Origin of the sequence: Pyramidobacter sp. C12-8, from assembly GCF_002007215.1 — a bacterium.
Taxonomy (GTDB): Bacteria; Synergistota; Synergistia; order Synergistales; family Dethiosulfovibrionaceae; genus Pyramidobacter.
The window spans coordinates 1-42,452 of record NZ_MUHX01000023.1 but is presented as its reverse complement, the minus strand read 5'-3'; the positions used below and the strand labels follow the sequence as shown (position 1 = coordinate 42,452).

The 42,452-nt window shown below is 60.8% G+C and carries 40 protein-coding genes, 1 tRNA gene, 1 rRNA gene and 1 riboswitch; of the genes, 16 read left to right on the top strand and 26 right to left on the bottom strand.

Going from position 1 to position 42,452, the window contains the following annotated elements; genetic code table 11:
• A partial coding sequence (locus B0D78_RS12865) for a hypothetical protein (protein WP_205948293.1) occupies positions 1-293 on the top strand: 293 nt, incomplete at its 5' end.
• Positions 294-379: 86 nt separating this feature from the next.
• Here the strand turns inward: B0D78_RS12865 and B0D78_RS13490 are convergent.
• Positions 380-508, bottom strand: a complete 129-nt coding sequence (locus B0D78_RS13490) for a hypothetical protein (RefSeq protein WP_255415987.1) — start codon at positions 506-508, stop codon at positions 380-382.
• A 178-nt stretch (positions 509-686) separates the two neighbouring features.
• Here B0D78_RS13490 and B0D78_RS12860 point away from each other — a divergent pair, with 178 nt between their 5' ends.
• The 4 genes from B0D78_RS12860 to B0D78_RS09070 all read left to right on the top strand — a co-directional run bounded on the left by B0D78_RS12860 (position 687) and on the right by B0D78_RS09070 (position 2,914).
• Entirely contained in the window at positions 687-827 is a 141-nt protein-coding gene (locus B0D78_RS12860; protein ID WP_158606347.1) for a hypothetical protein, read from the top strand.
• Between the two features lie 24 nt (positions 828-851).
• Positions 852-2,096, top strand: coding sequence for an OmpP1/FadL family transporter (locus B0D78_RS09080; protein ID WP_078016657.1), 1,245 nt, complete (start codon positions 852-854; stop codon positions 2,094-2,096).
• 89 nt (positions 2,097-2,185) lie between these two features.
• The gene (locus B0D78_RS09075; RefSeq protein WP_078016656.1) at positions 2,186-2,764 is read left to right on the top strand and encodes a LysE family transporter; all 579 of its coding nucleotides are present in this window, start codon (positions 2,186-2,188) and stop codon (positions 2,762-2,764) included.
• A gap of 64 nt (positions 2,765-2,828) precedes the next feature.
• Positions 2,829-2,914: transfer RNA gene (locus B0D78_RS09070), tRNA-Ser, on the top strand.
• 111 nt (positions 2,915-3,025) lie between these two features.
• Here B0D78_RS09070 and B0D78_RS09065 read toward each other — a convergent pair.
• Positions 3,026-4,234 carry a dicarboxylate/amino acid:cation symporter gene (locus B0D78_RS09065; protein WP_240496151.1) on the bottom strand — a complete coding sequence of 403 codons (1,209 nt, stop codon included), beginning with the start codon at positions 4,232-4,234 and terminating at the stop codon, positions 3,026-3,028.
• 52 nt (positions 4,235-4,286) lie between these two features.
• Positions 4,287-5,324 (bottom strand): threonine aldolase family protein, encoded by a 1,038-nt coding sequence (locus tag B0D78_RS09060; RefSeq protein WP_078016654.1) that lies wholly within the window; start codon positions 5,322-5,324, stop codon positions 4,287-4,289.
• 152 nt (positions 5,325-5,476) lie between these two features.
• On the opposite strand from B0D78_RS09060, the gene B0D78_RS09055 reads away from it, so the two are divergent.
• The 7 genes from B0D78_RS09055 (at position 5,477) to B0D78_RS09025 (ending at position 13,006) form a co-directional block, all read left to right on the top strand.
• Positions 5,477-6,427, top strand: coding sequence for a LysR family transcriptional regulator (locus tag B0D78_RS09055; protein ID WP_078016653.1), 951 nt, complete (start codon positions 5,477-5,479; stop codon positions 6,425-6,427).
• A 239-nt stretch (positions 6,428-6,666) separates the two neighbouring features.
• A complete protein-coding gene (locus B0D78_RS09050) occupies positions 6,667-7,584 on the top strand; it encodes an ABC transporter permease (RefSeq protein ID WP_078016652.1) in 918 nt (305 codons plus the stop codon).
• Entirely contained in the window at positions 7,577-8,437 is an 861-nt protein-coding gene (opp1C, locus tag B0D78_RS09045; protein WP_078016651.1) for a nickel/cobalt ABC transporter permease, read from the top strand. Before B0D78_RS09050 ends, opp1C begins: the two co-directional genes overlap by 8 nt.
• Positions 8,438-8,443: 6 nt before the next feature.
• Positions 8,444-9,421, top strand: a complete 978-nt coding sequence (locus B0D78_RS09040) for an ABC transporter ATP-binding protein (protein ID WP_078016650.1) — start codon at positions 8,444-8,446, stop codon at positions 9,419-9,421.
• Complete coding sequence (locus tag B0D78_RS09035; protein WP_078016649.1) at positions 9,408-10,376, top strand: ABC transporter ATP-binding protein; 969 nt, start codon at positions 9,408-9,410, stop codon at positions 10,374-10,376. The genes B0D78_RS09040 and B0D78_RS09035 overlap by 14 nt, the downstream gene beginning before the upstream one ends.
• An 82-nt stretch (positions 10,377-10,458) precedes the next feature.
• The gene (locus B0D78_RS09030) at positions 10,459-12,030 is read left to right on the top strand and encodes an ABC transporter substrate-binding protein (protein ID WP_078016648.1); all 1,572 of its coding nucleotides are present in this window, start codon (positions 10,459-10,461) and stop codon (positions 12,028-12,030) included.
• A 142-nt stretch (positions 12,031-12,172) separates the two neighbouring features.
• Positions 12,173-13,006: a M55 family metallopeptidase gene (locus tag B0D78_RS09025; RefSeq protein ID WP_078016647.1), complete on the top strand. Its 834-nt coding sequence runs from the start codon at positions 12,173-12,175 to the stop codon at positions 13,004-13,006.
• Positions 13,007-13,106: 100 nt separating this feature from the next.
• Here B0D78_RS09025 and B0D78_RS09020 read toward each other — a convergent pair whose 3' ends face one another.
• From B0D78_RS09020 to B0D78_RS09000, 5 genes are all read right to left on the bottom strand, one after another.
• A complete protein-coding gene (locus tag B0D78_RS09020) occupies positions 13,107-14,618 on the bottom strand; it encodes a tripartite tricarboxylate transporter permease (protein ID WP_078016646.1) in 1,512 nt (503 codons plus the stop codon).
• Positions 14,619-14,629: 11 nt separating this feature from the next.
• Entirely contained in the window at positions 14,630-15,109 is a 480-nt protein-coding gene (locus B0D78_RS09015) for a tripartite tricarboxylate transporter TctB family protein (RefSeq protein ID WP_078016645.1), read from the bottom strand.
• Between the two features lie 79 nt (positions 15,110-15,188).
• Positions 15,189-16,151 (bottom strand): tripartite tricarboxylate transporter substrate binding protein, encoded by a 963-nt coding sequence (locus B0D78_RS09010; RefSeq protein ID WP_168170077.1) that lies wholly within the window; start codon positions 16,149-16,151, stop codon positions 15,189-15,191.
• Positions 16,152-16,201: 50 nt separating this feature from the next.
• Entirely contained in the window at positions 16,202-17,197 is a 996-nt protein-coding gene (locus B0D78_RS09005) for a 2-hydroxyacid dehydrogenase (protein WP_078016643.1), read from the bottom strand.
• Positions 17,198-17,227: 30 nt separating this feature from the next.
• Positions 17,228-17,953: an RraA family protein gene (locus B0D78_RS09000; RefSeq protein WP_078016642.1), complete on the bottom strand. Its 726-nt coding sequence runs from the start codon at positions 17,951-17,953 to the stop codon at positions 17,228-17,230.
• Positions 17,954-18,114: 161 nt separating this feature from the next.
• Between B0D78_RS09000 and B0D78_RS08995 the strand changes: the two genes are divergently transcribed.
• Entirely contained in the window at positions 18,115-19,083 is a 969-nt protein-coding gene (locus tag B0D78_RS08995) for a LysR family transcriptional regulator (protein WP_078016641.1), read from the top strand.
• A 71-nt stretch (positions 19,084-19,154) separates the two neighbouring features.
• Here B0D78_RS08995 and B0D78_RS08990 read toward each other — a convergent pair whose 3' ends face one another.
• The 5 genes from B0D78_RS08990 to B0D78_RS08970 form a co-directional block, all read right to left on the bottom strand.
• Positions 19,155-20,504: a branched-chain amino acid transport system II carrier protein gene (locus B0D78_RS08990; RefSeq protein WP_078016640.1), complete on the bottom strand. Its 1,350-nt coding sequence runs from the start codon at positions 20,502-20,504 to the stop codon at positions 19,155-19,157.
• Between the two features lie 124 nt (positions 20,505-20,628).
• Positions 20,629-21,123 carry a pyridoxamine 5'-phosphate oxidase family protein gene (locus tag B0D78_RS08985; protein ID WP_240496150.1) on the bottom strand — a complete coding sequence of 165 codons (495 nt, stop codon included), beginning with the start codon at positions 21,121-21,123 and terminating at the stop codon, positions 20,629-20,631.
• Between the two features lie 112 nt (positions 21,124-21,235).
• The gene (locus B0D78_RS08980) at positions 21,236-21,892 is read right to left on the bottom strand and encodes a hypothetical protein (protein WP_078016638.1); all 657 of its coding nucleotides are present in this window, start codon (positions 21,890-21,892) and stop codon (positions 21,236-21,238) included.
• 13 nt (positions 21,893-21,905) lie between these two features.
• Positions 21,906-22,601, bottom strand: coding sequence for a DUF5058 family protein (locus tag B0D78_RS08975; protein WP_078016637.1), 696 nt, complete (start codon positions 22,599-22,601; stop codon positions 21,906-21,908).
• 86 nt (positions 22,602-22,687) lie between these two features.
• Positions 22,688-24,139 (bottom strand): amidase, encoded by a 1,452-nt coding sequence (locus B0D78_RS08970; RefSeq protein WP_205948291.1) that lies wholly within the window; start codon positions 24,137-24,139, stop codon positions 22,688-22,690.
• A gap of 328 nt (positions 24,140-24,467) precedes the next feature.
• Between B0D78_RS08970 and B0D78_RS08965 the strand changes: the two genes are divergently transcribed.
• Together B0D78_RS08965 and B0D78_RS08960 are read left to right on the top strand one after the other, a co-directional pair.
• On the top strand, positions 24,468-24,782 hold the full coding sequence (locus tag B0D78_RS08965) for a winged helix-turn-helix transcriptional regulator (protein WP_078016635.1): 315 nt from the start codon (positions 24,468-24,470) through the stop codon (positions 24,780-24,782).
• Positions 24,782-25,666 carry a MurR/RpiR family transcriptional regulator gene (locus B0D78_RS08960; RefSeq protein WP_078016634.1) on the top strand — a complete coding sequence of 295 codons (885 nt, stop codon included), beginning with the start codon at positions 24,782-24,784 and terminating at the stop codon, positions 25,664-25,666. Before B0D78_RS08965 ends, B0D78_RS08960 begins: the two co-directional genes overlap by 1 nt.
• A gap of 71 nt (positions 25,667-25,737) precedes the next feature.
• Here B0D78_RS08960 and B0D78_RS08955 read toward each other — a convergent pair whose 3' ends face one another.
• From B0D78_RS08955 to B0D78_RS08940, 4 genes are all read right to left on the bottom strand, one after another.
• On the bottom strand, positions 25,738-26,523 hold the full coding sequence (locus B0D78_RS08955; protein ID WP_078016633.1) for an ABC transporter ATP-binding protein: 786 nt from the start codon (positions 26,521-26,523) through the stop codon (positions 25,738-25,740).
• On the bottom strand, positions 26,520-27,581 hold the full coding sequence (locus B0D78_RS08950; RefSeq protein ID WP_078016632.1) for a FecCD family ABC transporter permease: 1,062 nt from the start codon (positions 27,579-27,581) through the stop codon (positions 26,520-26,522). The genes B0D78_RS08955 and B0D78_RS08950 overlap by 4 nt, the downstream gene beginning before the upstream one ends.
• Entirely contained in the window at positions 27,582-28,586 is a 1,005-nt protein-coding gene (locus B0D78_RS08945) for an ABC transporter substrate-binding protein (RefSeq protein WP_078016631.1), read from the bottom strand.
• A 191-nt stretch (positions 28,587-28,777) separates the two neighbouring features.
• Entirely contained in the window at positions 28,778-29,785 is a 1,008-nt protein-coding gene (locus B0D78_RS08940; RefSeq protein WP_078016630.1) for an ABC transporter substrate-binding protein, read from the bottom strand.
• 151 nt (positions 29,786-29,936) lie between these two features.
• A riboswitch (cobalamin riboswitch) is annotated at positions 29,937-30,105 on the bottom strand.
• Between the two features lie 141 nt (positions 30,106-30,246).
• Here B0D78_RS08940 and B0D78_RS08935 point away from each other — a divergent pair.
• Positions 30,247-30,909 (top strand): L,D-transpeptidase family protein, encoded by a 663-nt coding sequence (locus tag B0D78_RS08935; RefSeq protein ID WP_168170076.1) that lies wholly within the window; start codon positions 30,247-30,249, stop codon positions 30,907-30,909.
• A gap of 113 nt (positions 30,910-31,022) precedes the next feature.
• Here B0D78_RS08935 and B0D78_RS08930 read toward each other — a convergent pair whose 3' ends face one another.
• The 9 genes from B0D78_RS08930 to rrf form a co-directional block, all read right to left on the bottom strand.
• A complete protein-coding gene (locus tag B0D78_RS08930) occupies positions 31,023-32,126 on the bottom strand; it encodes an ornithine cyclodeaminase family domain (RefSeq protein WP_078016628.1) in 1,104 nt (367 codons plus the stop codon).
• The gene (locus tag B0D78_RS08925; protein WP_078016627.1) at positions 32,123-33,289 is read right to left on the bottom strand and encodes an ornithine cyclodeaminase family domain; all 1,167 of its coding nucleotides are present in this window, start codon (positions 33,287-33,289) and stop codon (positions 32,123-32,125) included. Before B0D78_RS08925 ends, B0D78_RS08930 begins: the two co-directional genes overlap by 4 nt.
• Positions 33,286-34,617: a helix-turn-helix transcriptional regulator gene (locus B0D78_RS08920; RefSeq protein WP_078016626.1), complete on the bottom strand. Its 1,332-nt coding sequence runs from the start codon at positions 34,615-34,617 to the stop codon at positions 33,286-33,288. The genes B0D78_RS08925 and B0D78_RS08920 overlap by 4 nt, the downstream gene beginning before the upstream one ends.
• Before the next feature lie 50 nt (positions 34,618-34,667).
• Positions 34,668-35,597 (bottom strand): carbamate kinase, encoded by a 930-nt coding sequence (arcC, locus tag B0D78_RS08915; protein WP_078016625.1) that lies wholly within the window; start codon positions 35,595-35,597, stop codon positions 34,668-34,670.
• A gap of 35 nt (positions 35,598-35,632) precedes the next feature.
• Positions 35,633-38,122: an AAA family ATPase gene (locus tag B0D78_RS08910; protein WP_078016624.1), complete on the bottom strand. Its 2,490-nt coding sequence runs from the start codon at positions 38,120-38,122 to the stop codon at positions 35,633-35,635.
• Between the two features lie 17 nt (positions 38,123-38,139).
• Positions 38,140-39,297, bottom strand: coding sequence for a CD0519/CD1768 family membrane protein (locus tag B0D78_RS08905; RefSeq protein WP_078016623.1), 1,158 nt, complete (start codon positions 39,295-39,297; stop codon positions 38,140-38,142).
• A 97-nt stretch (positions 39,298-39,394) separates the two neighbouring features.
• Positions 39,395-40,774, bottom strand: a complete 1,380-nt coding sequence (locus B0D78_RS08900) for an alanine/glycine:cation symporter family protein (protein ID WP_205948290.1) — start codon at positions 40,772-40,774, stop codon at positions 39,395-39,397.
• 84 nt (positions 40,775-40,858) lie between these two features.
• Positions 40,859-41,851, bottom strand: a complete 993-nt coding sequence (argF, locus tag B0D78_RS08895) for an ornithine carbamoyltransferase (RefSeq protein WP_078016622.1) — start codon at positions 41,849-41,851, stop codon at positions 40,859-40,861.
• Between the two features lie 281 nt (positions 41,852-42,132).
• Positions 42,133-42,247: ribosomal RNA gene (gene rrf, locus B0D78_RS08890) — 5S ribosomal RNA — on the bottom strand.
• Positions 42,248-42,452 lie beyond the last annotated feature (205 nt).

Genomic DNA, 42,452 nt, shown 5'->3' with positions numbered 1-42,452 from the left:
CGGCGCTCGCAGCGGCAAAAGCCTCCGTGGCCGAACTGAACGGACGGATCGAAGCCGAAAAGGCCGCGGCCGCGAAGGCCGACGAAGCCGCGAAAGCCGCCGCGGCCGAGTCCGACAAAGAGCTTGCCGCCGCCCAAGCCCAAATCGCCGCGCTGACCCGGCAGCTCGAATCCGAAAAGGCGGGCCGCCAGGCGACGAAGGATGCCCCGCTTTCCCCCGCCGAAGAAACGAAAAAACCTCTGGGCGGCCTCCTTGGCCTGCTTCGGCGCGCAGGAAGCGCGCCGAAGGAATAGCCCTCCGCGCTGAGTAAAAAAGAGCCTGCGCCCGGATCGCTGCTGACGATCCGGGCGCAGGCTCTTGACGTTGTTCGGGAGGGCGGTTATTTCTTCATGAATCCCTTGCCGGCGTTCCACGCCTGGCCGACCTTTTCGCCCGAAACGCAGGAGCCGGACTGGAACTGATCGAAGATCAGCGCCTTCAATTTGGCGAGTACGATTTTTCCTCTCATAAACGGCGATACAGTTCATAAAAAAACGACGCGATATCCGGGGCCCATGCCTCTCTTTTGCGCTTGTCGCCGAGGATAAGAAAAGATAAAATTATGCGCATGTGCAAAAGCGGATCCGCTTTTCTTTTTTCGAACGGGTCGTTTCCCCGATCGGACCGGGCGGCGGCAACTTTGAAGCGTGCAGGGGGAAAACGCCGCCAGAGAGGACCCGCGCAAAAGGCCGCGGGACGATCGCCGGGATGTTGCGGCCTCGATCGGGATCGGCCTTTCGCTGGCCGATCCCGACGGAGACGAAGCGATCGCGGCGGGCACGACATAAGAGACGAGGGGCAGGAGTTAGTGTATGAGTATGAGAAAAACGGCTGCGCTGGCGCTTTCGGCGGCGCTTTTGGCGGCGCCCGCTTATGCGGACGGTTTTGCGGTGTACGAGTGGAGCGCCCGCGGCGTGGGCATGGCCGGCGCGATGATGTTCGGCGACGAAGCTTCGCTGATCGCTTACAATCCGGCGGCGATCACGCAGTTCGACGAGAAGGGCAGCTTTTCCGGCGCCGTCACCTACATCGCGCCGCGCGGCTCCGCCGACTTTCTCGACGGCGGCGATAACGTCTTCAAGACGCAGCACAACAAGAACAATCCGGCCTACGTGCCCGCCTTCTTTTACGCGCGTAAAATTCAGCCCAACGCCTGGTTCGGCGTCGGCGTTTATCCCCGTTTCGGGCTGAAGGCCTCCTACGATCCGGGCTGGTACGGCCGTTTCAGCAACCGCAGCATCGAGTTCCTGTCGGTTTCCTTCGCCCCCAACGTGGCCTGGAAGCTCGCGCCGTCCCTGTCGATGTCCGTGGGCGCGGAACTGATGTACGCCGGGCTGAAGCTTGACAAGTCGACCCGCCTCGGCGGCGAGACGCCGATCGACCTCGACGGAGACAGCTGGAGCGCAGGCTGGAACGTCGGCCTGAGCTGGCAGGCGACGCCCCGGCTCTCGCTGGCGGCGCTGTACCGTTCCGAAGTCAAGCAGACGGTCGAGGGCGACGTGAACCTGTACAGCAGGCTGGGGCAGATCGCCACGCGGGGGCAGGGATCGATCCATCTGCCCGAAAGCTATACTTTCGGCGTCGGCTACAAGTTCAGCGACCGCACGCGCGTCGAGTTCAACGCCGTCAAAACCATGTGGAGCTCCTATGAAGACCTGACCATCAACGTCGCCGTGCCGCCGCCGTATCGCCCTTATCTTGGGGGGATCTCGAACTATCCTTATTATGAAGAAAAAAACTGGCGTAACGGATGGCGCTACCAGTTCGGCGTCGAGCACAAGATCAACGACAAGTGGACGATCCGCGCCGGCTTCGTCTACGACGACTGCTCTTCCTGCGATCCCGACGACGCCGATTTCATGGTGCCCACCGGCACGCGCCGCACCTATACCGTCGGCGCCAGCTGCCGCGTCAAAAACGTCGAGTATTCGCTCGGCTACGGCTACATGGACGTCGGCGACAAACGCATCAACAACGCCGGCGAAAATCACGAAGACGCCTTCACGCGCGGCTGCGACGCCCACATCGTTTCGATCGGCGCGCGCATCGATCTGTGATTTTCGTCTGCAAACGGATATAATTCAAGGGCGGAAGCTGAAAAGCCTCTGCCCTTTCCCTTTATCCCCTTTCCGAAGGAGCGATCTCCATGAACTGGTTCCCCTTTCTCAGTTATGTCCTTGTCTCCACCTTCACGCCCGGGCCGAACAACATCTCCTCGATGTCCAACGCCGGCCGCTACGGCTTCGGCGCCTCGCTGCGCTACCGCCTGGGGATCTTCTGCGGCTTCTTCACCGTGCAGCTGCTGGCGGCTTTGTTCAGCGCCACGCTGCTGGATTATATCCCCGCCGCTCAGCCTTACATGCTGGCTCTCGGCGCCGCATACATCCTCTGGATGGCCTGGAAGACGCTGACCAGCCGATCCGGCGGTGAAGAAACGTCCGCCGCCGACAACGCTTTTCTGTCGGGCGTGCTGCTCCAGCTCGTTAACGTCAAAGTAATTATTTTTGCCGTCACCACTATGTCGACTTTTGTGCTGCCCTATACCCGCTCCGTACTGACGCTGGGCCTTTTCGCACTCGGACTGGCGGGCACGGCCTTCGTCTCGGTCAACTGCTGGGCCGCTTTCGGCGCCGTGTTCAGCCGCGCCCTGCGCCGCCACGAACGCGCCGCAAACGCCGTCATGGCCCTGCTCCTCGCCTACTGCGCGCTGTCGCTGTATCTGTAGAAACAGGCCGTTCCACGTTTTGCCAATCGCCGGGGCGCGTGCTATAATGCCGCTGTCACTTCGCGGAGGGGTGGCCGAGCGGTCTAAGGCGGCAGTCTTGAAAACTGTTGAGCGCAAGCTCCGGGAGTTCGAATCTCTTCCCCTCCGCCACCGGAAATTTCATGCAAAAAATCGCGGCCGGTCGTCGTTGAGCCAACGCTCTTCGATGACCGGCCGCGATTTTTTCTCTCTGTCTCTCGACGTTTTCTATGTGAAAATCTTCTAGGCTCTCTGTTTCTCCGCGTTGTACTTTTTTTCGGCTGTGCCGACGATAATGGTACCGACGAGGTCGCCGAGACAGTTGTTCGTCGTGGTGCCCATGTCGAAGAGGCGGTAGAACGCGGCGATGATGCCGACGACTTCGATGGGCAGTCCCACGGACTGGACGACGACCATCAGCTTGACGATGCCGCTGCCGGGGATCCCCGCGCCGCCCATGGAGAGGATGGTGGAGATGAACACGGCGTTCAGCAGCTGCGGCATCGACATGGGCTGGCCGATCATCTGGCTGATGAAGAGGATGACGCAGGCGTAGAGCAGCACGGAGCCGTCGGAGTTCATCTGCGAGCCGAGGGGGATGGTGAAGCCGGAAACGCGCTCCGGAATGCCGAATTTTTCCTCGGCGGTCTTGATGTTGACGGGGATCGTGGCGATGGAGCTGCACGTGGAGATGGTGTAGATCCACACGTCGGCGCTCTCCTTGATGAACCGGAAGGGGTTCATGTGAGGCTTGAAGGTCAGGAGGAAGCCGCCGTACACGAAAACGACGTGGGCGAAGCAGGCGGCGTAGTAGGTCCCTACGAGCACGGCCATGGAGGTGAAAATGCCGGCGCCGTACTTGCCGAAGGAGTTGCCCATGAGGAAGAACACGCCGACGGGCGACACGTCCATGACCATGCCGATCAGCGAGAAGACCATGCTGCTGAAGCCGTCGAAGCACTTTTTCATCGTCGCCTTGCGTTCGGGATCTTTGATGCGCAGGATGGCGACGCCGAGCAGGATGGCGATGACCAGCGTCTGCACGATGTTGCCGTCGGCGAACGTCTTGATCATGTTGGTGGAAAACAGTCCTTTGAGGAAGCCGGCGAAGGTGATGTCGACGCCGCCCTTGATCTGCTGCGAGGCCATGCCGGCGAAGTTAGCGAACTTTCCGGGCTGGAGCAGCGTCGCCACGGCCAGGCCGACCGCGCAGGCCAGCACGGTGGTGACCACGTAATAGGCGATGATGCGCGCGCTGACGCGGCGCAGCGAGGCGAGGCTGTCCTGCGAGGTGATGCCGGTCACGATCGTGCAGAGCACCATGGGGACCACGATCATCTTGATGCAGTTGAGCCAGATGTCGCCGATGAAGCCGAGCTGGACCATGGTCTTGCCGCCCACGAGTCCGGCGACGGAACCGAGGATCATAGCCACGAAAACCTGTGTCGTCAAAGAGATCTTCTTGCCGCCGATAATCACTGTGTTGTGCCCCTTTCGAATATGGTCAAAGCGCCGCGTCGATTTCGCGGATGATAGCCGCGGCCCGTTCCGCGTCGCGGCGCGTGATGCCCTTGTAAAAGACGAGCCGCACCGAGGTGTTGATGATGGGGCGGATCAGCAGCCCCTTTTCCCTGGCGCGCTCGCAGAATTCCCGAGGCGTGACGCCGGCGTCTTTGACGTCGAGCATCATGATGTTGGTCTGCACGTTTTTCTGCACGAGCGTCTTTTTCAGCCCGGTCAGCAGCGAAGCGCAGTACGCGGCGTTTTCGTTGTCTTCCCTCAGACGCTCTATATTGTGCTCCAGCGCGTAGATGGCGGGCGCGGCGACAACGCCGGCCTGACGCATGGCGCCGCCGAGCAGCTTGCGGGTGTCCTTGGCTTTCCCGATGAAGTCTTTCGGCCCGCAGAGAAGGGATCCCACGGGCGCTCCCAGCCCTTTGGAGACGCAGAACATGAGCGTGTCGGCGTATTGGGCCAGTTCCTTCACGGAAACGCCGAGATACGCGGCGGCGTTGAAAACGCGCGCGCCGTCCATGTGGACCGGCACGCCGTATTTATCGGCCAGGCGGCGGACGGCGGCCATGCGTTCCGGCGTGATACAGGTCCCGCCGGTGTAATTGTGGGAGTTCTCGACGCAGATCAGCTTGACGGGTTTTTCCCTGAGCGTTCGCTCCATGTCGGCCGGGTCGGGCATGCCGTCGGCGTCGAATTTGTAAAAAGCTTTTTCCATCTGCCCGAAGCGCGGCTCGAAGGCGGTTTTTTCGCTGCGGTCGAGGTGCTGCAGCTCGTCGACCAGCACGGTGTCGCCGGGACGGCACCAGGTTAGCAGGGCGGCCTGGTTGCCCATCGTGCCGGAGGCGCAGAACAGAGCGGCCTCCTTGCCCGTGAGAGAGGCCGCCATGTCCTCCAGTTTGTTGACCGTTGCGTCTTCGCCGCGTCCTTCCGCGTCCAGCCGTCCGTCGTCGCCCAACGGCGCCGACAGGATCGTCTCCAGCATGGGGCGGTCCGGGAGCGTAAGCGTATCGCTTCTTAAATCGATCATTGTGCGCCAGCCTCTTTTCGATCGTGAAAATTTGTTCTTGCACTGCTATTAAATGTCAGCTGTCTGATATAATCCAATATAAATGTTAGAATATCATCATAGATAAAAATAAATGATAAATGGACATTACCTCAGAATAAGGAGGCCGCGTCATGTTTCAGTACGCCGACTATATCTATGCCGTTTACCGCGAACGAAGCTTCAGCAAAGCGGCGGACAAACTGTTCATCACCCAGCCGTCGCTCTCGATCACCGTCAAAAAGGCGGAAGCCGAACTGGGACTGCCCATCTTCAACCGCCAGACCGTGCCCGTGACGCTGACGCCGTTCGGGGTGGAATACATCCAGGCGCTGGAACAGCTGCGCGGACTGGAACGACGGCTGCGCGAGTTCGTCGAGAAAGAAGGGACGCTGCAAAGCGGCCGGCTGGCGGTCGGCGGCAGCAATCTCGGCATCTCCTATTTCGTGACGGAACGTCTGGCGGATTTCCACCGCCGGTATCCGCAGATCGAGCTGCAGGTCCGCAATTTGAATACAATGCAGGCCAAGCATCTGCTCGATTCCGGCGAACTGGACTTCGTGATCACCAACCGTCCTTACGACGGCAAAAAGTACGAGCAGAAAGTGTGCTATCGCGAGTGCCTGATCCTCGCCGTACCGAAATCGTTCGGCGTCAATGAAACGCTTTATGGCAAACGGCTTGCGCCGGACGAACTGGGCGACGCGGTCTTCTCCGTTCCCGCGGCGCGATCGGTGCGTCTGGACTCTTTCACCGGGGTGCCGTTTCTCCTTCTCAGCAATCAGAATTACCTTCGCCAATACACCGACATCCTCTTCCGCGAACGCGGCGTCGATCCGCCGATAGTTCTCGAGGTGGAACAGTCGGCTGAATCCTTCAACTTCGCCCGCCTCGGACTGGGCGCGACGATCCTGAGCAACCGGCTCGTGCAGAGGCCCGATTGCGAGGCGCTGTATTTTTACAAGCTCGACAGCCGCTATGCGGAACGCGACGCCTTCCTCAGCAGCAGCCGCGGCGCCTATTTCACTTCGGCCATGAAGAGCTTCGAGCGGATGCTGCTGGACCTGGAATGGAGCGAAAAATAGTTTTTTCCGCGTGCGGCGCGACGTTTTTGGGACAGAAAAAATGTATACGATTTTTCAAGACCGCTTTGAAGATATGCTTGAAAAAAATTATGACAGTCTCTATACTTTGATCTAAGAAATATAAAATCATTCAGGAAAAGACGCCGTACAAAAGCGTTTTTCAATGAAAGCGGACGAGGAGATGATGGGGAAGGACCACGCGGCGATCCAATCTTTACGAAAGGGGAAAGTGAAACACCATGGGGAAGTATATTCTTCGCAGGCTTGTGATGTCCGTCCCCGTCATGATCGGCGTCTCCATTGTCGCGTTTCTCATTATGCACCTGACTCCGGGCGATCCGGCACTGCTGCTTGCCGGTCCCGACGCGACGATCGAGGACGTGCAGCTGATCCGTGACCGATTCGGTTTGGACGATCCTCTGCCCGTTCAGTATGTACGGTTTGTCAAGGGAGTTTTCGACGGTTCGCTTGAATCGATGAAATATGAGGTTCCCGCGATCGGCCTGATCGCATCGCGGCTGAAGAACACGGCGGTTCTCGCCGGGGCGGCGATGCTGCTCGCGGTCGCTCTGGGGGTGCTGGCGGGAATTCTCTCGGCGGTGCGGCGGTATTCGTGGATCGATTATCTTTCCACGTCGCTGGCGCTGATCGGCGTTTCGATGCCGGCCTTCTGGCTGGCGATCATGCTGGTCATGCTGTTCGCCGTCGAGCTGGGCTGGCTGCCGGCCGCGGGCATGGGCGGCGTGCGGCACATTGTCCTTCCTTCCGTCGTGCTGGGCACGGGCTCGGCGGGGATCATCGCGCGCATGACCCGTTCGACGATGATGGACGTGCTGCGCCAGGATTACGTCACAACGGCCCGCGCCAAGGGGCTGACGGAGCGCGTCGTCGTGTATCTGCACGCGCTGCGCAACGCCATGATCCCCACGGTGACCGTGATCGGCATGCAGATCGGCTCGCTGCTGACGGGGGCCGTTCTCACCGAATCGGTCTTCGCCTGGCCGGGGGTGGGGCGCCTGCTGGTCGATTCGATTCTGGGGCGCGACTATCCCGTGGTGCAGGCGACGCTGCTGGTGGTGGCTTTTATCTACGTAGGGGCCAATCTTCTGGTCGACATCCTCTACGCTTTTCTCGATCCGAGGATCCGCTATGAATAGTCGGGGAAGAACGCAAACTCACGCGGCGCTGGTATGGCGCCGTCTGCGCCGGAGCAAGACGGCGGTCGCGGGGCTGGTCATCGTCGGCGTGTATCTGTTTCTGGCTCTCTGCGGCCCGTGGCTGGCTCCGTACGATCCTTACTTTCAGGATCTGAACCTTTCCTATCTCCGTCCCTGTATGGCCCACTGGCTGGGCTGCGACGAGTTCGGGCGCGACATCCTCAGCCGTCTGCTTTACGGCGCCCGCGTCTCGCTGGTGATCCAGTTCTGGGCGGTGATGATTTCGCTGGCGGTGGGGACGTTCCTCGGTTCGGCCAGCGGCTACTTCGGCGGCAAGGTCGACGAGATCGTCATGCGCCTGATGGACGTCATGATGGCTTTTCCGGGCATTCTGCTGGCACTGGCGATCGTCGCCATCCTCGGGCCGAGTCTGACGAATCTGATCGTCGCCATCGGCATCAACTCGGTGCCGGGATTTTCGCGCGTAGCGCGCGGCGCGGTGATCAGCGTCAAGAAAAACGATTACGTGACGGCGGCGCGGGCGATCGGCGAGAACGATCTGTCGATCCTGTTCCGCTACGTCCTGCCCAACGCCATCTCGCCGATCATCGTGCAGACGACGATGCGCATGGCGACGGTGCTGCTGACGGCCGCAGGGCTGGGCTTTCTCGGGCTGGGGGTACAGCCGCCGTCCCCCGAATGGGGAACGATGCTTTCCGCCGCCCGGGTGTACCTGCGTTCCGCCCCTCACGTCGCGATCATTCCCGGCGTGACGATCATGATCGTCGTCCTCGGCTTCAACTTCTTCGGAGACGGGCTTCAGGACGCGTTGAATCCCCGTTTGAAGGAGTAATCCGCCATGACTGACGATAAAACTCTGCTTCGCGTCGAAAATCTGAACGCGTGGTTCTACACGGAAGAAGGGATCGTCAAGGCGCTGGAAAACGTCAGTTTCAGCGTCGGCCGCGGCGAGATCCTCGGCCTCGTCGGCGAGACGGGCTGCGGCAAGTCGGTGACCTCGGCCTGCATCATGCGTTTGATCCCGTCGCCGCCGGGAAAGATCATCGGCGGCAAAATCCTGTTCGAGGGCGAGGACCTCGCGCAGGCGACGCCGGAACGGATGCGCCAGATCCGCGGCAAGGATATCGCCATGATCTTTCAGGATCCGATGAGCTCGCTGAACCCCGTCTTCACGGTAGGGCGTCAGGTGGAAGAGGCGATCCGCGTCCACAATCCCGATATGAGCGCGGCGCAGATCCACGCTCGCGCGGCGGAGATATTCAAAAAAGTCAATATCCCCGATCCCGAAAAGTCGATGAAGCGCTATCCGCACCAGTTTTCGGGCGGCATGAAACAGCGCGTCATGATCGCCATGGCGCTGTCGTGCAACCCTCGGATGCTGATCGCGGACGAGCCGACGACGGCGCTCGACGTCTCCATTCAGGCTCAGATCCTGTCGCTGATAAAAGATTTGCAGAAGGATTTCGGCAGCAGCATCATGCTGATCTCCCACGACCTCGGCGTGATCGCCACGATGGCGCAGAAGGTAGCCGTCATGTACGCCGGCAGCATCATCGAATACGGCACGGTCCGCCAGATCTTCGAACATCCGCTTCACCCTTACACGCAGGGATTGCTGGGAGCTATTCCCCGTCTCGATCAGGCGCAGGAATATCTGGAAGTCATTCCCGGCGCGCTGCCCAATCTGCTGCATCTGCCGGAAGGCTGCAAGTTCCGCGCCCGCTGCTCGCTCGCGACGAAGCGCTGCGCTCTGGCGCGGCCGGCGGCCGTGGAAGCGGAGGAAGGACATGAGGTGGCCTGCTATGAATATCGTTGAAGTCAAAGATCTTCACATGTACTTCCCGATTCTGAAGGGCGTGCTCTTCCATTCGGTCGCAGGACACGTCAAGGCCGTGGACGGCGTTTCCTTCTCCATTCCCGAGGGCGAGACGCTGGGACTGGTCGGCGAGTCGGGCAGCGGCAAATCCACCGTGGGCAACATGCTGCTGCGTTTGCTTGCGCCGACGTCGGGCGAGATCCTGTACCGGGGACGGTCGATCCTTGGCCTTTCGCCGCGGGAAGAACGCGAGTTCCGCAGCCGGGCGCAGATGGTCTTCCAAAATCCCTTCGCTTCGCTGAACCCGCGCATGATCGTCGGCGACATCATCGGCCGCGTGCTGAAAGTGCAGCGTCCCGAGCTGAAAAAAGACGAAGTGCGCGATCTGGTTCTGAACGGCATGCAGGAAGTGGGGCTCAAGGTCGAGCACATGACGCGCTATCCGCACGAATTCTCCGGCGGCCAGCGCCAGCGCATCGCCATCGCCCGGGCGCTGATCTCGTCTCCCAAGTTCATCGTCCTCGACGAGCCGACTTCGGCGCTCGACGTCTCCGTGCAGGCGCAGATCCTCAACCTGTTCAAGGATATACAGAAGAAGAGACATCTTTCGTATCTGTTCATCAGCCACAATCTCTCGGTGATCCGTCACATCAGCCACCGCATCGCCGTGATGTATCTCGGCAGCCTGATGGAATTCTGCGACCGGCAGGAAATGTTCCGCAACCCGCTGCATCCGTACACGCAGGCGCTGCTGCGCAGCATTCCCAAACCCTACGTCACCGGCGAGGACATTTCCGACAAGATCATCAAAGGAGACATCCCCAGCCCGATCGACCCGCCGGCCGGATGCCGCTTCAACACGCGCTGTCCGCAGGCGACCGACGAATGCCGCCGGGTGCGGCCGCAATGGAGAGAAGTGAACGCCGGACACTGGCTCGCGTGCCATCAGGTTTAGCGAGCCGTTTCGATGTTTTCCGCCGTTTTTGCGGCGGAAGGGAATCCCCGCAAGGGATGAATTTTTTAAGGAGGAATGCCGTATGAAGTTTTACCGTACCGCGCTGCTCGCGCTCGCGGGGGCGGCTCTGCTCGCCGCCGGACCGGTTCTGGCTCTGGACAAGGACGTCCTGACGATCGTCAAGTCGGCGGAAATCATTTCCCTCGACCCGCAGGACATCACCGACACGCCGTCCGAAGACCTGAACCGCAAGATCTACGAAGGGCTCGTCGATTTCAATATGTCGCTGGACGTCGTGCCCAAGCTGGCCAAGAGTTGGGAAATTTCCGAAGACCGGCTGACCTGGACGTTCAAACTCCGCGAAGGCGTCATCTTCCACAGCGGCGCGCCCTTCAACGCCGATGCGGTCAAAGTCAACTTCGACCGCATCCTGAACGGGCGCTACAAGAGAACGTCCCTCTACCAGCCCATCATCAAGGAAGTGCGCGTCGTCGACGAATACACCGTGGCGTTCGACCTCAAGCAGCCCTTCGGCCCCTTCCTCAACAATCTGGCCCACACCGCCGGCCTGATCCTCGACCCCAGCTACGTCAAGGATCCCGCCAAAAACGCCAGGATCAAGCGCCAGCCCTCCGGCACCGGCCCCTTCAAGTTCGAGGAGTGGGAACCCGGCGACTACGTGAAGATGTCCGCGTTCGAGGATTACTGGCAGGGCAAGCCCAAGCTGAGCGGCCTGATCTACAAGTTCGCGCCCGAGGCTTCGACGCGCGCCATGCTCGTCGAGACCGGCGAGGCCCACGTGGCCCAGGCCGTCGATACCAACGACGTGGAGCGGCTGAAAACCCGCGACGACGTGGAGATGCGCATCTTCCCCAACATCACCGTTTACACGCTCGTCGTCAACACCAGCGACGCGATCCTCGGCGACGTGCGCGTGCGCCGGGGCCTGAGCCACAGCGTCGACCGCCAGGGCATCTGCGACAAGATCCTGCACGGCAACGCCGTTCCCGCTTACAGCATCATCTCCCCGATGATCAACTGCGCTGCCGGCCAGAACAACATGATCGCCTACGATCCCGAACTGTCCAAAAAGCTGCTCTCGGAAGCCGGCTGGGACAAGATCGGCGAAGACGGCATCCGCACGAACGCCGAGGGCAAGCGCCTGAGCGTCGAACTGTGGACCTCCAGCAAAAGCGCCATCATCCCCGAGGCTTACATCGGTTTCGCCCGTGCCGTGGGCATGGAGATCAAGCTCCAGGCCATGGACTGGGTGACGTTGAACTCCCGCATCGAATTGCCCGAAGAGAAAAACAAGGCGCAGATCTTCATGATGGGCTGGAGCCCCTCCACCGGCGACGCCGACTGGGTGTACCGTCCGCTGCTGGCTTCCTGGCTGGTGCCTCCGACGGGACAGAACCAGAGCTTCTATCGCAACGAGATCGTCGATCAGGGCATCAAAGACGGCATGCGCGAATCCGACAACGCCCTGCGCAAGGCCGCTTACGAAAAGATCGAAGAACAGCTGGTCGCCGATCAGCCCCGCATCCCGATCTATTCCATCAAGAACCTGTACGCCGTCCGCAGGGAAGTGAAGAACCTCGACATTTATCCGATCAACTTCGTCATGGTGAATCACTTGACCTACGTGGAATAAACGGCTCGCAAAAAACGGAAGCGCGCGGATCCAGGCGCGAAAGCGGGACTGAGGCCGGCCTTTTCCGCCCTCAGTCCCTTTGTTGTCGCCGCCGCGCCCCTCGTGACGAACAAAAATCCCGTGAAAGGAATCTGATCGCCCCATGAAAATTTACATCAGCGCCGATATGGAAGGCTGCACCGGCGTGACCGACGTTCATCAGACCATGAACGGACGTCCCGAATACGCTTTCGGCTGCAAGATGGAACTGCACGACGTGCGCGCCGCCGCCGAAGGCGCGCTGGAAGCCGGCGCCGACGAAGTGCTGGTCAACGACGCGCACGGGCGCAAGATCAACGTCGACATCGACGGCCTCGGCAGCCGCGTGCGCCTGCTCAGCGGCACGCCCAAGCCCCTGGGCATGATGGAAGGCTGCTCGGGAAGCGACGGCGTCTTCTTCATCGGCTACCACGCCATGGCCGGGACCCCCGTCGCCGTGCTCGACCACACCATCTCCGGCGGAACGGTCTATTCGATCGAACTGAACGGCGTGGAGATGGGCGAACTGGGGCTGAACGCCGCCGTCGCCTCCTCCTTCGGTCTGCCGGTGGCGCTGGTCGAGGGCGACGACGCATTGGAGCGCGAAGTCCGCGCGCAGCTCGGCGCGGCCCCCGTCTACGCGCGGGTGAAAATCGCCAAGGGCCGTCTGGCGGCGGACTGCCTGTCGCCGGAGGACTCCTACGGCTATATCAAGGCGAAGGCGAAGGAAGCCGTCGAGCGCCTGAAAGCGCGCCAAATCCCGCTTTTCGACATCGGCGACGGCAGCTACGACCTGCGCGTCACTTTCCACACCACGGCCCAGTGCGACGCGGCCACTCAGATCCCCGCACTCGAACGCCTCGGCGGCCGCACCGTGCGCGTCCGCGGCCGCGGCATGGCGGAAATGCGCCGCTGGACCGGCGCGATCGTCGGGCTGGCAAGCACGGCCAACAGCTGATTCGATTCGGCGTCTGCAAACTGGTCTGCAAGCTTCGACACAAAAAATTTCTGCCCGGCCGCAACGGTCGGGCAGAAATTTTTTTGGATGCGCAACGGGGTCAGGCAGATTTTTCCTGAACTCGCGACTTTTTATTCACGTAATTCATCAGGACCGGCGTGAACATGGAGAGCGCGATGAGGACCAGCAGCGCAAGGCTGATAGGACGGCTCAGGAAATATTTGAACATATTGCCGCGGGACATGATCAGCGCGCGGCGCCAATTGCTCTCGACGATTTCGCCCAGCACCATGCCCAGCACGAGGGGCGCGGTGGCGAAGCCCGTCCGCCGCAGCAAATACCCCAGCAGACCGAAAGCAAGCATCACGAACACGTCGAACATGTTGTTGCGGATCGCGTAGGTGCCGATGGCGGAGAGCGCGACGACAAGCGGACCGAGCACGCCCATCGGGATGGTGCTGACCCGGGCCACGTATTTGGCGACAGCCAGACCGATGAGCCCCATGAGAACGTTGGAAAGCAGATAACCGAATATGATCGTGTAGGTAACGGGAGCCTTTTCGGTGAACATGGAAGCTCCCGGGACGAGTCCGTGCATGAGCATGCCGCCGAGAAGGATGGCCGCCACCGCGCTGCCGGGCAGAGCCAGCGTGATCAGGGGAACGAGCGCGCCGCCGGTGGCGGCGTTATTGCCGGCTTCGGACGAGGCCACCCCTTCGAGAGAGCCGTTGCCGAATTTATCGGGATGTTTGGAGAATTTTTTGCCGAGGCTGTAACAGACCCATGAAGAAACGCCGGCGCCGGCCGTCGGAATGATACCGATGATCGTGCCGATGACGGATGAACGGGCGATGGTCGGAATCAGCCCTTTGAACTCGCTCCAGGGCGGCAGGATACGCCCCGTCATGCTCTTTTCGTCGACGATGGCATGCTTGCCCTTGAAGACATCGTCGGCGATGATCATGACCTGCGAGATCGAGAACATGCCGATCAGCGCGGGAACGAACTGGATGCCGTCTTCGAGCTGGATGGAACCGAAGGTGAAACGCGGCGTGCCGGTGATGGCATCCAGACCGACGGTGCCGAGGAACAGGCCGAGAATGCCCGAAAACAGCCCCTTGTACAGCGATTCTCCAGCCAGGGAGGCGATGATCGTGACGCCGAAGATGGCCAGCATGCAGTACTCAAGCGCCGAAAATTGCAGGGAGAATTTCCCCAACGGCGGCGAAAGGAACAACAGCGCCAGCGCGCCGACGACGCCGCCGATCATGGAAGCGACCGTGCAGACGCCGACGGCTTCCATGCCGCGTCCCTGCTGGGTCAGCTTGTATCCATCGATCGCCGTCGCGGCGGAAGCCGGCGTGCCGGGCGTGTGGCACAGCGTGGCGGTGATCGAGCCGCCGTAAATGGCCGACGTATAGACGGCCGTCAGCATGATCAGCCCGGCGACGGGCGACATTCCGTAGGTGATGGGAATCAGCAGCGCCACGCCCATGGATGCGCTGAAGCCGGGCAGAGCGCCGATGACGATGCCGCCGACGGTGCCGACGATCAGCCCCGTCAGCGCCCCCCACTCGAAGGTCATACCGAGGACCTGTCTTACCAGTTCCATGAGATCGCCTCCTAAAATCCGCCGCGCATCCGCAGCCAGTTGCCGAGCCAGCCCAATTCGTCGATGGAGACGTTCAGCTGACGAACGAGGAAGAAATAAGCGAAGGCCACGAATCCGGCGGTGGTGACCGCGATGAACAGCCAACTCTTCTGCTTGAGAAAACGCATCGCCGCCATCAGAAAGAGTATCGTTGCGGCATAGTAACCAACGGCGAGGAACAGCAGAACATAGACAACGATCAAAGCGAACATGGTCAGCGGCGTTTTCAACGTAGCGCAGGTCACGAAAGGCCTGACGGGGTTCTCCGCCGTTGCTCGGCGCGTTTTTCGAATGCCGTCGGCTAAGATGATGAGGCCCAATACCGCCATAAAGGCGAGCAGAATGAGCGGCATCAGAGCCGGTCCCATGTCCATCCTCAGGGCACAACACGTGAAAAAGGCGCAGAACAGCAGGATGACGATGCCAATGATCACGTCCTGATGTCGTTTCATGAGAAACCTCCCCTTGTTTTACTCAAAGCGCCGCTGACCGGCAAAAGGCAGCGGCGCGAAAAAATTCATCAGACCGGGATTAACGCTTCACGTCCCAAATCCTGCATCTCCACTCGAGCTGATCGTTCAGCAGCTTCTTGTAAGCGTCGCCGGAATAGAGCTCGACGTTGACGCCCATCTTGCGCATGTTCTCGAGACACTCGGGGTCTTGAATAGCGGCGCTGACGGCCTGGGTCATCTTCGCGACGATCTCGGGATCGACGCCCTTCATGTAGGCGTAGCCGCGCGCGGAGAAGGAGACGTAATCGCCCAGCCCCAGTTCCTTTTCGGTAGGCACGTCGGGCAGCTGCTCGTCGCGCTCGTTGGCAAAGAGGACGATGACCTTGTAGTTTTCTGGATTGAGCGTGACGTCGCCGACATTGCCGATCAGGAAATCGATGTTGCCGGAGATGAACATGGTGTTCGCGTCGCCGGCTCCGCCGACAGGCACGACGCTGACTTTGGCGCCGTGGAATTTTTCGAGCATGCGGGCCACGCTCGCTTCGCCGCTGGTGATGCCGGTGCTGGAAGCTGCCGTCAGGAGTTCGTTGCTCTTGGCGTATTCGAGCAGGCTTTTATAATCCGTGAAACGCTTTTCGTCGGGGCGGATGGCGATGACCTGATAGTCGATGGCCTGGTTGGCAAGAAGCTCAAAGTCGTCGATGGTCTCTTTGCGGGGCGTCTTGTCGTCGTAGTGCCCGAACACGGCGCTCAGGTTGACGAGGGCGAACGTGTTGCCGTCGGCGGGCGTGTTGTGGAGAAAACGGTTCCACGCCACCCAGCTGCCGCTGCCGGGACGGTTTTCGACGACGACGGGCACGCCCAGCTGCTTTTCAAGCGCCGCCGCCAGATAGCGGCAGCCGAGATCAGAACTGCCGCCGGCGCTGTACCCGCATACCAGCGTGATCGGTTTAGTCGGCCAGCCGTTTTCCGCCGCGGCGGCGCTGCAGAACAGAACGGTCAGCGCCGTCACAATACCTGCGATGCGTGAACTTTTTTTCATCATGATTCGCCTCCTAAAAAATTTTGAGGATCCGGTGCGGTGTGAACATTTCAGAGCGGATCGGAAATCCGCTGCCTGCCAAGGAACTGCCGGTTGACGACGCTGCGCGGGTTCGGTCCGCGGCCGCTTTCCATGGCGTCGATGTTGTCCATGATGTAGACTGCCATGTTGCGGTTGTTGTCTTCCGTGTTGCCGCCGGCGTGGGGGGTGATGATCAGGTTGTCGAGTCTGAAGGCCGGATGATCGGCGGGGAGCGGCTCGTTCTCGATCGTGTCGAGCGCGGCGCCGAAAAGGCGTTTTTCCGCCAGCGCCTTCAGCAGCGCTTCGGTGTCGACGATGCCGCCGCGGGCGGTGTTGACCAGCAGGGCCGATGGTTTCATTTTGGCGAGGGCGGCTGCGTCGATCAGGTGCCGGGTCGAATCGAGCAGAGGCATGTGCAGGCTGACGATGTCGCTGCTCTTCAGAAGTTCGTCGAGCGGCAGAAATTCGACGCCCAGTTCCTTTTCGGTCTCCGGCGCGGCGCGGCAAGGGTCGTAATAGGTCACTTCCGCGCCCATGCCGCCGACGGCTGCGGCCACACGCCGGCCGATGCTGCCAAGGCCGACGAGGCCGACGCGTTTGCCGCTGATCAGCCACGAGCGCGCGATGATGTCTTCCTTGTCCTTGCGCCCCGCTTTAGCGCGGCTCATCAGCTCGGGCAGATGGCGCAGCGAGGCGAGCATCAGCATGACGGTCAGCTCGGCGACGGGCTGCGAGTTGACGCCGGCGCAGATCGAGACGGTGATGCCTTTTTTCCCCGCCGCCTCGATATCGACCGCGTCGAAACCGACTCCCCAGCGGTGGATCAGTCGGGCGTCGCCGCCGAGTTTTTCGATTTCCGACGCTCCCATCGGGAAGCCGCGCAGGATATAATAGGTACCGTCCAGATGCCTCGCCAGATCCTCGCCGCTCAGGACTTCTGCCACGTCGTAGCGGCCGGCGCAGCGTTCGTACAGGATTTTTCTGCCCGCATCCGGCACTCTGCCGGCGATGACGACCTTACTCATAACATCGCGCTTCTTTCGGGAGCGGACGCTTTACAGGCCGTATTTGTCGGCGAAGCTGCCGAGAATTTCAGGAGTATGGCCTTCCATGCGCTTTTTGGTGGTGGCGGCGTGCTTTTCGGCGTACGCTTTCCAGTCGCCGTCCATCAGCGCGAACGTCTTGTCCTCCGAAGCTTTTTTCTTCTGCGCGGCAGCCGCCATTTCCGCGGCGTCCTCTTTGTGGATCACGACGATGCCGTCCATGTCGCCGACCAGGATGTCGCCGGGGAATACGACCTGCCCGCCGCAGGCGATCGGCGCGTTGATCTCGCCCGGGCCGTTCTTGAAAGGCCCCTGCGGCGTGATGCCGGCGCAGTAGACCGGCATGGACAACCCGCGCAGCGCGTCGAGATCGCGCAGGCAGCCGTCGACGACGACGCCGGCAAGACCCTTGTACTGGGCGAATTTGAGCATGATCTCTCCGGCCAGCGAACGGTTGTTGCAGTGACCGCCGTCCACGACGATAATGTCGCCGGGGAGCGCCATGTCGAGCGCCTGATGAAAGAACAGGTTGTCGCCCGAGGGGACCTTGACCGTGACGGCCGTACCGAGCAGCTGCACGGCGTGATCGGGATTGACGAGGCGCATGGAGTCGTGCATGCAAAAGAGGCGGTTCATTTCGTCGTTGATATTGCTGGAAGGAATACCCTTGAAGGCTTCGACGAGATCGCGCCCCGGGCGTCTGACTTCGCTGAAGATCCGATTGCCGATTGTGCTCATGAAAATCGCTCCTTTGAAATTGCCGGGAAATTAACCGGCCGGACTGTTGAGGAAAATGCTTTTTATCTTGCTTATCACGATAAACGGTTCCGACTTTTTTATCAAACAGAAAAAAGCGGGAGAGGCTCACAGCTTTTGACTGTCAGAAGGAGGGAAGGGAGATGCCTTTGCGAAGTTTGAAATATTTTCTGGTCGCCGCCGAGGAGATGAATTTCCGCAAAGCAGCCGAGCGGCTCTACATCACGCAGCAGTCGCTCAGCTCCAGCATCCAGAAATTGGAACGCCAGTACGGCGTCGCGTTCTTCGAGCGCAAGCCGCGGCTGATCCTGACGCCGGCGGGGCGCAGCATGGTCGAGTACGTGCGCAAAGTCCTGCACACCGAGCAGCAGCTTGTCGCTGCCCTGGCGGACACCTCGCGCGCCAGCACGGGGTCGCTGCGCGTCGGCGTGACGGGCACGCGCGGCGCCGTGTTCATGCCGCGCATCTGGGACGTGTATCACAGGCAATTTCCCAACATCGTCGTCACCACCGTGGAAGCTTCAACCGCGGAACTGGACGAGCTGCTTCGGGACGGAAAGATCGATCTCTATATCGGCGTCAACGTGCCGCGGCACAGCAACATGCAGGTGCTGACCTTCATGCGGGACCGCATCTTCTGCGTCTTCAGCCGCCGCTTCCTGGCGAAAGCCCCGCCGGCCTGGCACGAAGCGCTGCTCGATCCGCACGGCTTCGATCTGACGAAGATCGACAGCATGCCGCTGATCACGTTCACTCACAGCAACGGACTGCGCTACACGCTGGAACGCTTTTTCGAGAAGCAGGACATCCATCCCAACATCATTTTCGAGACGAGCCGGCACGATCTGGCGCTGAACCTGTGCCGTCAGGAACACGGCATCGGCCTCGTCTACGAAATGATCCTCTACGACGCCTTGAGACGCCCCGACGTCGCCGGCGAGCTTTACGCCGTGCCCGTCCGCGCCGAACTGCCGCAGAAAAACACCGAGCTGGCCTACCGCCTGGAGAGCTTCCGTCCCCGCTATCTGCAAGGCTTTATTCAGATCGCTCGGGCCGTTTTCGAAGAGTACTCACAGACCGTCGGCGCCGTGATTCGCCGCGCGCAAAAATGACCGGTCCATAAAAAAACGAGTCTGTCTCGCCCCCTCGCGGCGGCGGAGACAGACTCGTTTTTTTAGACGCTTCACTCGATCTCCAGCCCGTCGACGTTCACCTCGCCGCTGCGGTGAGCCGCGCCGAGCCAGGCGACGGCGTAGGCTGCGATCGAGGCGGGAATCCACGCCAGCGAACTGGCCGACAGCGGCAGCGCGGCGTAAAAACTGGCAAAGCGAGGCAGGTCGAGATGGAACAGGCCGGCGTAAACGTTCAGCAGCGCCGCGCCGCCCATGACGGCGGCCGCGATCATGGCGCACTTGAGCGCAAAGAGGTTACGGCGGCTGTTGTTGTGCCGGCAGAAGCAGTAAAAGAACGTGATGACGATAGCGCCGGGATAACAGGCGTCGAGGACAGGGCCGACGACGGTGACGATCGCGTCGATACCGGTCGAAGACACCAGGCCGCTGATCACGCACGAGGCGGCACAGATTTGGCGGTAGGACGCGCGTCCGCCGAGAATTTTCTCCCAGATGCCGGCCGTGGACGAAGTGATGCCGATCGTGGCCGTCAGCGAGGCCGTGGCCAGCGCCACCAGGAAGACCCTGCCGCCCGCCGGCCCCCACAGTTCGACGACCATCTGCACGTACAGGGCCGCAAGGTTGAGACGAATCGTACCGCCGATGTTGGCGCCGGCGATCATGTGGCCGAGGTGCGCCAGCGCCAACAGTCCCAGACCGATGACGCCGATCTTGATCAAATTTCTGTTGACGTCCTCGCCGGCGATGCCGGCGTCATGGATGCCGCGGACGACCACCAGCCCGTACAGGAGCGCGCACTGCAGGTCGCCGGCGGCATAGCCGGCAAGGAACCCATGAACGACGGGATTTTCGTCAAAACTCGGTTTGACCCACGACGGCGAGAGCGGCGCAACGATACTTTGAACGATGACGCTGACGACGATCGCCATCAGCACGGGGAAGAGAATGCGGCCGATGCGCTCGACCACTTTACCGCTGCTGGCCACGAAGACGTAGATCACCGCGTAGAACGCGCCGTTGAACAGCAAGATAGCGGTTTTTCCCACGGGGCGCCAGCCCGTCAGCTGCAGGACGGCCGCCCACAGCGCGGCAGTGACGCGGGGGACAACGAAGAACGGCCCCAGCACGAGGATCGTCGCGGCGACGAAGAACAGCCCGAACACCGGCGAAGCGCGGCGCGCGATGTCGAGGAAATTGCCGCGCCCTTTGACCAGCGCCACATAGCCCAAAAAGGGCAGGACGATCCCGGAGAGGAAAATCCCCAGGTATGCGCTCCACACGGCCGAACCGGCGTCGTTCCCCCAGGTGACGGGATAGAGCAGGCAAATGGCCCCAAAATGCATGGAAAACAGGCCGCCGCCCATGATCAGCAGCTCTTTCGGCGAGAGATTCTTTCTCATGATTCTCTTTATTCAGCTCCAATGGAAGATACCGGCGAAAATTTTTACGCAGCCGCAGCAGACCGAGAAAAACTCCTTTCGGAGCGCCGCGCAAAGAGATCTCATTCCCGCGGACGCGCGCCCTTCATTCCTCCCTGACGACGACGGCGTGCGGATTGTCGGGATTGGGATAACCCTTGGTCTTGCCCGTCAGCGACGTGATCTCGATCGCCAGCACGTTGACCACTTTCTCCAGTTTGGCGTCGGCGACGGAGTAGTTCTCCCTGACGTCACCGTAATGGGCGTGGAGCAGGTCGATGGCGCGGCGCTTTTCACCCAAGTCGGTGACGACGCGCACCTTTCCCTCGCCCATGACGCTGCGGTAGATGCCCCATTTATAGCCGGCCTTGACGGGGCTGGGAACCAGCTCGTAGCCGGCGACGACGTGAAAAGCCACGTCGGGGTGCGTCCGCATCGTTTCCGCCGTGCGCCCCTGCATGGCGCCGTGGATGTAAAGGCAGTTGTCGCCCAGGCCGTAATGAACCGGCACCGAGTAGGGTTTCCCCGCCGGGTCGATCAGCGCCAGATGAAGGATCTCGGCTTCTTCGAGGACCTTGCGGATCCATGCTTCTGACGTCACTTCGCGGTCTTTTCTTCTCAATAAAGATCCCCCCAGACGAATCAATTGACGAAACGGCGCCGGCGGCGACAGGCAGTTCCGCAGCCGGCCGCACAGAATCGGGGCGCGGGTCCTACTTGACGAACTTGGTCTTGTAGGCGAACTTGGAGATGACCATGTTGCCGAACACGGCGATGAGGATGTACCCCCAGCTGGGCAGCGGAACGAACTTGCGCACCAGCAGCACCAGCGGCAGCGCGTACAGGGCGATGCGGGGCTTCTTGACCACGAACTGCATCAGCACGGCGCCGAACAGCGCCGGCAGAATCAGGTTGGAGATCGCGTTCTTGACGGTCTGAGGCAGGACGCCCAGGATCTGGTAGCCGAAGACGACGAAGATCGTCAGGATCGTGATGTTGGTGACGATCGAACCGGCGATGCCCATCGTGGAGATGATCTCGCCCTTGTCGGAACCGGCCTCGTTGTTGGTAACGTCAAGCGCGGTGGCGGCGGCGGGGACGCGCATCTGTCCCATGGAACCGGCGAGGATCCCCATGTAGGAACCGGCCGTGCCAAGCACGGTGTAGTAAGTGATCGGCTCGATGACGTAGAACGCGCCATAGGCCGCGGCGATCTGTCCCCAGCCGGCCAGCAGGTCGCCGATGCTCGGCGCGGCGCCGTAGGCCAGCGAGAGGACGATATTGGGCAGGAAGCTGCAGCAGATTGCCAGGAGCATGGTGACGCGGCCGACGCGAACGACCGATTTGTTCCATTCCGTTCTGAAATCCATGTGAACGGCCTCCTCACATAAAGAAGTAACCGCAGATCAGGCCGGCGATGATGGCGAAGCCCAGCGAATAGTCCTTGATCCAGGGATGTTTTTTGCCGAGCTGAATCAGCACGAACATGGAGACAGCGCCGATGATCGCGGCGACGGTGCGGCCGCTGAACGTGACCAGATAAGGGCTGGTCATGTGACTGTAAAGGCCGATGCTCGCCGTGGCGGTAAGAATGGCGCGCCATGCCTTGTCGGTGCCGCCGATCTTGTCGCTGACTTTGTCCATCCTGTGGGTGAACAGCCACACCATCAGCAGCCAGCCGCAGCCGTTCACGCTCATCGTGAACCAGGAAACGGCCATCTGATTCAGGCCGTAGCCGGCGCCGCCCAGTTCCACGCCGCAGGCTGCGGCGCCGGTGCGGGCAGCGGTCAGCTCGGTGGCGGCCGAGCCGATCATGGACAGGCGGATCCAGGAGATGGGGCCGCCAACGACCGAAATCATGGCCAGAATGACGATGACCTGGGCGATAGCGGGGCCCGTGGCGGAGATCATGCCGCTCTTGAAGGCGCGGTTACAGGCGGCCCTGTCGAGGCCGACGCTGCCGGCGAACTTGTAGCCCAGCTTCACGTAGCGGAGCGCCAGCAACGCGACGATGCTGACGCTGATGGCGGCGCACCCCCAGAAAGGCGCCGCGTTGCCGATCTTCAACAATTCTTCCATAAAAGAGCTCCTCCTTGGGCGGGAACGAAAATTTTGAGAGCGCGGGACGAGCCGAACGGTTCCGGAACGCTTTCTGCGAAAAAAAACTAGAATTTCGGCGGGAATTTCTCGACGAAGCCGGTAACCGCTTCGTAGGCCGAAGCGAACTGCAGCGCCTCGAACTCCCGGTGCGGCGCGGCGACCAGCTGCAGGCCGATGGAAAGGCGATTCGCGCCGCCGAATCCGGCCGGCACCGTGCAGACGGCGTTGCCGCCCATGGTCCACGGCGTGACGATCTCCATCCAATTGTGATAGGTGCGCATCGGCGTGCCGTCGATCGTCTCAGGCCAGTGAACGTTCTTGTCGAAAGGGAAGCAGCAGGCGGTGGGCGAGACGATGTAGTCGTAATCGTCGTAAACCTTGAGCATGGCGTGATAGAACTCGGTGCGCTTCTCGAAGGCGCGGTACACCTCCTGGGCGCTCATGGTCAGCGAACCCTCGTACTCCCAGCGGCTCTCCGGCTTCATCAGGTCCTGACGGCATTTGTCGTACCACGGCTTCAGCGAGGACGCGCAGTAATGGCGGATGGGCAGCCAGATGGTCTCCCAGAACTCGTTCATATTGTAAAAGGGCTCGATGTCCTCGACCGCCGCGCCGAAGTCCTTCATGCGTTCCACAGCCGCGCGGCAAGTTTCCAAGACGCCGGGCTCGGTGGGCAGCGCGCCGCCCCAGTCGCCGATCCAAGCCACGCGAACGCCCTTCTGATCCTTTTTCAGCGCCTCGCGCACGTTCGCCGGCGTCAGCGCTTTTACGCGCGGATCGGCCTCGCGGGTCAGCGGGAACTTGGCGTCGTAGCCGGCCATGGTGGCGAACAGCAGGGCCACGTCGGCCACGGTGCGCCCCATGGGCCCGTTTGTGGCCATGGAGTTGGTGAACAGTTCGGTGCCGCCGGAGGGGACGGCGCCGATGGATGGGCGCAGGCTGACGATGTTGCACCAGCCGGCGGGATTGCGCAGCGAGCCCATGAAGTCGCTGCCGTCCGCCACGGCCTGCATCCTCAAAGCGACGGCGCAGGCTGCGCCGCCGGACGAGCCGCCGCTGCTGCAGTTCTCGTCGTAAGGATTGCCGGTGGCGCCGAACACTTCGTTGTAGGACTGGGAACCGTAGCCGAACTCGGGCGTGTTGGTTTTGCCGATGATGATGGCGCCGTCGCGCTTCATCGCGGTGACGACAGCGCCGTCGGCGTCGGGGATCCAGTCCTTGAGAAGCAGCGATCCCTTGGTGGTGCGGATGCCCTTGGTGGGAACCAGATCCTTCACGGCCTGCGGGAAGCCTTGCATCCAGCCGTTGTCCCTGCCGGATGCCAGCTCGGCGTCCTTTTCACCGGCCTGTTCCAGCAGCGCCTCGCCGTCGACGCAGGTGACGATGGCGTTGACGCGGGGATTGGTCTTGTCGATGTGATCAAGGTAGGAAGCCATCACCTCGCGGCAGGAAACTTCCCTGGCGTGGATGGCCTTGGACAGATCCACAGCCGTCATTTCGACAACAGTATTGCTCACGAGAATTACCCCTTTCTGGCGTTTTCATGAAAAATTCCTTCCCATAAGACAATTTTGCTGAACTTATGAAGGACTGAACTGGCTGTTATTTTATAAATTTCGTCAGCTGCGATCAATCTGGGATAAAAATCTTGCCTATGTTAGAATTCTGATGTACTGCCGCGGGAAAGAGGCGGAAAAACTTTTCGTTTCGCCGCCGTTCAGGGAAGAGGATCCGTACCGTGCCGCTTTAGAAAGCGCCGGCGGTCCGTCGGAAAACGGCTGCGGAAGCGTCACTTTCTGACGGCCGGCGCAGCAGACGAATTCCTATGAAGATGAGGCGAATTTCATGATTCCGGAAGATTTTGCCGAAAAGATCACGTTCAACCGCACCTGGGATCTGCTTTCCCATCGCTGGAAGTTCTACGTCGTCTATCTGCTGGGCGAGCGGCCGCTCCGTTTCGGCGAGCTGCGGCGGCTTTGCGCGGCAGTGTCGCGCGTGACGCTGACCGGCTACCTGCGCCAACTGGAGCAGGAAGGTTTTATCAGTTGCCACAAGCTCAGCGAGCCGGCGCTTTTCGCCGAATACGCGCTGACCGACTTGGGACGCAGCGCGCTGCCTCTGGTGCGCCAGTTGATCGCGTGGGGCGACGAGGCGGACTGATGCATAACGACAGCAAATCCTTTTCGGTCAAACAGAAGCTCATCAACGCCGAACACAGAAGTGATCTCGACGAAGCCAATTGGGAGCTGGCGCAGTATCTGCTGCTCCACTACAACGAGATCGACCGCATGAAAACGCGCGACCTAGTAGTACAATGCCATACTTCATTCTCCACTGTACAACGTTTCTGTCGAAGCTTAGGATTTGATAACTTCTCAGATCTACGGAAAGCTAAAATGAACATCCCAGAAAATCAATACGAAATCGCGCTTGACAACTTCGGCCGCGGACTCTATGAGCCGCGGCGGCTTTACGACGAGATCCTGAGGAACGTCTGGGGCGTCGGCCAAAAAATGGATTGGAATCGCCTGCGCTGTCTTGCCGAAGCGATGGCGGCCGCGCGCAGTATCATCATTTTCGCCGTGCGTCCCTATTCTTTCGTGCTGCAGGAATTCCAGAGCCAATCTATTGCTCTCAATAAACCGTTGTTTATTTTAGATGACATTTGTACTCATCGCAGTATCATTGAGCGCCTATTGAGCAGCGACCTGTGCCTGATCACTGTATCACCCGCCGGCTGTCTGATTCCCGCTATCAAAGACGAGCTGAACAAAATCGCGGGCTTCAAGACGGCTCTCTACTGCCCGGGGGCGTTGGCCCGCGAAGGGGCGACCGACTGTCTGCGAAGCTATGATCTGACGTTCCCGCTGACGCTGCGGAGCGACGCCTACAATTATCTCGAAATCTACGGCAAGTACGCCGTCGGCTATTTTTTCGACCTGCTGCTGGGCGAGGTGATCCGCCGAGTCGGCGGCAAAAAGCAAGAGCGGCGTCGCACGAAGGACACGCGGCAAACGATGTTCCACGTGGAACATCGCACGTAAAAACGTCCGACGATCCAGTCATCGTCGGACGCGGCGTTATCACAGGCTTTTTGCGCAACAGGATTTTCTGTTTAGAAAGCGCCGCCGGAGCTCAGGCGGTGCAGAAAAACGATCTGCGGCCGTCCCGTCTCGGGGTTGGGAGCAACGCTGGCCTCCACACGGTAAACGGCGCGGATCAGTTCGGGCGTGAGCACCTCGGCCGGAGCACCGCTGGCGAAGACCTGACCGTCCTTCATCACGTAAATGCGGTCGCAGTACTGTGCCGCCAGGTTCAGGTCGTGCATGACGACCAGCGAGGTGACGCCGAGACTGCGCAGCAGGTCCATGATCTCGAGCTGATAATAGATGTCGAGGTGGTTGGTGGGCTCGTCGAGGATCAGAAAGTCCGTCTCCTGCGCAATGGCACGGGCAATCAGAGCGCGCTGTTTTTCGCCGCCGGACAGCGAGGCAAAACTGCGTCCGCCCCGTTCCCGCATTCCCACGTATTCCAACGCGCGCTCCACCAACTCGAAATCATGCGCGTCGTCGCGCTGCAACGCCTTTTTGTGCGGATAACGCCCCATCGCGGCGATCTCGCGCACGGTGAAGTCGAACTGTCCCGGCATCTCCTGCGGCACTGCCGCGGCGCGGCGCGCGAATTCCCGGGCGCGCAGACCCCAAACCTCTTCGTCGTCCAGCAGGATCGAACCGAAGCGCGGCCTATTGACGCGGTATGCGCAGCGCAGCAAACTGGATTTGCCGCTGCCGTTGGGGCCGATCACGCCGACGAACTCGCCGCGTTCCACTTTCAAGTCGGCGCCGCTCACGATATCCGCGGTTCCGACTCCCCAGCGCAGCGATTCGATTGTCAGCTTCATCGCGGGGTTCTCCCGCTGCTTTTGAGCAGCCAGATGAAAAACGGCGCGCCGATAAAGCCCGTGACGATGCCCAGAGGAAGCTCCCGCGGAGCCAGAGCGGTGCGCGCGAACACATCCGTCCAGATCAGAAAGCTCGCTCCCGCGAGCGCCCCCACCGGCAGGAGGCGGCGATGGTCGGAACCGACCAGCAGCCGCACGGCGTGCGGAACGATCAGTCCGACGAAACCGATCGAACCGCTGACCGCTACGATCACCCCGGTCAGCACCGAAGTGGCGGTGAACAGAAGACGGCGGAATTTCGTCACGTCCACGCCGAGCGCCGCCGCGTTCTCGTCGCCCAGCAGCAAGGCGTTGAGCGGGCGCGACTGGGCGATGAACAGGGCAAGAGAACCGATCAGCACGAAAAAAGGCAACGGCAGACGATCCCATCTTGCGCCGCCGAGCCCGCCGAGCATCCAGAACATCGCCGATTCGGCGCCGTTGCGCTGTTCCAGATAGACCATGAAATTGGTCACGGCCATAAACACGTACGACACGGCAAGTCCCGACAGGACCATCCGCACCGGCGTCAGGCCGCTGCCCTGACGCGCTATGGCGAAAACCAGCACGAAAGCCAACGCCGCACCGGCAAAGGCCAGCGCGGAGACTCCGGACATGCCGGTCAGAGCGATGCCGAAAACCCGCGTCATGAAGAGCATGGCAAACACCGCCCCCGCACATGCGCCCGAAGAAATCCCCAGCAGATAGGGATCGGCCAGCGAATTGCGGACCAGCGACTGGATCACCGCCCCCGCGGTGGCAAGGCCCGCGCCGACGACAGCGCCGAGCAGCACGCGCGGGAAACGGATCATCCAGACGATACCGACTTCGTTGCGCGGCCATTCCGCCCCGAACCATTGCCAGTCCGGAAACATCTGATGGAGGATGATGCCCCACACATGCCGGAACGGCAGCGGCGCCGTCCCCATCGATACTCCCAGAGTTACGCTGAAAAACAGCAGGATCGTCAAGAGGATCAGCAGCGGCGCCAGATCTCGTTTGACAAAGAACCGGTTCACTTAAAATATCGCGGGATACAGCCCGCGAGCGATCAGTTCCAGTCCGCGAACGGCTCGCGGACCCGGATAGACTTCGTCCACCGACATGTAGATCAGTTTTTTGTCGCGGACGGCTTTGACGCCCTGCAGCGCGGGATGGTCGAGCAGCATGGCCTTGCTTTCGTTTTCCGGCGTGGCGCGGTATTCGAGGATCAGGATCACGTCGGGATCGCGGGCGACGACTTCTTCCCACGTCACCTTGATCCAGCTGCTTTCCACGTCGTCGAAGACGTTGGCGGCATGCGCCAAGCGGAGCAGAGCGCTGGGCATGGCCTGTCCGCCGCAGGAGCGAGGCACGTCTTCGTTGGGCGTTCCGAAGCTGCGGAAGATGAACACGCGCGGACTTTCTCTCACGCCGTCAAGTTTTTCCCCTACGGTCGCGACTCTCGCTTTCATGCCGGCGATCACCGCCTCGGCCTTATCCTGCACGTTGAAAATCACGCCCAGGGTGCGAAGGTCGTTATAGGTATCTTCCAGCGTCACAGGCGGCTTGTCCATCACGCGGATCAGCGATTCCGTGATGGCGTAGCTCTTGACGCCATGCTTTTCCAGCTCTTCGGGCGTGACGGCGTTGCCGGCCGTGCTGCCGGGGATATCGAGGCCGTAGTTGTAGCCCGACAGGAAAAAGTCGGGATTGGCGCCGAGCAAAGTTTCCAGCGCAATGTAACCTTCCTGGGCCACGGGGATCTTCGCCAGCTTCTCGCGGTATTCGGGGGAAACCTGGTGTTTCGAGCCGGGGAATCCCGCATAACCTACGAGCCGGTCTTCAAGACCAAGCGCGAACATCAGCTCGATGATATTGCTGTCGCCGTTGGTGACGACGCGCTCGGGCGCTTTTTCAAAGACGATCTTGCGGTCGCCGTTCTCGACGGTTACGGGATAAACCGTTTCTGCCGCGCCTGCGGCTGCGGCGAAAAAAACGGCGCTCAGCAGCGCCGCAAAAATGACGTGAAGCGATTTCCTCATCATAGGACCTCCGATTCAAATAAGATGACAAAGCGACGCGGCCCCGAAAGGCTGCGAAAAAAGCCCTGCTCCGCGGATCGTTCCACGAGAACAGGGCCTGCATTTTTTCAACGCACGACGGAGCGCCGTCCGTCCTTCTGCGCGCACGCCTTACGGACGCAACGGCAGGCCTCCTGAAAAGCTTCTTTCAGCTACTTGAACAGTTCGGGATAAAAGGCTTTGGAAATCAGTTCCAGGCCGCGGATGGCGCGGGGGCCGGGATAGGCGTCTTCGATGCGAATGATGTAAACGCGCCCATCCTTCACGGCGTTCACGCCCTGCAGCGCGGGATTCTCGAGCAGCAGCTTTTTACGTTCCTCGCCGTTCGTCGTACCGGCTTCCAGCAGCAGGATCACGTCGGGATTGCGCGCGACGACCTCTTCCCACGTCACCTTGATCCAGCTGCCGTCGACGTCGGCAAAGATGTTGCGCGCCTTCGCCATCGTCACCAGAGCGCTGGGCATGGCCTGAGCGCCGTTGGAACGGGGAGGCTGATCGGGGGCGCTCCAGGTGGGATGGATGAACACGTTCAAGGGCTTGGCCAAGTCGAGCTGCGACAGCTTGGCTTCCACCGCCGCGGCGCGCGCTTTCATGCCGTCGATCACCTGCCGCGCCTTGTCCTGCGCGTCGAAGATCACGCCCAGCTTGGTCAGGTCGGCGTAGGTGTCCTCGAGGCTGACGATGGGCTTTTTCATCACGTGGATCAGCGACTCGGTGATGGCGTAGCTCTTGACGCCGTGCTTTTCCAGCTCTTCGGGCGTGATGGCACCGCCGGCCGTGCTGCCGGGGATGTCAAGTCCGTAGTTGTAACCCGACAGGAAAAAGTCGGGATCGGTGCCAAGCAGCGCTTCCAGCGTGATGTAGCCGGGCGCGGCAACGGGGATCGCCTTGAGCTTCTCCCGGTATTCCGGCGAGACTTGACCGCCGTACTCGGGGAATCCCGCGTAGCCCGCCATGCGGCTTTCGAGGCCGAGGGCGAACATCAGTTCAATGATGTTGCTGTCGCCGTTGGTGACGACGCGCTCGGGCGCTTTTTCGAAGACGATCTTGCGGTCGCCGTTCTCGACGGTTACGGGATAAACGGTCTCCGCCGCGAAGGACGCCGCGGTTATGGCCAGTAAACCGGCTGCCGCAAAAAAGCTGCGAAGAATCTTTTTCATGCTGTGAACCTCCTGCGCAAAAAAACGTGACCCGGCCCCCGCCGGCTCGCCTCTATAGAAAACGCGGGCATAAAAAAAGACACGGTCCGCGGCCGTGCCTTTAGAGACAGTGATATCTGCTGCCCTGAAAAGATTTCGCCCGCGCAAAAGCCTTCCTTCGCGTCGCCCGGCGCGTATCCTGACTCCCCATCGTCCTCCGCGGCGCCCTTCCCAAAGGCCGAAAGCCTTCAGTGAGCGTGATACCGCTTCGTCAGGGGTTACAGTGGCGGGGCCGCGCAGGATTTTCACCTGCTTCCGACGCCCGGCGACGTTCCATTTTCACATATTTTAAGCGCCTCCAGGCCCCCTGTCAAATCCTGAGGCAGGACGGGACTGAAGCGGGACCCGCGCAGACAGCGCGGCGTTTTTGTGCTATGCTTGGCTCACCAAATGGGATCATTCCGAAGGGGAGGTCGCTCGTTATGAAACGTATTCTTGCAAAAATTTTCCCGGCGCTTTTCGCCGCCGCGGCGTTGGCTGCGCCCGCCATGGGCGCCGATCTGCGCGAGCTGCTCGCGGCCACGCGGACGGCGCAGAAAACCGGCGAGATCATCCTCGTCGTCGACCGCACCCTGACCCTGTGGAAGAAAAGCGATGCCGGCGCCTGGCAAAAGACGCTGGAAGCGCCGTGCGGCTACGGCAAGCTGGGGCTGACGGAAAACAAGCGCGAGGGCGACAAAAAGACGCCCGTCGGCGCCTTCCCGATCCTGCACGCCTTCGGCAACAAGCCCAACCCCGGCACGGCCATGAAATGGCGCCCAGTGACGCCCTCCTCCTACTGGGCCGACGACGTAAACCAGCCGAAAATCTACAACACCTGGGTGGAGAGCGCGAAAAAAATCCACGGCGAACACCTGGCCGACTACTATCAGTACGATTACGCCATGGCCGTCGGCTACAACTCCGACCCCACCGTGCCGGGACGAGGGTCGGCCATCTTCGTCCACGTCAAATCCCGCCGCCACTGGACCACCGCCGGCTGCCTCTCGCTCGAACGCCGGGACATGATCGAGCTGCTGCGCCAGTGCCACGACGGCGCCTGGATCGTCATCGTCCCGAAAGCGGAGCGTCTCGCCCGTTTTTAGACGGAGCCATACCGAATACAAAAGCCATTTCTTTCATCATTCGCCGCGGCGATAAAAACTGCCCCGCCTTTCTCGGCAAGCGAGAAAGGCGGGGCAGTTTTTATCGCCGCGGATCAATCCTGAGGCCTGTTCAGCGCGCGGTCGAGGTTGCGCACGAAATCCTGCGTGTTGGTGACCATGCTGACGGCCGTGACGGTGCCGCGGTCGGACAGCTTGTTGACGGCGAATTCCTGCACGTCGACGGTATACATGTAGACGGGACGGACGACGCCGTCGAACTCGTTGTACGAGGGGGTCATGTTGCCGGTGGCGATGGTGTAAAGGATCGCTGACATCATGATCATGGTCGAGGTCTTGCGGGCGTGGACGCGCATGGCGTTCTGAGCGGCGTAGACGTTGTTGCAGGCGCCGGGCAGGGCCAGGCGGTCGCGGATGGTGCCGGCCATGACCAGAGCTGTGCCGCATTCGACGCAGGCCTTGACGAAGCCGTCTTTGACCTTGCCGGAGGCGACGAGCGCTTCCAGCGAACCGTAGGAGTTGGCGAGGTTGATGGTGTCGTAGAGGTTGTAGGTGCTGTTCTGCTCGTGTTCGAAGATTTTCTGTCCCCACGACGTGTCGAAGACGCCGCGCTCGAGATCGAAAGCGGCGGTTTCGGAACCGCAGAAGACGGCCTGCACGTAGCCGTTGCGGATCAGGCGCTCCAGGCCAAGACGCGAGTTCTGGTCGAGGGCCAGCGCCGTACCGATGACGAGCGTCACGTAGCCGCGGTGTTCGCGCTCGTGCCGCAGCACTTCGTAGAGCGTGTCGTAGTCGAGCGAGTAGGCGGTCTCGCGCGAACGGCCTTCGCGGAAAGCGAAGGTGTCGGAGGTCGCGGTTTCGGCGAGGAAGCCCTGCGTCCACACGTAGATGCCTTCGCTGGCGTCTTCGGTACGGCCGATCACGACTTTGTCGCCTTTTTTCAGGTTACGGAACTCGACGATCTCGACGCGCTCCCGGCCGGGCGTGTCGCGGGCCACGCAGACGGTGTCCATGCGGCTCTGCGTCGCCAGTACCCATTTGTCGTTGATCTTGAAATACTCGGGGTAGACCGACAGGGCGTGGTAACGACGGGGGCTGATCCCGTCGCGCTCGACGGTTTCGAGACGGCAGTTGGGCGCGTTTTTCAGGAACTCCTGCTCAAAATCGGGGTGGCGATATTTCGGCATTTCGAAATTCATTTGCCCGCCTCCTCACGCTGCGCGTTTTTGACGACGACGAATTCCTCGGCGGGGACTTCCATCGCCTCCACCTGCTCCCGGGCGACGGCGCCGATCAGCGCGCGTTCGCAGTTGACGACGAAGTCCTGGACGTTGGTGTTCATCGGCACGACGGCGATGCGCTCGCGGGCCGCGACTACCTTGTTGGTGACGTTCTCGGTGATGTCGATGGTGTACATGTAGACCGGCGTGATGGCGCCGTCTTTTCGCACGTGATAGCTCGACGCCATGTTGGCGACGGAAAGGCTGTGCAGCATCGTGGCGATGCCGATGATCAGCGTGGCCTTGTCGAGGTGCTTTTTCATCTCCGTCAGCGCCTTGTCGGTGTCGCCGATCACTTCGGGCAGCGGGCCGTCGTCGCGGATCGAGCCGGCGAGGACCAAGGGCACGTTCATCGAGACGAGCGTCTTGATGATGCCGTCTTTGACGTGGCCTTCGTTGATGAATTTTTTCGTGGAGCCGGCCGTGCGCACTTCGTTGAGCAGGTCGAGGTGGTTGTAGTGCCCCATCGGCTGGTTTTCCTGCGTGTAGATGTTCTGTCCCAGCGCGGTGCCGAGGAAACCGCCCTCGAGGTCGTGCGTAGCCATGGCGTTGCCGCCCATCATGCAGCTGATGTAGCCGTTCTCGGCCAGGTGGTTGAGGGCGACGCGCGTGTCGTAGTCGAAGACGACGCTCGGCCCCAGCACCCAAACGATGTAGCCTCCGTTGTCGCGCTCGTATTCGAGCTGCGCGAACAGCTGTTCGTAATCGGTCGTGTAGGCGGTCTCCACGGCGCGGCCGGGCGTGGCGTAAACGCTTTCGGGGAAGCCTTCCTTGTACACGAGGACGCCCTCGGAGCCGTCGGTCGCGCGCCCCAGAACGACCTCGTCCCCCACTTCGAGGTCGCGGATCTCCGTGACGGCGATTTTCCCCTCTTTGAGCACGGCCACGCAGTTCAGCGAATTGTGCTCCGGCAGCTGCCACGTTCCGTTGCAGCGATAAAAGGTTGGCAGATGGGTGGTCAGATAAAAACCGCGCGGCGCCACGCCTTTCTTCTCGACTTTCGCGCATTTCACTTCGCCCGCTTCCCGATACTTCGCGTCGGCGAAGTCGGGGCACGCAAAGACAGGCATTTCAAACTTCATGATTGCTCCTCTCTGGACGAACGAAACAGGTGGCCGATGTCCACCGTGTCTTTCTGTTCCGTCACTCGCTCTCGAAACTCGCTGGCCGTAACTTTCAGCCATTTCAGGAAGTTACGGTTGAAACTCCGCAGTGAATTGTAGCCGACCTGAAACGCGATATCCGTCACCGACTGATCGGTGCGAAGCAGCAGGTTCGCCGCCTCGTGGATGCGCAGGTAATTCAGGAAATTCGTAAAGTTCATCTCGACGATGTAGACCAGGGATTCGTTGACCATCCTGGGAGAGGCATTGAACTGTTCCGCCACGTCCAAAACGGTAAGATCGCTCGCAAAATTCCGATATATGTATTCGATGATCTTGCCGGCTTTCGGCGCGGGCAAAACCATGGAGACGCCGGGATTGTTCCGGTAGCAGCGGCGGAACTGCTGCGCTCCGATCCCTTGCTGGTCGGAAAAGACGCGGGACAGATGCGATATGTCGGAGTAATCGAGGATGTCGGCGATCTCCGCCAGGGAAATATTCGTGTGCAGCAGCAGAAACGTGACCTTCGACAGCTTCATTTCCTGAAGCAGCTCGTAAAAACCGAGCCCGGTCACCTTGAAGATGTAGCGGGAAAGCGACGCTTCGCTGACAAAATAGATCCGGCTCAGGTCCTGAAGCGTCAGCTTGCGGTGCAGATTCAGGTACATGTACTGAAAAATGTGGGGGGAACAGCTTTCTTCCTCTTTTTCAAGACGGGCCTGTCCGTCGGAACGTTCTTCCTGGTCCTGCGCCAAGCGCAGGTAGAGGACGACCAGTTCCACCAGCTTCGCCGTCAGGTACAGCTCGGACCACGACTGGCGGACGGCGGACGTTGCGATGGAAACCGGTTCGATCTCGCGGCGGATCTCGTCGAAGAGGGCCCTGACGCGCGGACGCTCCTGCTCCGGGACGCGCACGCCGCCGTAGCGATACAGAAGCGTGACCATGTCGAATTTCTCGTTTTCGATGTTGAACTGGTTTTTGACGATGAAATTCAGAAACTCGAACGGATAGATCAGCAGGTAATAGCACAGCGGTTCCTTCACTTCGACGATTTCGGAAATTTCCCATGGCAGTAGGGCGATGACCGCGCCCGGCTCCATCGCATAGTCTTTGTCGTAGATCCTGATCGTGCCTTTTCCCGAAAGGACGTAGAGGAAACGGCTGTTTTTGTGCAGCAGCGGCTTGGTCGGCGCGCTGTCCGACTGCACTTCGAAATAAGTCGCGACGCCCTCGCGGGACGCCGTGCGGTAAAATTCCTGAATTTCCACGCGCTTCCTCTGTCCGGGATTTTTCCGGGAAGTCATCTGTCCTCCCCCTTTTGCCGGCGCCTCCGGCGTCCCGAAGGCCCGCGGCGCTACGCCTGGATCCAGGTGCCGGTCGAGCCTTCCAGACCTTCCTTCGCCTTCTCCAGCGACGTGATCAGCGCCTTGCGGCCCGGTTTCGACTCGGCGAACTTGATGGCCGCTCTGATCTTCGGCAGCATGGAACCTTCGGCGAACTCCTTGTCCTCGATGTACTTCTTGGCTTCGGCCACCGTCAGCTTATCGAGCCACAGCTGATCCGGCGTGCCAAAGCGGATCGCCACTTTTTCTACGGCGGTGAGGATCACCACCACGTCGGCGTCGATCGTCTCGGCCAGCTTCACCGACGTGAAGTCCTTGTCGATCACCGCGTCGACGCCCTTCAGCACGCCGTCTTTCTCCACGACGGGCACTCCTCCGCCGCCGCCCGCGATGACGGTCACGCCCTGGTCGAGCAGCTTGCGGACGACCTCTTCCTCGACGATGCGGACAGGCGCCGGAGAGGCGACGACCTGACGGTAGCCGCGGCCGGCGTCTTCGGCCACGGCCACGCCCGCAGCTGCCAGTTTGTCGGCGTCTTCCTTGCTCATGAAGGTGCCGATCGGCTTGGTCGGGCGCTGGAAAGACGGGTCGCAAGCGTCGACCTGGACCTGCGTCACGAGAGTGGCGACGCTGTCGTTCATCTTCCTGGCGCGGAACTCGTTGCCAATGGCATTCTGCAGGTGGAAGCCGATGTAGCCTTCGCTCATGGATCCGCACTCCGGGAACGGCACGTAGGGCAGCTTCTCGCCCGATTTGGCGGCGATATCCATCGACTTCTTGATCATGCCGACCTGCGGGCCGTTGCCGTGACACACCAGCACCTGAACGCCGGACTGAACGAAATCGACGATGGAACGCGCGGAGTGCTTGACGCGTTCCTTCTGCTCCTCAGGCGTGTTTCCAAGGGCGTTGCCGCCCAGCGCAATGACTACTTTTTTCATTATAATCTCCTATCCTCTTAAATGGAAACCCTTTTTCAGGAAACGACATCCGCGCCGCCGGTCCTTATGACGACGCGCGCGCCGGGACGCAACCGGCCGAGTAGTTTTTTCGCAGCCAGATCGGCGAGGACGGTCCGCTCCATATACCCGGCAACAGGATGAGCGCCGCTCTCGGCGCGGTCGAAACCGGCCGTGACGGCGTCGAGCGTCGCTTCGTCCCACGACAGTTCGATCTGCTCTTCCTCAAGCTCTCTTTGCAGTTCCCGCAGGCGGAGTGTCAGCAGTTCCCGGCGCTCCCGCAGCGAAAAGTCCTCGAAGTAATAGACGCCGTCGAGTCCGTCCCGCAGCAGTTCGCGCACCGGCGGATCGCGGTCCGTGCCGGTGACGGTGAAAAAGAGCAGGGCGTTACGGAAGTTGACGGTCCGCCCCCTGTTGTCGGCGATCTCGCCGTCGGCGGCGAGGCGCGCGACCAAACTCAGCACTTCCGCGCCGGCATGATCAACCGATTCGAAGACGATCACGCTGTGAGGGCGCAGGCGCACCGCTTCCGTCAGAGCGCCGGCCGCGTCGTGTCCGACATAGCCGGGCGGCGCGCCGATCAGTTTATTGACAGAAGCTTTGTCGGTGAACTCGCGCATGTTGAAGGACAATGGCGAACGTTCGTCTTCGTAATAATGCTTCGCGAACAGTTCCGCCAGATAGCTCTTGCCGGTGCCGGAGGGACCGACCAGCAGGAAGCTGCCCACCGGACGGCGGCGCTTCATAAGGCCGCTGCGTGCCCGCAGGATGCTCTGCCGAACGGCGGAAACCGCGTCGCGATGGCCGACGAACTCGGCAAGCAGGCTCTTTCCGGCCTGCTCCAGCTTTTCGCTTTCGCTGCGGCCGATGCTCGACAGCGGGATGCCGGCGCGGACAGCGACGATGCGCTTGATCTCCTCTTCCGTCACTTCCCGCGAAACGGGGTAGTGCGGTCCGATCCGTTCGATCTCCGCGATCTTGGCGTCGAAAGCCTGCCGTTCCGCGACGAAGCGTTTCACGTCGTCGACGCGGTGAGCTTCCTGGGCGTCTTCCAGGCTGCGGCGCACTTCGTCGCGAAGCTCCTTGAGGCGCGACAGCTCGTCGAGACGCTCCACTTCCTTCTGCCAGGCGGCAAAACGTTCCCCGTAGCGGACGCGTTCGCCCTCGAGCTGTTTTTCCAGCGTCTGCCGCCGCCGCTGCGCCGCGGGATCCGCCTCGTCCAGCAGCAGGATGTGTTCCATCTCCCACTGGATGATGCGGCGGTTCCACTCGTCTAGCTCCTGCGGCATGGAGTCCATGCTCATGCGCACCATCGCGCCGGCCTCGTCGATCAGGTCGATGGCCTTGTCCGGCAGGGAACGGTCGGTGATGTAACGCTTCGAAAGCTGAATCGCGGCAATGAGCGCGCCGTCGGCGATACGGACGCGGTGATGCGTTTCGTATTTCGAGACGACGCCGCGCAGCATGGACAGCGCCGCCTCTTCGGAAGGTTCCTCGATGAGGATCTTCTGGAAGCGCCGTTCCAGCGCCCGGTCCGGCTCGATGTAGCGCCGGTATTCCTCGACCGTCGTGGCGCCGATCATGAGGATCTCGCCGCGGGCCAGAAAGGGCTTGAGGATGTTGGACGTGTCCATTGAGCCGGAGCTGTTTCCCGCGCCGATGATGGTGTGCAGCTCGTCGACGAAAAGAATGATGCGCCCCTTGGAGGCCTTGACGATCTCTAGGATCTCCTTGAGGCGTTCCTCGAAGTCGCCGCGGTACTTAGTCCCCGCCACCAGCGACGCCATGTCCAGCGAAAAGACGATGCGCCCGCGCAGCAGCGCCGGCGCGTCCTGTTTGGCGATACGCTGGGCGATTCCCTCGGCGATGGCCGTCTTGCCGACTCCCGCTTCGCCGATCAAAACGGGATTGTTCTTGAGACGGCGCGAGAGGACGCGGAAACATTCGTTGATCTCCTCGTCGCGTCCCAGCACCGGATCCATCAGACCTTCGCGGGCTTCCTTCGAGAAGTTGCGGCCGAAGCAGTTCAGAAGCTCCATCTGCTCGGGGCTGATACCCAGTTCGTCGGAGGCGGTCAGACGGGCCGTCAGCATCGACTGCACGGACTCGACGGTGACGCCGAACTCGGCGGCGATGACCGTCGACGGTGCCTCGCGGTCGCGCAGAATGGCCAGATACAGATGCGGCGTGCGCACATAGGCGTCAAACGACGCGCGCGCGATCTCGCCGCTGACCAGGACGATCTTGTGATACTGGCGGCTGTAATACAGCTTGCTAACGCCGGGCGCGGCGCGGCGATTCTGCAGCGCCTCCGTCAGCTTCCGTTCGTACGACAGAAGATCGACGCCCGCTTCCAGGAGCCGATACTTGATCTCGCTTTCTTTTTGGCGCAGGATGGCCAGAGAGAGGTGCAGGTCCGTTATCTCCGCATGATCGCAGCGGATAGCGATGTTTTTCGCCTCCGCGAAGACGCGCAGGACCTCTTGCGAAAATTTCGAAGAGTCCATGGGCTCCTCTGCCGCCGCTAGCCGATCAGCATCCAGATCAGATGCGCCGCGATGCCGGCGCAGAGGCCGCCGATCGTGTGCGAAAGGATCGCGTTCCCGGTCATTTCCTTCATGTCAAGCGCGTCCATCATGGCGATATGCGTGGAGAAATAGCCGCTCCAGCACATGCAGATCGCCGTGAAGACCGCCAGATCGTTGCCCGTGGCCGCGCCCTTTTTGACAAGATCGCCCACCATGCCGATCGCCGCGCCGCTGCTGCCCAACGCCGTGATCGGCACGGCAATGGCCTGCGGCGACTGGAAGCCGAACAGCGGATCGAGCAGGAAACGGAGCTTTGAACCGATCAGCGGCAGCAGCGCCACCCCTTCGTCGGCCGCTCCGGTGTAGACGCCGTCCGCTCCCGGGCCGTTCGTCAGCATCAGCACGATCGTGCAGATCAGCAGCACGCCGGGAATGATGGAAATGCCCATATCGACGCCGCTCTTGCCGCCGTGCAGCATTGACTGGATGAAGCGCGAGCCGGCCGAACCTTCCCGCACGACGCGCATGTCCGCGGGGATCGTCTCGCCGCCGGAGACCGGCATCATCGTTTCGATACCGTAATAGGCCCTGGTTTTGCGCAGCATCAGACGCACCGAAACGACGGAACCGATTATCGCGCCTATATTGCCGATCAGGGCCGCCTTCATGGCTCCCTCGACCGACAGACTCATCATCGTTGTCGTGATGATCAACCCCATGCCAAACGCCGTGCCCAGATTGGTCAGCGCCGCCATCTGATACTTCCTGAAATAGCGCTTGAAGTTGTCGTCCTGGGCGAAGGCCAGGATCGCCGGGTTGTCCGACAGATAGCAGTTCATAATGCCCAGGGCGCTTGAGCCGGGAAGGCCGTACAGCGGATAAATAACGGGGCGCAGCGCCCGGTTGATCAGAGAGATCACGCCGAACTCCGACAAAAGCCCGGCCGCGCCGCCGGCCAGCACCGACACCGCCATCAGATAGAAGCAGACGGACGTCAGCAGCTGATACCCTGTCAGCATCATTGTTTTGAACATGTTGGTACAGCCCATGACGCTGCCGATACCCACGAAAAAGGCAAGAAAGAAAAAGAGAAAAACGAAAGCCTCTTTTCCGATCTCCTTCTTGAGTTTGACCGTTTCCCCGTTCGCCTTCATGGTTCCTCCTGTAAGAGAGCAGGGAGTGCGGTTTAACGCCACGCGATAAACCGCACTGCCCGCCGATTGGATGCTTATCTATATTCCCGGACGACGCTTACTTTTTGCCGGGAAAATACTTGGGATTGCCGAAGAAATCGTCGACGATCGCCCTGACCTTGCCGCTCATCATCACCATGCCCAGCATGTTGACAAAGACCACCAGCCCGAGCGTGAAGTCGAGGAACACGCCGGCGTGCTCGAAGGAGATGAACGCCCCCAGCAGGATCATCAGGCTGGCCACGACGCGGATGATCTTGCCGATCGCGGTGCCGAAGCAGAACTCGGCCTGCTTTTCAGCGTAGAAAACAATGACGATGATCGTCGAAAGCACGAACAGGAAAAGGCAGACGGAGATCAACACTGAGCCGAACGCGCCGAAAGCACCCGTGAACGCCTGATAGATGGCGATGTTCTGATTGGCGGGATTCTTCCAGACGTCGGAGACGAGGACGACCAGCGCGGAGATCGAGCAGACGATCAGAGTGTCGGCCACGACCTCGAAGATGCCCCACATGCCCTGACGGGCGGGGTGATCCGTGACGGCGGCCGCGTGGCCGTATCCGGCGGAGCCCATGCCGGCCTCGTTCGAGTAGCAGCCTCGGGCGATCCCTTTCTGCATGGCCTTGGCCAGCGTGGCGCCGACGATGCCGCCGGCGACGGACTGAGGATTGAACGCGCCTTGGAAGATGGACAGCAGCGCGCCAGGAACCTTCGCGCCGTTCATGACGATGATCACGAATCCGAAGATAATGTAAAGGCCGGCCATGAACGGAACCATTCTCTCGGTGACCTGGCCGATCCGCTTGACGCCGCCGAAGACGACGAGCGAAACAAGGATGAAAATGATAACGACGGAGACCTTCGGGTTGACGCCGAGCTGCTCGATCGGGCCGGCTGCGGAAAGCGTCTGCAGCGTGATCGAAGGCAGGATTTCGAGCATGAAGAAGAACGCGACCGTCCAGCCCATGATCTTGCCCAGCACGCCGCCGATGCCGTTCCTGAACGTGTAGGAAGCGCCGCCGACATACTCGCCGTCGACGTTGGTTTCACGATACTTGATGCTCAGCGCCACCTCGGCGAATTTCGTGCTGCAGCCGATGATGCCCGCCACCCACATCCAGAACACGGCGCCGGGGCCGGCCATGAAGATGATCACCGGAGCGACGACGATGTTCGCCGCGCCGATCGACGAGGCCAGAGCCGTCGAAGCCGCCTGGAACGGCGAGACCGTGCCTTCGCCGCCGACGTGCGAGTTGAACATCTTGCCGAACGTTTCCTTCATGATCGTGGTGAAGTACCTGAACTGCACGAAACGCAGCTGGAACATGATCAGAAGCCCGCCGCCCATGAGCAGGATCAGGATCGGCCAGCCCCAGAAAAAGTCGGTCAGCGCAACGATATTGTCGATAACGGATTGCATGAACGGTGAATCCATAACGATTCCTCCCTCTGTGTTTATACATGGCAGCGCGTGCCGCCGCTTCGGGCGGCGGACACGCGCCGGTCGCCGTTTTTCAGCTTAGCAGAGCGTCGCGTACATGACCGCCTTGATGGTGTGCATGCGGTTCTCGGCCTGATCGAAAACGTAGGACTGCTTCGACTCGAAAACCTCGTTGGTGACCTCCATCTCGGTGATGCCGAACTTGTCGGCGATCTCCTTGCCGACCTTGGTCTCGGTGTCGTGGAAAGAGGGCAGGCAGTGCAGGAAAATCGCCTGTTCGTTCGCGTTCTTCATCGCCTTGGCGTTGATCTGATAGGGGCTCAGCTGCTTGATGCGCTGCTCCCAGATCTCCGCGGGCTCGCCCATGGAAACCCAGATGTCCGTGTAGAGAACGTCGGCGTTCTTCGTGCCCTCGTCGACGTCGCTCGTCAGCGTCACAGTGCAGTAATTCTCTTTGGCAATTTCCTTGGCCGTCTCGACCAGCTTGGGATCGGGGAAAAGCTCCCTGGGAGCGCAGGCGACGTAGTTGACGCCCATCTTGGCGCAGGCGATCATCAGCGAGTTGGCCACATTGTTGCGGGCGTCGCCCATGTAGACGAATTTCAGCCCCTTGAGGTGGCCGAAGTGTTCTTCGATCGTCAGAAGGTCGGCCAGCATCTGCGTAGGATGCCATTCGTCGGTCAGGCCGTTCCACACCGGCACGCCGGCGTAAGCCCCCAGCTCCTCGACCGTCTTCTGCGAGAAACCGCGGTATTCGATGCCGTCGAACATGCGTCCCAGCACGCGCGCCGTGTCCTTGATGCTCTCCTTGTGCCCCATCTGCGAACCGGCGGGATCGAGATAGGTGACGCCCATGCCCAGATCGGCGCCGGCGACTTCGAACGAGCAGCGCGTTCTCGTCGAGGTCTTCTCGAAGAGCAGCACGATGTTCTTGCCCTCGAGGTAACGGTGCGGCACGCCCGCGCGCTTCATCGACTTGAAGTTCTTCGAGAGCTCAAGCAGATAACGGATGTCCTGGGACGAAAAATCCAGCAGCTTCAAAAAATTCTTTCCCCGCAAATTCTTAGCCATGTGGCGCCTCCTGAAAGTATGAGAATGTGTGTTACGATTTACGCTTAAAACTAATTGACTTATTTATTCTACAAAAAATACGAAACACTTGTGAGACATTTCTCTTTCATTTATTTGACTTTTTTTGCAGAATAGAAAACAGGGAGCCCGGACATCCGAGCTCCCTTAAAGTGCAATCCTGACGGCAACAGCCTTTGAGCGCTGCCGCCTTAAAAATTGTTTGCAATTCTCGTCCAATGACATGATATTTTTAAAGCGTAACACGAAAGGGTTCAAAGGGAAACTTGCGACGACCTGCTCTCCCGCGAAGCGAATCGCAGTACCATCGGCGCTGGAGGACTTAACTTCCGGGTTCGGCATGGGACCGGATGGACCTCCTCCGCAATTCTCACCAGCTCCTCTGTTCCATCAGACTCCCGCCGCCGTCATGGCCTAGCCGCAACGGTGCGAAAGCTAAATTTTTTCAGGCGAACGTATTCGTTTATTTTCGGACTTTCGTTTTCGTTCTTTGCGCGTCGGCCAGTTCCGCAAGCGCAGGAACAAAGAAAAAAACAGAGACACGGGCGACGACCTACTCTCCCGCGAAGCGAATCGCAGTACC

Coding starts and splice junctions, on each gene's coding strand:
- B0D78_RS13490 (WP_255415987.1), bottom strand. CDS start 508: ATGAGAGGAAAAATCGTACTCGCCAAATTGAAGGCGCTGATCTTCGAT.
- B0D78_RS09080 (WP_078016657.1), top strand. CDS start 852: ATGAGTATGAGAAAAACGGCTGCGCTGGCGCTTTCGGCGGCGCTTTTG.
- B0D78_RS09075 (WP_078016656.1), top strand. CDS start 2,186: ATGAACTGGTTCCCCTTTCTCAGTTATGTCCTTGTCTCCACCTTCACG.
- B0D78_RS09060 (WP_078016654.1), bottom strand. CDS start 5,324: ATGATCGATTTAAGAAGCGATACGCTTACGCTCCCGGACCGCCCCATG.
- B0D78_RS09055 (WP_078016653.1), top strand. CDS start 5,477: ATGTTTCAGTACGCCGACTATATCTATGCCGTTTACCGCGAACGAAGC.
- B0D78_RS09050 (WP_078016652.1), top strand. CDS start 6,667: ATGGGGAAGTATATTCTTCGCAGGCTTGTGATGTCCGTCCCCGTCATG.
- opp1C (WP_078016651.1), top strand. CDS start 7,577: ATGAATAGTCGGGGAAGAACGCAAACTCACGCGGCGCTGGTATGGCGC.
- B0D78_RS09040 (WP_078016650.1), top strand. CDS start 8,444: ATGACTGACGATAAAACTCTGCTTCGCGTCGAAAATCTGAACGCGTGG.
- B0D78_RS09035 (WP_078016649.1), top strand. CDS start 9,408: ATGAATATCGTTGAAGTCAAAGATCTTCACATGTACTTCCCGATTCTG.
- B0D78_RS09030 (WP_078016648.1), top strand. CDS start 10,459: ATGAAGTTTTACCGTACCGCGCTGCTCGCGCTCGCGGGGGCGGCTCTG.
- B0D78_RS09025 (WP_078016647.1), top strand. CDS start 12,173: ATGAAAATTTACATCAGCGCCGATATGGAAGGCTGCACCGGCGTGACC.
- B0D78_RS09020 (WP_078016646.1), bottom strand. CDS start 14,618: ATGGAACTGGTAAGACAGGTCCTCGGTATGACCTTCGAGTGGGGGGCG.
- B0D78_RS09015 (WP_078016645.1), bottom strand. CDS start 15,109: ATGAAACGACATCAGGACGTGATCATTGGCATCGTCATCCTGCTGTTC.
- B0D78_RS09010 (WP_168170077.1), bottom strand. CDS start 16,151: ATGAAAAAAAGTTCACGCATCGCAGGTATTGTGACGGCGCTGACCGTT.
- B0D78_RS09005 (WP_078016643.1), bottom strand. CDS start 17,197: ATGAGTAAGGTCGTCATCGCCGGCAGAGTGCCGGATGCGGGCAGAAAA.
- B0D78_RS09000 (WP_078016642.1), bottom strand. CDS start 17,953: ATGAGCACAATCGGCAATCGGATCTTCAGCGAAGTCAGACGCCCGGGG.
- B0D78_RS08995 (WP_078016641.1), top strand. CDS start 18,115: ATGCCTTTGCGAAGTTTGAAATATTTTCTGGTCGCCGCCGAGGAGATG.
- B0D78_RS08990 (WP_078016640.1), bottom strand. CDS start 20,504: ATGAGAAAGAATCTCTCGCCGAAAGAGCTGCTGATCATGGGCGGCGGC.
- B0D78_RS08980 (WP_078016638.1), bottom strand. CDS start 21,892: ATGGATTTCAGAACGGAATGGAACAAATCGGTCGTTCGCGTCGGCCGC.
- B0D78_RS08975 (WP_078016637.1), bottom strand. CDS start 22,601: ATGGAAGAATTGTTGAAGATCGGCAACGCGGCGCCTTTCTGGGGGTGC.
- B0D78_RS08965 (WP_078016635.1), top strand. CDS start 24,468: ATGATTCCGGAAGATTTTGCCGAAAAGATCACGTTCAACCGCACCTGG.
- B0D78_RS08960 (WP_078016634.1), top strand. CDS start 24,782: ATGCATAACGACAGCAAATCCTTTTCGGTCAAACAGAAGCTCATCAAC.
- B0D78_RS08955 (WP_078016633.1), bottom strand. CDS start 26,523: ATGAAGCTGACAATCGAATCGCTGCGCTGGGGAGTCGGAACCGCGGAT.
- B0D78_RS08945 (WP_078016631.1), bottom strand. CDS start 28,586: ATGAGGAAATCGCTTCACGTCATTTTTGCGGCGCTGCTGAGCGCCGTT.
- B0D78_RS08940 (WP_078016630.1), bottom strand. CDS start 29,785: ATGAAAAAGATTCTTCGCAGCTTTTTTGCGGCAGCCGGTTTACTGGCC.
- B0D78_RS08935 (WP_168170076.1), top strand. CDS start 30,247: ATGAAACGTATTCTTGCAAAAATTTTCCCGGCGCTTTTCGCCGCCGCG.
- B0D78_RS08930 (WP_078016628.1), bottom strand. CDS start 32,126: ATGAATTTCGAAATGCCGAAATATCGCCACCCCGATTTTGAGCAGGAG.
- B0D78_RS08925 (WP_078016627.1), bottom strand. CDS start 33,289: ATGAAGTTTGAAATGCCTGTCTTTGCGTGCCCCGACTTCGCCGACGCG.
- B0D78_RS08920 (WP_078016626.1), bottom strand. CDS start 34,617: ATGACTTCCCGGAAAAATCCCGGACAGAGGAAGCGCGTGGAAATTCAG.
- arcC (WP_078016625.1), bottom strand. CDS start 35,597: ATGAAAAAAGTAGTCATTGCGCTGGGCGGCAACGCCCTTGGAAACACG.
- B0D78_RS08910 (WP_078016624.1), bottom strand. CDS start 38,122: ATGGACTCTTCGAAATTTTCGCAAGAGGTCCTGCGCGTCTTCGCGGAG.
- B0D78_RS08905 (WP_078016623.1), bottom strand. CDS start 39,297: ATGAAGGCGAACGGGGAAACGGTCAAACTCAAGAAGGAGATCGGAAAA.
- B0D78_RS08900 (WP_205948290.1), bottom strand. CDS start 40,774: ATGGATTCACCGTTCATGCAATCCGTTATCGACAATATCGTTGCGCTG.
- argF (WP_078016622.1), bottom strand. CDS start 41,851: ATGGCTAAGAATTTGCGGGGAAAGAATTTTTTGAAGCTGCTGGATTTT.